Here is a 56,585-nt window from a genome sequence, read left to right on the forward strand (position 1 = left end):
ACGACGTTCGATAGCATCAAACATTGATCCAAGCACGCGAGCTGTGTCTTCTGTTGATTCTTTAATTCCCAATTGAATATCGTTTGCCCCAAGGTATTCTGGATGAGCACCAAGGTCGATGGCAGCAGTTGTAAAGGCAGCACGTGTACGAGTTGAAGTCTTTGCAAATAGCAAGGCAATATTTTTACCTTCAAGGTAGTGGTGAGGAATATTTTGTTGTTTCAATGCTTTCAAATGAAGCCCAAAATCAACAAGGTAGTTAATTTCAGCTGGTGTAAAATCTTTTTCAGCAAGTAAGCTGCGACCTTGGAATACTGAGTTTACTTCTGCTTTTGTAATAAGTGGTGATGTCATTATTTTTTCTTCCTTTTTCTATTTTTATTATGTCTAATGATTTTTTTAAATTACATCGACGAGCTACTAATCCGTTCTTCACTTGATAATTTAATTATCAAATCCTAATTTAAAAACGTTTATTCGTAAATTTATCAATTTGACTTACTAACATTTTGTATTCTTTAAATTACAAATCTTCACGCCAAAGTGGTTGTGACATACAACGTGCGCCACCGCGGCCACGCCCAAGTTCACTTGAAAGAATTTCATGAACTTTGATTCCATGTTCTTTCAATAATTCAATGGTTACATAGTTACGGTCGTAAGTAACAATTTCCCCTGGTGCGATAGCGAGTGTATTTGAACCATCATTCCATTGTTCGCGAGGAGCGGCAATTGGATCACCTCCACCACATTCGATTAAGTCAAGTTCTGACAGATTCAAGACTTTCTTGAGTGCTGCTTTAAGGTCAGTTAAATGTTCAATTTCAACTTCGCCATCTTTACCAGGACGAAGAATAAAGACGTTGATATTACCAGCACCATCCATAATTCCTGGGAAGACAGTAAATTGATCATGGTTAATCATTGTAAATACTGTATCCAAATGCATCATTGCATGGTTATGTGGAATTTCAACCGCAAGTACAGTGTCAAATGTTGAAAGTGGGTTTGCAAACAATTCCTTAGCAAGATTTTGAATTGTTTTAGATGAAGTACGTTCTGAAACACCGATAGCTACTGTTGTCTTGTTGAGAATTAATTCATCACCACCTTCGATACGAGTTGTATGGTTACGATCACGCCAGATCGGAGTATCTTTGAAACGTGGGTGATTAGCCATAACATACTCTGTAATCAAGCTTTCAGGTTGACGAGCTGGGAAGGTCATTTTATTAATAGTCATTCCGACACCCATTGAAGCTTGTGGGTCACGTGTGAAGTAGGCATTTGGTAATGGATTGAGGTAGAAATAATTCTCTGCATCAGATCCTGCCATATCGCTAAGTGCTGTACGTTTGATATCCAATTCATTTTTACGAACACCAGCATAGATTTTTTCGACCATATCTTTTGTTGACATTGAAGTCAAATATTCAGTCAAGCCATCATATGTGCGTCCTGGACGATAACCCGCTTCGTGTAATAAGTGACTTAAGAACTCTTCTTTTGTTTCAGATGATTTTTCAAAAACTTCCGTCGCAAGATTTTCGATATAAACAGTTTCTGCACCATTATCACGCAATGTTTGAGCAAAGAAATCATGCTCTTTTTGAGCAATTTTGAGATATGGAATATCATCAAATAAAAGTTGTTTCATTGTGTCTGGGGTAATATTTTCAACTTCCGCACCTGGGCGGTGGAGGAGGACTGATTTTAATTTCCCAATTTCTGAGTTAACATTAATTCCATTGTTCATTTTGGAGTATCCTTTCTGATTTCGATTCGGTATTATTGGAATCGTTTACAAGGAAATTATACATCTATGCACATTTTTTGTCAAGCACTTATGCTACACTTTACAAAGGTTTATTCATTTATACATGTTTTTTTATATTCTGATAATTTCACGTTTATTCATTTCTTTTGTTATCATGCGATTCTTAGGCTTTTATTAAAAAAGCTTATTTTACAAAAGTGTTTTAAAAAGGCAACAAAAAAATCTCTTATCATGAAGAATTAAATCCTTTTGATAAGAGATTAAGTGATAAATTTATTTTTTACATATTTTCAGGTGCAGCAACCCCAAGAAGACGCAATGCTTCTTTCAAAACGATTGAAGTAGCGCTAATCAAGGCCAAACGGCCATCCAATTGGGCATCATCTTCTAAAATGCGAACATGAGCATAATATTTGTTAAAAGCTTGCGCAAGCGAAATTGCATATTTAGCAATAACAGATGGTTCATAATTATCTGCAGCACGTTTAACAACATTTGGGAATTCTTTTAATGCTTTAACAATTTCCCAAGCTTCAGCGTCAGAAACTGCGAGAGAAATATTATTAATATCTACCTTACGGTTTGCTTTACGTAAAATTGATTGAATACGAGCATGTGCATATTGAACATAAGGGCCTGTTTCGCCTTCAAATGAAACCATTTCGTCCAAGTCAAAGTCGTAACCGTTATTTCTATCAGTTTTTAAGTCATAAAATTTAACAGCACCAACCCCAACTTGTTTGGCAACTTCTTCTTTATTTTCCAAATTAGGATTTTTTGCTTCAATTTGTTTTTCAGCACGATCAACTGCTTCGTCAAGTGCCATTTCCAATTTCACGACATGTCCTTTACGAGTTGAGAATTTTTTCCCACCTTGAGTCACCATACCAAATGGAACATGAACCATGTCATCAGACCAATCGTAACCAGCTTCTTTCAAAACTGCTTTCAATTGTTTAAAGTGATTGGTTTGTTCGCCCCCAACAACATAAAGAGATTTCACAAAATTGAAAGTTTTTTTACGGTAAACTGCTGTTGCAAGATCACGTGTAATATAGAGTGTTGCACCATCTGTTTTCTTAATCAAAGCTGGATTGAGGTTATATTTTTCAAGGTCCACAATCAAAGCACCTTTTGATTCGTGTAAAAGATTCTTGCTCTCTAAATCTTCAACAATGGCATCCATTTTATCGCTATAGAAACTTTCACCCATGAAATGGTCAAAACTTACACCAAGTTTTCCGTAAATACGGTTAAATTCAATCAAAGAAACATCTGAGAACCATTTCCAAATACGAAGTGCTTCTTCATCGCCTTGTTCCATTTTAAGGAACCATTGACGTCCTTCTTCATCGACTTCTGGATCTTCTTTTGCTTCAGCATTAATTTTGACATAAAGTTTCAAGAGTTCATCAATCGGATTAGCTGTAATTGTAGCTTCGTCACCATATTTCTTGTAAGCTGTAATCAAAAGGCCAAATTGTTTACCCCAGTCACCCAAGTGATTGATTTTAATTGGCTGATAACCCAATTTTTCATAAATTTTTGCGATTGAATCCCCGATAACAGTTGAACGTAAATGCCCAATTGAAAATGGTTTTGCAATATTTGGCGCAGACATGTCAATCGGAACATTACCTCCTTGACCAATATTTGCATCACCATAATGTTTGCCTTCTGTCAAAACTTCTCGAATTACTTCTGAGGCAGTTGCATTTTTATCAAGGAAAAAGTTAACATATGGTCCTACTGCGATAACTTTCTCAAAGCCTTTTGTATCTATCTTCTCAGCAATTTCTCCAGCAATGATTTGTGGAGATTTTCGGAGAGTTTTGGCCAATTGAAAAGCTGGAAATGCTAAATCTCCTAAATCTGACGATTTAGGTTTTTCGATAATAGCCGCGATTTGTTCTACTCCAAGAACACCATCGATTGCAGCAGACAGTGCTTGGCTTACTAATTGTTTTTCATCCATTCACTAATTATACAGAAAAAACACTAATTTTGTCAATATATAGTCCATTATATGGTATAATTATGCTATGAAAAGAGATAAAAGATTAGAAATTATTAAAGAAATTGTGACAAATAATAAAATATCGACTCAAGAAGAGCTTCAATCTCTATTATTAGAACGCGGTGTAGAGGTAACACAAGCTACTTTATCAAGAGATATCAGAAAATTAAATATTATAAAAAAACGGGATAAAGGAGAGAGTTTTTACTCATTTTTGACATCTGGCAATTCCAAAATTAATTCTGATTTACAGTTGTATTTTTATAATTTTGTTATTTCAGCAAAATCTGTCGGAGCTTTAGTGGTTATTCGGACAAAATTGGGTGAGGCCGATGTGTTGGCGAATGCTTTAGATGACGAACGTGATAGTCGGACAGATATTTTAGGTACAATTGCCGGAGCAGATACTCTGCTCGTTATTTGTGCGTCCGAAAAAGATGCAAATATTCTGACGGCAGAAATAAAGTATATTTTATTAGGATAATTTCTAGTAAGTTAAGGTTCGTTTAAGCGTTTACATTTATACTCATATTACTCCCTAAATAATTTCTTCATAAACCCCTTTGATTCAAGTCGCACTCTCGTGACTTGAATTTTTTACTAACAGATTTCTAATAAATTAAAAAGTACTGAGCCAAAAACTGTCAGTACTTTTTTCATTTTATTGTAAGTTAGTTGAGATTTGACTAAGCAATTTTTCAAAAGCAAGTTCATATTTTTGAATATTTCCTGCTCCCATAAAGACGTAAACCCCACGGTCATGGTCCAACAATGGCGAAACATTGTCAAGGTCAATTACTTTGGCTGGTTTACGAACTTTGTCAGCTAAATCTTGTGCTGTAATTTCATGATGGTCTACTTCACGTGCTGAACCGTAAATTTGAGCAAGGTAAACGGTATCCGCATGGTCAAGCACCTCTGCAAATTCGTCAGCAAAAGCAATTGTTCTAGTAAAAGTATGAGGTTGGAAAACAGCAACAATTTCACGGTCCGGATATTTTTGACGAGCAGCATCCAATGTCGCTTCAATCTCAGTTGGATGATGAGCAAAGTCATCGATAATAACTGTCTCACCCACTTTTTTCTCCGTAAATCGGCGTTTTACACCACGGAAAGTTAATAAGTGGTCAGCGACTTCTGTCATATCCAAGCCAAGATTATGACAAACAGCCACTACTGATAATGCATTCAATACATTGTGTTTACCATAAGCTGGAACGACAAAATGACCAATTTTCTCACCGCGGAAATAAGCATCAAAAGATGAACCTCGTGTACTTCTGACTAAATTTTCAGCACGATAGTCATCGTTGGCTTCAAATCCATAATAGTAAATAGGTGCTTTGGCAGTCAATTTACGTAAGTTTACATCCTCACCATAAGCAAAAATTCCTTTTTTGATATTGTTTGCATAATCTTGGAAAGCTGATGTGACATCTTCAATTCCTTCAAAATAATCAGGATGGTCAAAGTCAATATTTGTCATGATTGTGTATTCAGGATGATAAGGCATGAAATGGCGTTCGTATTCGTCAGATTCAAAGACAAAATATTCACTGCCAGCATTCCCGCGACCAGTTCCATCACCAATCAAGTAAGAAGTATCTACAATATTAGACATTACATGTGCCAACATTCCAGTTGTTGAAGTTTTACCGTGCGCACCGGCAACACCAATGCTAGTAAAGTCCTCCATAAAATGTCCCAAAAATTCATGGTAACGTTTGAACGGAAAACCATTTTTATGTGCAAAAGCAATTTCAACATTATTATCATCGCGAAAAGCATTCCCAGCAATCAATTCAAATTCGGGTTTAATATTTTTTTCGTCAAAAGGCAAAAGTGGTACTCCAGCTTGTTCAAGACCACGTTGCGTGAAAAAGTAATCTGTTGAATCCGAACCTTGAACCTTTTTCCCCATTTGATGTAACATTAACGCAAGTGCGCTCATACCTGAGCCTTTAATACCGGTAAAATGATATGTTTTTTCCATGATAAAATTTTCTGTCAGTAATTCTACTTCTTTGTCAATCACTGACAGAAATTTCCCTTCTTTTCTTACAATTATTTTTTTATTTACTTAAATTTTTATGAGCTCAAAGACACACAAAATAACTGACAAGTAATATCTCCAAAGTAAATTTTACCATAATAAAATTTAACTTCTCTGTCAGTCTTTTCATTTAAAATTGAAAATTAAACGATTCCACGGTCAAAGATATTTTTCCGCTTATTTTCAAAATAACTTCCTTTTTGTGTATCATTAGCAGCTCCTCCATGCGGAGTTGCTTTTTTCATCCCAGATCCACCCTTAGCAACTGCATCAGAAATATTCATCCCTTGCTTTTTCATATCCCGAATCGGGTTATCATTAACTGAAGGTCGCTTATTCAAAATTGCAGAAGTTGAACGACGTACTGTTATATCTTCCTTGTCACGCTCCAATGGTGAAACATACTGTTTAGGAGGCTTTGGAAGTGTTGCTGCTGCACGTTTTGCACGTTCTTTTGATTCGTCAACGCTAGTTTTCTTAGGCATTTTATCATAGGAACTTACGCCGTCATGATTAGAGTTTAACGGACGATGCTGTGTGCTAAAGCTTGTTTTAGCTTTATAAGGTTTGAAACTCTCAGGTCTCTTGGCATCAGTTTTTGGCTTATTATTTTCAATTGAAGCTTCATCCTGGAGGCTAGGATTTCTCGTCAGCAACTGCTGGTTAGTAAAAATCACCCGAGTATCTTTTTGAAGCGCTTCGTCATCACCAATAACCGGAAATACCACTCTTCTTTCTACCATGTTTTGCCCTACTTTTTATAGTTTATTTAATTTCTTAATTTATGTTTTCAACTCTTTACAAATAATTATGAAACTTAATCAAAGATTGACAAAAGCTGCCTTTCTTTACTATCAAAGAGTTTTTCACTTGATTTGTAGACTACCAAATTAGTCTTTACTCTTTAAGATAACCGTTTCAATATCCATTATAGCTTAATTTCTTTGTTTTTTAAAGTTAAACTCCAAGAATTTCACGAATTTCTGCTTCACTGAGGACTTTGTCGACTGTATCGCCTTCTAAAACATTAGCAATCAAATCCTTTTTACGTTCTTGGATTTCCATAATTTTTTCTTCAATTGTTCCTTTGGTAATCAAACGAATGACTTCTACCGTATTTTTTTGCCCCATTCGATGGGCACGCGCAATAGCCTGTTCTTCAACAGCCGGGTTCCACCACAAGTCAACCAAAATAACGACATCGGCACTGGTTAAATTAAGCCCAACACCACCGGCTTTTAGTGAAACTAAGAAAGCATCACGACTACCAGCGTTGAAGGCCTGAACCATTGAAAGTCGGTCTTTAATTGGAGTAGAACCAGTCAGTTTATAAGCTGTCATTTCTTGTTCTTCCATCAACTTTTCAATATGTGGAAAAACTTTTGTAAATTGAGAAAAAATCAAAGGGCGATGGCCTGAATCTTTAATTTGTGCCAGTAATTCTCGTAAACGTTCAAGTTTTCCAGAACTTCCTTTATAGTCATCCATGAATAAAGCTGGCGTATTACAAATTTGTCTTAGACGGGTAATACCTGCTAAAATTTCAATTCTTGAACGAGATAAAGCTGCGCTATCCATTTCCAAAACTTGTTTTTGCATCAATTCGAGTTGTGCTAAATAGATTACTTTTTGATCATCAGCTAATTGGTTATAGACCGTAATTTCCATTTTTTCTGGAAGTTCTTCAAGCACATCTTCTTTTTTACGACGCATAATGAAAGGCTGAATCAATCTTGAGATAACAGATGGTTCCATCTTATTGAATTTTTCACGTTTTGGTAAAAAGCCTGGCATCACCACTTGGAAAATGGCCCAAATTTCTTCAATTCGATTTTCTAGTGGTGTTCCTGAAAGGGCAAAGGTATGTTCAACATTCAGAGCAGATAGTGATTTATTGGTTTTACTACTATAATTTTTGACAACTTGAGCTTCATCCAAAAGTAAGTAATTCAATTTTTTATCCTGATAGTCTTCAAAATCTTTCAAGAAGCTACCATAACTTGTGATATATATTTGATGTTTTTCTTGAATTTCTTTACTTCGCTCGGCTTTTGTCCCGTCAATAACAGCAAAATCAATCTCATCAGTAAATTTTTCAAATTCACTTGCCCAGTTATAAGTAAGACTAGCTGGTGCGGTAATTAGAACACTCTCATCTTTTTTCAGATTAGAAAGAATAAAAGTAATCGCTTGAACCGTTTTACCTAATCCCATGTCATCAGCAAGAATTCCTCCCAAATTATAATGAGAGAGCATACTCATCCAGCGAACACCCGTTTCCTGATAAGAACGCAAGGAAGCCTTAATATGTTCTGGTTTCTCGTAAGGAAACTCTTCAGGATGCGTCAAGTGTTGATAGAGTGATTTAAATTTTTCAGAGAAGGAAGCTCCACCAATATTTTCAAATATTTTAGAAATTTGAAAACTTCGATTAATATTAACATGCAAACTGCTTCCTTGAATAACAAATTGGTCGTCAAGTTCATTTAATGCAGCTTTCAAGCGGTCAAATTTTTCATTAAAATGATAAAATTTCCCACTTTCACTGATATAAAATTCAGCATTTTCTTGTAATTTTGCAATAACATTTGCAAATTCACCATCTTCAACCTGAGGAATATCAAAGGAAATATCTAAGAGTCCTCCCTGACTATCAATATGAATTTCAGGAACTTCATCCATTCTCATATTTCTTAAAGTTGGCGACAGTTCAATCTGACCAAGTTTTTGAAAAGCAGGTAAGATTTTCAAAAAGAAATTCTCTGATAAATTTTCTGGAATATTTAATGACGAATTAAAAGCCTTAGCAAACTGCAAACGTTCCATCAGTGCAAAAATCTTTTGCTCTTTACGCAAATCTCTTGAAAATTCTAGGGTTTCTAAATCGTGGAAACTATCTATTGAGAAACTTCCATAATCAAAAGTCATTGCCAAACTAATGGTCTGATCTTCCAACAAATCAAAAGTAAATTTAGCATCAAAAGGTCTGACAACAAAATGGTCTGGCGCTTCAATCTCTCCCAAAGTTGATAATTGTTGAAGAGCCTGAGCTAATTTATCCTTATCAGCATATGAAAATTTAATTTGTGATTTTTTAGCAAATTGCTTATCTAAAACAAGGAGCAGACGCCGTTGTTCTTGATTGAGTTTATAAAATACATTATTGGCATAAAGAAGTGAATAATCATAAAAATTATGATAATCCTCACTGTAGAGTTTCAACTCGATATAATCTTGCTGACTTTCAACCTTAAATTTAAAAATCTCCGAATCATTATCAAGGGCTATAAATGTAAAATAATTGACCGTTCTACCTGTAATCTGAAGTTGATAATTCTCTAAAGCTGAAACTAAGTCCATTGCTTCTTCAAGGAATAAAAATGGAATATTAAGATAACGCCCATTTTTAATATATAAGGATTTGGTAAGTGCTTCATCGGATTTACTATCAATTTTTAAAAGAAAAGTTAAAAATTCTTGACTTGCTTCATCAAAATTATCAAAAAAGAGGTCAATATAGTGTAGAGAACCCAAAGAATACTGACTATAATTTTTTAAAGCACGTAGAAAATAAGGAATATCTTTAATAACGTATGAGCGGCCCAAATTTTTACTTCTTAATTTTAAATCAAAATACAAAAAATAATCCATTGAAAAATAATCATAAAGCTGACTATTATCCTCAATTTGAACTTCGATAGAGTATTGATCCGTATTGAAATTTAATTGTGTCTCACCATTTACAGCATCTAAAAAAGCAACATTTTCACCAAAAAGCGCTCGTTCGGCTCCTTTGATTTCTTTGTCTTTTGTTTCCTGACTTCCTTTATCTTGATTTTTTAGATACTCTTCTATCGCTGCAATGTGTTTGCAATAGCGGTGGTTTTGTTGAAAGACTGCACAAGTACAACTATCTTGCGCGCCATCTAGGTCATAACTTACCTCTTCACCATCAATTTCTGCCGTTAGTTTAAAATCAGTTTCAATTGGGTCATTTAAGAAGCCTTTCGCATAGAGGGCGATTCCCTCACTTCGCACTCGTGCCGGCATCATTCTACTCATATTTTTATATTTTTCCTCGAATCAATTATTTCAAAATTTTGCGTATATTATACCATAATTACCATTTTTTTGCTAGAATCTTCCTCGTTCTTATCAATTTTTTAAATAAGAGATTTTTAAGTAAAGAATGTCCTCCTGTTTTTACTAATTATTCGGTGTCATGGCTTTGACTGATAATCTTATTATAACAAATATTAAAAAGTCCAGCCACACAGCGCTCATCTCCATCTATATTCCTATTTTTTTGATTCCTATTTATTTTTAAAAAATATCAGTAAAAAACGTTAGAGATATTTTCTAACGTTTTTAATATATCAACTATTTTTTATTCTTTAATCAACTTACTAAATGGAATCAATCCTTGAGTTTGATATTCTTTTTCAAATTCAGCAGAATCCAGTTGCAATTGTTCAACAGGTAATGGACGATGGTCAAAGATGTTGACATTAATGACCGTTGGGCGATTAGCTTCTTTAGCTTTTGCAAAAGCCTCTTTTAATTCTGATAAATTATTAACATCAAAACCTAAGGCTCCCAAAGCCGCTGCAGAAGCGCCAAAATTAGCACCTATCAAATCAATTCCTGAGTGTGGTTGTTTGGCATCATCTTGTTCTGCTTCGATAAATCCAAGGCTCTTATTGGTCAAAACAACATTGATAATTGGTAAGTTATATTTGACCTGAGTAAGAATATCAGGCATCACCATTGCCCAAGCTCCGTCACCAGAAATTGACCAAACTTGACGGTCTGGATATTGCGCTTTCGCACCAATTGCTGCAGGTAGAGCATAACCCATTGTCGCATACCAGCCACTTGTTGTGAATTTTTGCTCCTTACTTGTATCAAGAAGTCTCATTCCATCAATTGTTACATTTCCCACATCAACTTGGAAGATGGCGTCATCAGTTGCCATATCATTAATGGCTTTAAAGACAGGTTCTACTTCCAAAGGTGAGCTGTCAATGACTGAACGTTTTTCAAGCCACTCTACCCAATTTTCTTTATCTGCTAATGCTGCACGATACCAATTTGTTTCTGGAAGTTGTTCTCCTACTTCCATTAATTTCTTAATCGTTAGCTTGGCATCTGCCAAAATGGCTAAATCTACTTGATGACGACGTCCAAATTTAGTTCCATCAATATCAACTTGAATATATTTAGCTTCCTTAGGAATAAAGAAACTTTGGAAAGGCATATCTGAACCTAAGAACAAAACAGCATCTGTGTTAGAAGCGATTTCCACCCCAGGTTTTGAGGACACCCGACCAGCTGACCCCATGTAAGCAGGGAAATTGTCAGGAACAATTCCTTTTCCTAAGGCAGAACTCAAAATTGGCGCATGAAGCATTTTTGAAAGTTCCAAGATTTCCTTACGGGCTCCTCTTGTTCCTTGACCAATATAAATCAAAGGGCGTTTTGCTTCTTTTAGTATTTTCCAAGCTTCTTGGATTTTTTCAGTTGCAGGTTCCAGTGGCAAAGGTTTTTGATATAAATTAGCGCTAGAAACATAATTATCCTCAATTTCTTGCCAACCTAAGTCTTTGGGATTGTAATGACAGAAACACCGCGTTTGGCATAGGCTTGACGAATAGCTTCATCAACTACAGCCGGCATTTGTTCTGCTGTCATTACTGTTCTATTATAGACACTGACATCAGCAAACATTGGATTTTCATTTAATTCTTGGAAATAATTAGTATTCATTGCACTCGTTGGAACTTGACCAACCAAGGCAAGTACTGGAACATGGTCATATTGAGCATCATATAATCCATTTAACAAGTGAACAGCTCCTGGTCCTGCTGAACCAAAGGTTACCCCGATTTTCCCGGTTACTTTTGCTTCCCCTACGGCCGCTAAAGCACCCACTTCTTCGTGACGAACTTGAATGTAATTTAATGTGTCTCTTCGGTTATATAATGCGTTCATTGTCGAATCAATTGACCCACCAGGTAAACCGTAAATATTTTTGACACCCCAATCTTCAATAACTTTTAACATTGCATCTGATGCATTTATTTTTGTCATGATATTCTCCTTGATCTTAAATCTATTAACTACTAACTACTTTGAAACTACTTTATATACTAATTTCTCCTTTCGCCGTAAGTAAATAAATTACTTTTCAAGTAAATTATAGGTCAAAAAAATCTAAATGTAAACTATTTGAGTCCATTCATTTATTTTTTTAGTCTGTCAGCAATAACTAAAAAAAAACTGTAAACTATATAATGCAGTTCTTTTTATTTAATTCTTAGTCTAAAGTCAAATGGCTGATTAAAAATTTTATCAAGAAGTCACGTTCTTCAATCCATTTTTCTCGATTATCTTTTAAATGGACACGGTTCGATAAGAAAACAACTGCTTTTTTGATGCGAGGGTTGATTAATAGAAAGGTTCCGGTATAACCAGTATGAAGCAACCAATCATCATTTGGCCCAAGTAAATCCCAAGCCAAACTTCTTTTTTTATCTCCGTCAGCATAATTTTTTGTCAGCTTTAAATATTTTTCTTCTTGAAAGTAAGCTTGACTAAATAAAATTAAATCAGACATCGTTGAAAATAAGCCGGCAGAACCACAATGATTTTTTAAAACTTGAGCTTTAGGGTCATGAACTGTTCCTACTGTGATATTTTGACTTGTTGGAACTGCATTTTCTACTGGGCCAAAACTTGTGTCATTCATTTTCCAGTCTTCAAATACTTGTTTGTAAAAGATTTTATCCAGACTTTCTCCATAATATTCTTCTAATAAAAAGCCTAGTAAAATAAAATTAATATCTGTATATTTGAAGCTCTTATTGTCAGTAACATTAATCTGATTAATTGCTTCTGTCAGTTCTTTTGCGTTTAGCTTATCTCTGTTTTTTATGAAAGGATCAATACCAGAAGTGTGTGTCAGTAATTGTCGCAGGCTGACACTTCTGTCAGTAAATTTAGAGTAATATTTTTGAAGAGGGGCATCAATTTCTAACTTCCCTGCTAGGACAAGATTAATGACAGCTGTTCCAGTGCCCACTACTTTTGTCAAAGAAGCTAAATCCCATTTTTTTCCCTGAGTGAGCTTGATTGTTTCAGGATAAATTGCTGAATTTCCTAAAAGATATTCATCAACTTTATCTCCTTCAATAATTGCGAAATTGACACCTGGAAAAACGTCACGCTCAATATAATCTTCGATTATTTTTAAAAATTCTTGTTGATTTTTCATTTTTCAACCTTCGTTTCTGATTTACTTTGAGTAAAAAAACTTGTCAAAAATTAACAAGTTTTTTTAAAATTATTATTTTACAAACCAAAGCTCTGCATGGTCAGGAACTTCTAATGAGAAAGTTTTAGCTGAGCCATCCAAATATGTTCCGTCTACATCAGAAAATTGATGAGCAAAATTCTTCAAATCAAAATCTTTATCAATCATGAACACTAAAAATTCAAGGTCAAGCACTTCATCAGTTCCTGCAGCTAAATCTTCGCTTTCTTCAACACTAAAAGTCAAAGTCACAAAAGGAAATTCAATTTGGTTATTGATTGCTTTAAGACCAAAAACTGATTCATAAAAGTCAATAATTGATTGGTCAGCAACATTCAAATCCATTGCTATAATTTCAAAATCTGACAAACCTTTAAAAGTTTTATCTTCTTCAAGCTCAATTTCTGATTTATCAATTTCTGTCAGTGATGACAAATCTGTCAGTAAATCTGATGTTATCAAAAAAAGTCCTGCTTCAGGCGAAAGCGCTGAAAAAGCAAAGCCATTTTTTCCTTTATAGATCTTAGAAATCTTGTCCAAATTACGAACAACTAATTGCTCAATCTCAGATGAATTTGCTTTGATCACCGTTTGTCCGTGTTTTTTCAATCCTTCAACAGGACGAAAACCTGGTGATTCTTCTAATTGAAACCGATCTTTTTTCGCTTCATGCCCACCAAGCCATACCATTGCACCTTCTTCTACCAAAACCTTAAAGCCAAGCACCTCACGGTAGAAATCTAAATTTTCTTCACGGTTAAGCACACGATAGACTGGTTGAAAAGCGGTAATATGATTTATAATTTCGCTCATTTTAGCCTCCATTGATTACATTTACAAATAACTATCTATTATTTTCGCAAATTTCAAGGAAATTATCAACGATTTATATTTTTTACTTTTTTCTTTCTACATTAAATGTGTAATTTTAAAATCTCAATAAAAAAGCTCATAGTCGTTAACCATGGGCATTTTTAAGGATAGTTTTAAGTACATATCTAGGTACGAACAAAGTTAGACTGACCTTTTAGTGTGGTTGCCAGATATGCACATTTTTGAGGCATCTCTATTCTACTACAATTTATTCAAGTTCAGATTAACAAAAGTTATCAACAAAGATAAAATATTTTCTTCAGCTGACAGCTATTACTATGCTATAATATTGACATGTTTAATATAGAAAAACTTCAATCATTAGCCAAATATCGTTGGTTAATTGTAATTATTTTGGCTCTACTTTTTTCAGCCCTATCTGTCAGTATTTTTCACTTGCCATTTTTAATGACAGTTCTCGTATTATCGATTGTTGGATTAATTTTTGCTTATCACAAATCAGTTTGGTTGGTGCTCTTTATTTTATCTAACTTACCAATGCTTACGACATCGATTTTTGCTTATCAGCACCATTTCACAACCTTAGATACCGTCATCTTTTTCATTATCTTTTTACTTACGATTATTTCTTCTTATGTGATTGCTCGTAAAGCTGAACTCATCCCTAAAATAAGTTGGAAATATTTCCCTCCTTTAAAAATAATAATTGGTTATGCTTTGCTTTTTCTGGTCTCTATTCTGACAGGAATTTTTGCTCAAATTATCAATCAAAGTCCAACTACCAGTAATCAAGATTCACTAAACGAGTTACAAAAAGTGATTCCAATTGCTGTCTTTGCGACACAAACGCTTGCTGCTGGTTTTTTAGAAGAACTTGTTTATCGGGTAGGGATTTTTGAAGTCATTTTCAAAAATCAAAAATATTTTGCTTTTTTAACAGCTTTGCTCCTTTTTGCTTATATGCATGGCCCTACTGACCTCTACAGCTGGTTAACTTATGGTTTAATGAGTCTTGTGCTCACCAGTCTTTATGCTAAATATCGCAATTTTTATCTTAACATGAGTGTCCATCTCCTTTGGAATCTCTTTGGGTTAGTAATTGCGCTCGTGATTAAATAAAAAAATACTGACAGAAATTCTGTCAGTAATTTTTTTATTTTTTAAAGATAAATCATTTTAAATAGAGCTACGGCTGCAAGTGATGCAAGAATTGGTGCCAAAACTGGAACCCATGCATACCACCATTTAGAAGAACCTTTTGCTTCACCCAAAACTGATTTTGGTAAGAGGCTGTGAACCAAACGTGGACCAAAGTCACGCGCTGGATTCAAACCAGGTCCCGTAGGACCACCAAGAGCGACTACAAGTCCCATAACAAGGAATCCTAAGAATAAGTGAGCAACCATTTTAGAAGCTGAAGCTCCTGAGGCTTGAACCCAAATCTGATTCATAATGTCTGATGAAGAAACATCTGCTCCTTGACCTTTCAAGTAATTTGTCATCCAAGTAATTGATTGACTACCAAAGAAGATATTTGTTGCAGCAACTGCTCCAAAGAATAAGACGAATGATCCAACAAATTCATTCAAGAAACCATTAATTGTGGCTCCCAAACGAGTTTTTTCATCATTGTCATCAACATTATCGATTGTTGAGAAAGTTCCGAGAATAGCATTTGGATTTTGTGTTTTAAGATAGTATGGGCGATAAACCATAACAATCAATAATTGTCCAAACATTGCACCTAAAACTTGCGCAATAATATATTGAGCAACATGTGCCCAAGGAAAAAGTCCTGAGGCTGCAAGTCCAAGTGTGAAAGCTGGATTAATTTGTGAAGTAATATTACCGAAAGCAACTGCTGGTAGCATTACACCAAGTCCGTAACCCCAACCAATAATCATCCAAGATTGTGCGTGAGCTTTTGTACCTTTAAGTTCAACGTTGGCAACCGCACCATTACCCATGATGATGAGTAGCGCAGTTCCGACAAATTCAGTGATATATTTCACTGTCCATGTAACATCCATTTTTTATGGAACCCTCCAAAATTTGATTTTAATATAATAACCTCAGCTATTATATCAGAAAAGCGCGCTTGCTTCAAATATTCATTGGAAATAAGACCCTTTTAGTCTGATTATTTACTGAAAATTTGCTATAATTAAAAGAATTATCATGCTTTTTATGGAGGACTTAAGATGCGCTTTAATCATTTTTCAATTGTTGATAAAAATTTTGATGAACAACTAGCAGAACTTGATCAGCTCGGGTTTCGTTGGTCTGTTTTTTGGGATGAAAAGAAAATTTTAAAAGATTTTCTCATTCAAAGTCCTACTGATATGACTGTTTTGCAAGCAAATACTGAGCTAGACGTCATTGAATTCTTAAAATCCTCTATTGAATTAGATTGGGATATTTTCTGGAATATTGCTTTGCAACTTCTTGACTTTGTTCCAAATTTTGATTTTGAAATGGGAAAAGCAACTGAATTTGCTAAAAAACTTAATCTTCCACGAAGTGATGTTGAAATGACAACTGAAACTATCATCTCTGCTTTTTACTATTTACTTTGTAGCCGTCGTAAAAGCGGGATGATTCTTGTTGAACATTGGGTTTCAGAAGGCCTTCTTCCTTTGGATAATCATTATCACTTTTTCAATGACAAATCATTGGCAACTTTTGATTCTTCGCTCCTTGAACGTGAGGTAGTTTGGGTTGAAAGCCCAGTTGATACCGAGCAAAAAGGAAAAAATGACTTAATTAAAATTCAAATTATTCGTCCAAAAAGCACAGAAAAACTTCCGGTTGTGATGACCGCAAGTCCTTATCATTTGGGAATCAATGAGAAAGCTAATGATTTAGCGCTTCATAAAATGAATGTTGATTTGGAAAGAAAAGACAGTCACAAAATCCAAGTCCAAGGAAATCTTCCACAAAAACATGCGTCTGAAACCAAAGAACTTCCTATTGTGGATAAAGCACCTTATCACTTTACTCATGGTTGGACTTACTCTTTAAATGACTACTTTTTAGCGCGTGGTTTTGCTTCTATTTATGTAGCTGGTGTTGGAACGCGTGGCTCAAATGGTTTCCAAACTTCAGGCGATTATCAGCAAATTTATAGTATGACTGCTGTCATTGATTGGTTAAATGGTCGAACTCGTGCTTATACTTCTCGTAAAAAGACGCATGAAATTAAGGCAACTTGGGCAAACGGTAAAGTAGCCATGACTGGAAAGTCATATTTAGGAACGATGGCTTATGGTGCTGCTACTACTGGAGTCGATGGACTTGAAGTCATCTTAGCTGAAGCTGGAATTTCTTCTTGGTATAATTACTATCGTGAAAATGGTCTTGTCCGTTCTCCTGGTGGCTTTCCTGGTGAAGATTTAGATGTGCTTGCTGCACTGACTTACTCACGAAATCTTGATGGTGCTGATTATTTAAAAGGAAATGCTGAATATGAAAAACGTTTAGCAGAAATGACCACTGCTTTAGACCGTAAGTCTGGTGATTACAATCAATTTTGGCATGACCGAAATTATTTAATCAATTCTGACCAAGTTAAAGCTGACGTCCTAATTGTTCATGGCTTACAAGACTGGAATGTCACTCCCGAACAAGCTTATAATTTTTGGCAGGCTCTGCCAGAAGGTCATGCTAAACATGCTTTCTTACATCGTGGGGCTCATATTTATATGAATTCTTGGCAATCCATTGATTTTTCTGAGACAATCAATGCTTATTTCTCTGCCAAATTATTAGATAGAGATTTAAATTTAAATCTTCCACCCGTTATTTTACAGGAAAATGGCAAAGATCAAGTCTGGTCAGCTGTCAGTAAATTTGGGGGCGATGACCAACTCAAACTCCCTCTTGGGAAAACGGCGGTTTCTTTTGCTCAATTTGATAACCACTATGACGATGAAAGCTTCAAAAAGTATTCTAAAGATTTCAACGTCTTTAAAAAAGATTTATTTGAAAATAAAGCTAACGAAGCTGTCATTGATTTAGAACTTCCTTCTGAGTTAACAATTAATGGTCCAATTGAACTAGAAATCAGACTAAAATTAAATGATAGCAAAGGACTTTTATCTGCTCAAATTCTTGATTTTGGTCCCCAAAAACGACTGGAAGATAAAGCAAGAGTAAAAGATTTTAAGGTTCTTGACCGTGGCCGAAACTTCATGTTAGATGATTTGGTTGAACTTCCTCTTGTCGAGAGTCCTTATCAATTGGTCACTAAAGGATTTACCAATCTCCAAAATCAAGATTTACTGACGGTCAGTGATTTAAAAGCTGACGAATGGTTTACGCTCAAATTTGAACTACAACCAACGATTTATCATTTAGAAAAATCCGATAAACTTCGGGTCATACTCTATAGTACTGACTTTGAGCATACGGTTCGTGATAATCGTAAAGTGACTTACGAGATTGATTTATCTCAATCTAAACTCATTATTCCTATTGAAAGTGTGAAAAAATAAGATGGCAATTATTGGAATTCTTGGAACTCCTTACAATACAGTTGAACAATCCCCTTTTTGGTGGAACAAAGTAAGCTATACTCGTCAATCATTTATTGATGTTTTTCAGGATTTAGGACATACTGTGATTATTCTTCCTGTTGACAAAACCGAAAATATAAAAAATTACCTGACACTGGTAGATAAAATTGTACTGACTGGTGGGGCAGATGTGAGTCCTTATCTCTATGGTGAGGAGCCTAATGCTAAATTAGGAACAACTGATCCAATTCGTGACCGTTTTGAGCTTGCCACAATCAAAGCTGCTCTAGAAGCAAATAAACCTATTCTGGGCGTTTGTCGTGGCCTACAATTACTCAATGTTTATTTTGGTGGAAGCCTTTATCAAGACTTGAGTCAAACTTCAAGTCAGATAAAACATCTCCAAAGTCCAACACCACAAGAGATTCCAACTCATCATATTAGTGTTGAAAAAGAAAGTGCTTTGGGCTTCTTGCCTGAAAATTATATGGTTAATTCTTTTCATCATCAAGTCATTAAAGATTTGGGGCAAGGCTTGACGGCCATTGCTCATGGAAATGATGGTTTAGTTGAAGCGATTGAAAATAAAGAAAAACATGTACTAGCTGTCCAATGGCATCCAGAATGTACTTGGGAAACTGAGCATTTTGATAAGAAAATTTTTGAAATTTTCGCTAACGGAACCATATAAAAGTTAAAAAACCGTCATAAATCTTTTTTATGGTGGTTTTTTTAAGATTATGTTAATATTATGTCTATATTAAAGATCAGTTCACTCGTAACCAACTTCCAAATTTAAAATAAAAACTGAGCTGACAAAATTTCTGAGGAGAAATTGATATGAAAAAAATAAAATTGTTGACTCTTGCAACAGTTGGAATTGCCTCAATTGGCTTACTTGCTGCTTGCTCGTCAAAAGATAATTCATCTTCTAAATCAACAGATAAAGTAACAACCGTAACTGTTGCTACTTCTGCCGCTTCTGTCCCTTATGAATACAGCGAAAACGGAAAAATGACTGGTTTTGAATATGATATTTTAAAAGCCGCTGACAAAGACATGAAGGATTATAAATTCGACTTTAAAGTCTACGAAGATAGTGCGATTTTAGCTGCTTTAGATGGTGGCCGTGCACAAATTGCGGCAAATAATTTTGGTAAGACTAAAGCACGTACTGAAAAATATCTCTTTAGCTATCCGGTTCGCCAAGGAATTGATGCTATTTTCTCAACATCTAAAGAAAACATTACAAAGATCTCTCAACTTGCTGGTAAAACAACAGAAATTCCTGCTGGAACCAACTACGGTGATATGTTTGAAAGCTGGAACAAAAATCATCCAGACAAAAAAATCAATGTTAAATACAGTCAACGTCCCTTAGCTGACCGTCTATCTGCCATTTCTAGTGGACAAATTGATTTCTTATTTGCCTCTAAAGCACCCGCAGAAAATTTGATTAAAGAACATGCAATCACAGGTTTAGTGGATACTGTTCCAACAGACTTGGATAAACAATCAGAATTTAAAACTTATGATTACTTTATCCTTGACAACAGCCAAAGCAAGTTGCAAAAAGATTTGAATGTTGAACTCAAAAAACTTTATGACAATGGCACTCTTAAAAAATTGTCAGAAAAATATTTCCACGACAGTCATATTCCAGCTGCTGACCAATTCAAATAATAAAAAAACTCGTCATTGACGAGTTTTTTTATTTTACTGATAGAAATTTTTTGTGCGATACTCACTCATAAAAGAAAGCTGTCAGTAACTTTATTTCACTTCATTTTGAAATAAATCGTTCAGACCTTCGCCCATCGTTGGATGGGTAAAAATTTGGTCGCGTAAAATTTGATAAGGCGTATGCATTTTCATGGCCAGACTTACAAGATTAATGACTTCATGAGAATCTTCATGATATAAAGTCGCTCCAAGGATTTCATCTGTTTTTGGGTCAACAAGAGCTTTAAGAATTCCGCGAGTATCTTGAACAACTTTGGATTTAACGATTGGAGCTGCTTTCATCTTGAATAAGCGATATTTAATTCCAGCTTTTTTCGCTTGTTTTTCATCTAAGCCAATACGAGATAGGGTTGGACTAATAAAAACAGAATAAGGGACGAGTGTTCTGTCACTTAATTTGCGTGAATGGTCACCAAACAATTGATTATTGATAATCCGAAAATCATCTGTTGAAAGATAATAGAATTGTCCACCTCCACGCACATCTCCAAGTGCCCAGATATTTGGACGACTTGTTTTCAAATCATCATCAACTTTAATATAGCCATTTTCTGAAAGTTCAACACCAGCTTTTTCCAAATTTAAGTCAGAAATATTGGGACGACGACCAGTCGCTATCAATATCTTATCAGCTGAATATTCTTGACCTCCAGCCAAAACCATATTGTCAGTAACTTTATCAACTTTAACCCCTAGATGAATATCAATTCCGGCAGCAACTAAATCCTTATAAATTTCTCTTGAGATGTCTTCATCTTCTTTAGGTAAAAAAGTAGAATGTGGTTCTAAAATCGTCACATTGCTCCCAAATTTATTAAACATTCCAGCAAATTCTAAGCCAATATAACCAGCTCCAATAATAACTAATTTCTTAGGAAGTTCAGAAAGTTCCATTGCTCCTTCAGATGTAATTATATTTTTGGATTCTTGAATTCCTGAAATTTCAGGGATAACTGGAGTTGCTCCCGTATTGATGAAAATGCGTTCTCCAATGACTTTGTTTATCCTTTCCCCATTGACGACCTCAAGGGTTTCTTGATTAATGAAACGTGCAATTCCATCCATGACATAAACCAATGGTTCATCGGCTGCCCCATGATAGGCCCCATTGTGTAAAATTTCACGAACCTTGTATTTAGTGGCCATTGCTTCTGAAAAGTTCATGTTTTTTTGTCCAGCAACAATCAGAGTTTTAGAAGGTGCACAGCCAACATTAGGACAAGTCCCGCCGTACATCGCCTGGTCACGTTCAATTATTAGCGCTTCTTCTCCATGCTGAGACAATGATTTTGCCAAAGCTCGTCCAGCTTTACCAAATCCAATAATAATATTCTTGAAATGTCTTGTTTCCATAAGCCTCTCTTTTCATTTATTATGCTTTTATTTTATACCATTTGAATGTCTGAGTGTTACATTTTGGTTTAATAAAAAGATGCCGAACGGCATCTTTTTATTATTTTATTTATTTAAAGCAGCATCTAAGTGAGCCAATACTTTTTCTTTTCCAAGAAGTGCAATTGTTTCTGGTAATTCTGGACCATGCATTGAACCTGAAGCTGCAATACGAATTGGCATCCAAAGCATTTTACCTTTCACGCCAGTTTCTTTTTGAGTGGCTTTAAAGAGTGGGAAAATGTTTTCCACTGTAAAATCATTTTCAGGAAGTTCAGCTAATTTTGCACGGAAAGTACTTAAAGCTAATGGCGTTGTTTCAGCAGCTAACATTTCGCGGGCTTCATCAGTCAATTCTGGAAAATCTCCATAGAAAAGGTCTGTTAATTCAACAATTTCATCTGCTGATTTCATTTGTGGTTGATAAAGTTTAACCAATTCTTCAGCACGTTCATCAAAGCGATTAGCAGCAACAAGGAATGGTTTTGTCAATTCAAATACTTTAGCAAAGTCAGCATTTTTGATGTATTCGTTATCCAACCAGTCCAATTTCTTTTGGTCAAAGGCTGCTGGTGATTTAGACAAACGATGTTCATCAAAAAGTTCAATTAATTCTTCACGAGAGAAAATTTCTTTTTCTCCACCAGGATTCCATCCCAAAAGTGCAATAAAGTTGAAAATTGCATCGGACATGTAACCTTTTTTACGGTAGTCTTCAATAAATTGAAGTGTATTTGTGTCACGTTTTGATAATTTTTTCCCAGTTTCAGAATTAATAATCAAAGTCATGTGACCAAATTGTGGTGCTTGCCAACCCAAAGCATCGTAAACAACTAATTGTTTTGGCGTATTGGCAATATGGTCATCTCCACGGATAACATGTGAGATTTGCATATCATGGTCATCAACAACAACAGCAAAATTGTAAGTTGGGTAACCATCACGTTTTTGGATTACCCAATCTCCACCGATGTTTTTACCTTCAAATTCAATGTCGCCTTTAACAATATCATTCCATTTATAAATTGCTTTTTCATCAACAGAAATGCGGACAACAGGTTCGATATTTTGTGCTTTACGCTCCGCGATATAAGCTGCTTTTTCGTCATCGCTCATACCAGCATACTCGTTAATATAGTGTGGAGCAATTCCTGCTGCTTCTTGTTTCGCATGGTCAGCTTCAAGTTCTTCTGGCGTTTTATAAGAATAATAAGCTTTTCCCTCAGCTAACAATTGGTCAATATATTTTTGATATAAAGGCAAACGTTCTGATTGACGATAATTTTCGTGTGTTTCAGGACTTTCATCCCAATCCATTCCCAACCAACGAAGGTTTTCAAGTTGTGAACGTTCACCATCTTCTACGTGACGTTCACGGTCTGTATCTTCAATACGGATGATAAAATCTCCTCCGTGATGACGGGCAAAAAGATAGTTAAAAAGGGCTGTACGGGCATTTCCGATATGCAAAAGTCCTGTTGGTGATGGTGCGTAACGGACGCGGATTTTTTTATTCATTTTAATCCAATTCTCCTCATTAATTCGTTCACTTCTTTTCTGTAAGAAATGAATCGTTCTTGGTTTTAAGTAGCCTAAACTACTCTAACAATCACATCTATTTTACCACAAATTAAGAAAGCATGCCGACCTAAAATTTATTTGTAATCTATCATTGACAAATTTAATCTAAGAATTGAAGAAATCGTTCATCCCAAAGATGGTTTTCATAAAAATCAACGATTTCTTTTGCTGACAGCCCTTTACTATCAAAAGTTGAACTTGCCCCTCTTTGCATCCAATTTTGATAACCCAGACCATAAGCAAAAACAAGCGTCGTGTTGACACAAAATTCAGTTTGAGCACCGCAAAATTCAATTGATTTCACTGACAAGTCTGTCAGTAATTTTTGAAGTTTTGTTTGATAGAAACCATTGGCATGCGTTTTTTCAACATACTTGTCAGTAGATTCTGTTAGCAATTCTGGAATCATTTGCCAACCAAAGCTTTCTTTTATCAGTTCATCATCATTATGCTGGATAAAAATAATCGTTTTTTTAGCCTTTCGATAAGTAAGAATTCGTTGATTAATTTGCTCAATTAATTCTTCTCGTCGATAAATCCCGGCACACACCTCATTTTGCATATCAATTACAATTAAAGCATCACTTATTTTCATCTTTTTATTCCTTTCAAAAATTGATTTTATCTTAGCATTAGTATAAGACAATCTCTCCAGAAAACAAAGGATTTACAACCAAAATCAAAATAACATCCCAAGGAATGTTATTTTTGTAGTAATCTTTTATATTATCTAGTTGAGAGACTCTTCTTCAATAAATGAGTAACCAATTGCTTTTGTGGCAACAAAAGTAACTAAAGACGCGATAATTAATGACATCGTGGTATCCGATAAGAAATGTGCACCAATTCGGACCCGAGCAGCCATCATTAAAAGTGTGAAAATAAATCCGCTGTAAGCCAAAATCTTTTGGCCTTTAAGATTTTTTCTGTCAGCAAAAAATGGTAAAAAGAGTGCTGCAGCCGCTGCGATTGTATGACCTGACGGGAATGATTGATGACCTGTTTGACCATTCAAATGCCACCAATTAGTGAAAGTTCCTTTGGTAGAGGAAACAATTTCCTTAACCTCATAAGGACGAAAACGACCCCAGTTAACTTTCATCGTATTGACAATTGAGTTGCTGACATAAACGACAGCAATCCCAGCAATCGCCACAATAATTAATTGACTTAATTCTTCGTAAGTTTTCTTGCTCAACCATCTATAAATCAAAAATGTCCCGATGACCAGGATAATAAATGTAAAAAGTGCTTCAAGTCCGAAAGAATAAGTCGCCGTGGCGCCAATGCTGTTGTTGGCTGCACCCAGTGGCTGATGATTTTTGATGTTATTGAGCGTAGTTACACCGTAAAACATCCAACCATCAACCCAGCCCCATGCTGACCAATAAGCAAAGCCAAGTCCAGAAATCGTTAAAATCCATTTTGTCAGTTGATTATCTTGTCTTAGACCATAAATGAAGATAATTTCCGCTGAAATAAAAGGGATAAGCGCTGACGGAAACATTCCAAAAATCTGAAAAAGATTACCAAAAATTGAATTTTGATCCATAACCGTTTTAGAAATTTGCAAATCCCCCAAAGACGCAATAATTAATAAAAGAGCTGAAATTCCAATTAAAATTCCTAGGAATTTTTTTCCGTTTGTGTTCATAAAACCTCCATTGGTTTGATTACTACCCTTTCATTTTATCCCATTCTAAAAACTCTAATGTAAACCCTTGGTAAATTTTTAGTAAACCCTTTGTTAACCTCATCTTTTTATATAAAACCACACATTATATAATCTTTTAATGACAAATAATGGTTTTGGATTTCCTTTCCGTTGAGTCTATGTTAGAATTAATTGTATGAATGAAATTACTTATACTCAAATTATGCCAAATGATATAGATGATGTCATGCGTATTGAAAGAGCTACTTTCTCAGAAAATGAAGCCCTCTCCGTAGAGTCAATGATCGAAAGAATTAACTTAATTCCTGATAGCTTTATCGCAGCAAGAAATAGTGAAGGAACTGTCGTAGGTTACGTTTCTGGTCCTGTTACAGAAGGTCGTTACTTGGATGATGAATCTTTTGAACGTACCGAAGCCAATCCCAAAACGGGTGGTTTCCAAAAAATCATCAGTTTAACTGTTGACCCTGAATATCAAGGCTTAGGAATTGCGACAAACTTACTCCTTTTACTTGAAAAAGAAGCCAAATCGAAAAAACGTTTGGGAATCAGTCTCACTTGCCATGATTATTTAGTTCCCTATTATGAAAAACACGGCTTTACTAATGAAGGACTTTCCGAGTCAAAATTCGGTGGAGAAACTTGGTACAATATGGTCATGGAATTTTAAAAAATAAAAGTTACTAACAAACCTGTCAGTAACTTTTTTTATTGATAAATTTTCAATTTTACTGACAGACTTATCAATAAAATCTATTTATTACTTTTGAGCAAAATAATCATTCAAATCTTGACGATATTTATTTCGCCAATTCGCTTTATTATCACTTAATAATTCATCAGCAAAAGTTGCAACATCATTGCCCAGGACCTCTGCTGGACTTCGCCCATCAACTGCTGCCAGCTCAAATAATTCAATAATATCATTAAAAATATGCCAATCTGTTGCCCCCATTTTGAACATATATTTTTGAATTGAACGATAAGCCTGATAAAAATCTTTAGGTAATTTTTTAGCTCGATTTTCCATTTCTTTCCAGTCTTTTTTTTCAGAAAGAAGGTTACTAATTTTATCAAAAACCATTTTTCAGTTCCTTATTAAGTTTATTTTTTTGCTTTTTTTCCCAACTATTATCATCCACCATCTCATCAATAAATGTCGCAACATCTGAACCAATTAAATCAGTCAATTCTTTGTCTTGGATTTGAGCTTCTTCAAGTAAATCAATAACTTGTCCAAAAATAAATTTGAAATCTGCCCATTTCGTTACCCCAGAGTGCCATATATATTTTTTTAATTCCTTATAATCTTCATAATAATTCTCTTCAAGTTTCTGAGCACGATTTTCAAATTCGCGAAATTCTCTTTTTTCTTCAAGACCGATCATTCTATCAACAATATTTCTATGCTCCGCCATGATTTTCTCCCTTCTGCTCACTCAATAAATTTTGATGACGTAAAAACTCCAATTTTTCTGAAATAAAAGTCCATTTTTTCCAAAAATTTTCTCGCTCGATTTGCCCTGCCTCATTTAAACGATACCATTTTCGAGCTGGTCCAAGTTTTGAAGGCATTTTTCTAATCTCAACATACCCTTTCTTTTCAAGACGCATCGTAATCGTATATACCGTTCCTTCTACAACATCTTCAAAACCAAGTTCTCGCAGTTTCTGAGTAATTTCATAACCATAAGTTTCCCCTTGACCAATGATTTCTAAAACACAGCCCTCAAGAACTCCTTTCAACATTTCTGTAATTTGATTCATTTTTTCCTCCACTATTTAGTAATACTAACTACATCTATATATTAATACAATATAGCTAAAATGTCAACATTTCCCACTTTTATTAAAATAAAAAAACTGCTAAAAAGCAGTTTTAATAAATTATTTTTCAAAATTAATAACTTTAGTTTGACCTTTAAAATTTTCATAAAGGACCGATTCAATCCTTAAAGCAATAATTGACATATTCTCCGCATTTTCATGAAGAGATAGGATTAATCCTTCTTTTTTCACAATTTCTTGAGCTTTAGTATCTTCTAAGATTTCTGCATGAACCCGATTTGAAGACAAGCGCCCTCCTTTTTCCAACTTATCAAACCAAGTCGTAAAACTCACTTGTGAATTTCTTTTTATATCACTAATCTTTGAAGATTTTTTATCCGCAACCATATAGAAAACATTTTCCGTTTTTTGAGCTTGAATAAAACTCATAATTGTTGTTGAACTCTTTGAATTTTCACCAGTAACACTTAAAGCAAGGTAGCCTGGAAAGTCATTTAAAAGATAAGTAAGTTCATTTTCTACAGCATTTGTACCAACAACATTAGCCTTTTTATTACTTTTAAAAATTGTTAAGAGAACAAGTGGTAAAGTAAGAAAAACATAAGCGACGATCAGCCCCAAAACAAATCTTAACCAATAATTTCCAAAATCCATTTCTAATATCAAAGCAAAAACAGCTAAAGAAATTAAAAAAACTACAAATAATTGAATAAATCGTTTTAAATACATATTAAACTCCTAAATGCTCAAAATTCATTTAAGATAAAAACCGATAAATTATCGGTTTTCTTCTTTATTTTTTACTAAATCAGCAAAAATCATTCGACCAGCACTTGTTTGTAGCACCTTAGCAACCTCAACTGTAACTGTTTTATCAATCAATTTTGCAGTATCTTCGATGACAATCATTGTTCCATCTGGCAAATAAGCCACGCCTTGTTGACGTTCAGAACCAGCACGAATAATTTGTACGTTAATATGTTCTCCCACAACAAGTTGTGTTTTCACAGCATTAGCAAGATCATTGATATTAAGAACTTGAACACCTTGAATTTCAGCAACTTTATTAAGATTAAAATCATTCGTCACTAATTTTGATCCAGTAGAACTTGCATATTTAAGAAGTTTAGTATCAACTTCTCGAACATCCGGAAAATCAACTTGAGAAATTTCAACTTGATCAAATTTAGTTAATTCATTCACCAAATCCAAGCCCCGACGTCCTTTAGCCCTTTTCAGTGGGTCTGAACTATCAGAAATTAATTGTAATTCTAAAATCACGAAATTAGGAACGATAATTTTATCTGAAATGAAACCTGTTTTAATTACATCTAAAATTCGACCATCAATGATTGAACTCGTATCCAATAAAATACTATTATTACTCTTAGATTCGCTGACAACTTCCTCAGCAACTTCTGCTGATTCAGTTGCCATTGCTTCACGGCGCTTACGAAAAAGCACTTTTGTAATTTCATCTCCTCGTCGATCAAACAAAACATATCCCAAATAAATCATCAGCAAAACAAGTATGAATGAAATGATATTACTTAAGATAGGAACATTTAAAAATCTTAATGGAATACTTCCAATAACCCCAACTAGAAGACCAAGAACGATCCCAATAATATTAAAGACCATTTTTGACATATTCATTTTGGAAATTCTAGAATCTATTTTTTTCAACCCATTAAGCATTGAACCGGCAAATATAAATGAAAGAATAATAAAAATAATTGCACCAATCACACCGTCAACAGCTTCGTTCTGCAAAATTCCTGTGTTCCAACCAAATACTTTTAAAATTGATGGTACAACAGCAACACCTAGCGATGCTCCGATGACAGTCATAACAAGATGAATAATCCAACGACGCATATTTTTTCCTCCTTTTAGAAAATGGATAGGCTTACAAGAAAGCCCTGTGTCAATTATAACACATGCTCCTTTAATATTGCTTATCCAAACACAAGAAATCTATTGAATTTCTCATAGTATATTTATTATATTATAACTTATTTGCCTTTTTAGCGATCATTTTATTTTTTATTTTAAATAGAGCGTATTAGATTATCATTGTGCTATAATGACTTTATCTTTTACAAATTATGAAGGAAAAAAATTATGCTTAAATCCGCAGTCCATTCTAAAGAAAGTTTACTTGTTGCCCTATTACTTGCCATGAATACAGGCTTTGTTGATGCATTCACCTTTTTTCATTTTGATGGTCGTTTCGCTAGCCTCCAAACTGGGAATTTAATTCAGACTGGAATTAATTTAGCTCATGGAAATTTGGAGAAAGCTTTTCAATTTATAATTCCAATTTTATTTTTTGCACTAGGTGCACTTTTCAAAACTCTATTTACAAAATATAAAAACCAAAATAATCAAAGTGAAATCGAATCCCTTCTCTTTATACAAATGATTGGTATATTACTTATTTCTATCGCTTTTGCTACTTTTTTACATTTATCAGCCTCACTTTTTGTTGGAATTCTCTCCTTTTTTATGGTTATTCAAGGTGATACCTTTACCCGAGTCAGAGGACTTCCTTATGCTAATATTATGTCCACAGGAAATATCAAAGCTTTTGGAACAAATCTAGGACAATACTTAGTCTCTAAAAATACTAAGGACTTGAAAAATTCACTTATCTTCCTGTCTCTTGCTTTGTCATTTGTTGTGGGAGCCTTTATTTCTTCTCTTTTAAGTTTATGGTTAGGTGATTTTACATTAATCGGCTCTAGTCTATTAATTCTATTAGCTTATTATTCTTATAAACTAAGTCATTCATTAAAAAAGGCTATTCCATTAAAGAAATAGTCTTTTTTATATTAACCGAAGACTAGTTTTAGACATTCAGTCAAAGTAGTCACTCCAATCACTTGAATTTGTTCAGGAATATCAATCCCTACAATTGAATTTTTGGGAGCATATACCTTTTTAAATCCTAGTTTTGCAGCTTCATTCAGTCTTTGTTCAATTCGAGTCACTCGACGAATTTCACCTGTTAACCCAATTTCACCAATAAAACATTCACTTGCATCTGTCGAAAGTTCTTTATAACTTGAAGCCACAGCAACCGCAACTGCAAGGTCAATAGCTGGCTCATCTAACTTTACTCCCCCTGCAGATTTGAGATAGGCATCTTGATTTTGCATCAATAGCCCCGTTCTCTTCTCAAGTACCGCCATTATTAAACTCACACGATTAAAATCTAGGCCTGAGGTCGTCCTTTTAGCATTCCCAAACATTGTCGGTGTCGTCAGTGCTTGTATTTCAACTAATATAGGACGTGTTCCTTCAAGTGCACAAACAATCGCAGATCCAGTTGAACCCTCTAAGCGTTCTTCTAAAAAGACCTCTGAAGGATTAGTTACTTCGACCAATCCATGACCCTGCATCTCAAAAATTCCAATTTCATTCGTTGAACCAAAACGATTTTTTACAGCCCGAAGAATTCGAAATGTATTATTTCGTTCTCCTTCAAAATAGAGCACCGTATCAACCATGTGCTCCAACATTCTTGGACCAGCCAATTGCCCTTCTTTGGTCACATGTCCAACAATAAAGGTTGCAATATCATTCGTTTTAGCAATTTGCATCAATTCACCAGTTACTTCACGAACTTGACTTACAGATCCTTGTGTTGATTGAATTTCTGGTGTCATGATTGTTTGTATTGAGTCAATAATTAGGAAGTTAGGTTTTAAACGTTCAACTTCTGCACGAATCGACTGCATATTTGTTTCAGCATAGAGATAAAAGTCACGGTCAATATCTCCTAAACGCTCAGCTCTTAATTTAATTTGTTGGGCTGATTCTTCACCACTCACATAAAGCACGCGACCTCTAGAAGCCAGTTGAGTAGAAACCTGTAAAAGTAAGGTTGATTTACCTATCCCAGGGTCTCCTCCAATCAGAACCAATGAACCAGGAACAACACCCCCTCCTAATACTCGATTAAATTCATCTAAGTCCGTTTCAATCCGAGGAGTATCAAATAATTCAACTTCATCTAACTTCATCGGTTTTGAACGTTCGCCAGTCATTGAAACACGTTGATTTTTAACTTCTTGAACTTCAACTTCTTCAACAAAAGAAGACCATTCTCCACAGTTTGGACAACGTCCTAAGTATTTTGCAGACTTATAACCACAATTTTGACAAACAAATGATGATTTTTTCTTCGCCATTTTCCCTCCAATTATTCATACGTAAAATTTATTCAAATGTAACAAAACAGCGGATAATCCGCTGTTTTATTTTATAAAGGATTTTATTCTTTTACTATTTTATCATATTTCAGAACGTCTGACATGAATCTTAGATAAAAATAATCGTATCATTTAGACTTGATTCTCAAGGACCATACATTATGGACAAGCAATTTCATCTACTTTTATTATTACTATTTTAGATATTTATACTTTTACATTAGTCTATATGATAAATAAATTTCCATATCTTCAATATTAATCTTTAATTTCTTATACTATTATTCTAGTAACTAAAAGATCTTATTTTATAAATAAGATCTCTTATATTTAAATAAATATATTGTAAAAAAATATGCCATTGAACAGAATCGAACTGTCGACCTTCACCTTACCATGGTGCTGCTCTACCGACTGAGCTACAACGGCTAAAATAAATAAATTGAGTGGTCTGACTAGATTAGAAATTTAATCTAATCAGACAGAGCTAGACTATAAGCAAGGCTGATGCGAAAGAGAGTCAATCACAACTCAACACATGCACCCACAGAAACCCCCGCCAACATCATAACACTCAATTTAGTATTTTATTATTACTTCAAGATTTAATACAATTAAACCAATTCAATGATTGCCATAGGCGCAGCATCACCACGACGTGGTTCTACTTTAAGGATACGAGTGTAACCACCGTTACGTCCTTCGTAGCGTTTAGCAAGGTCGTTGAATAATTTTTGAAGGGCAGTTGGGAAAGTTTCAGTTTCTTCGTTGAAATCTTTAATTGCGATTTCATTACGTACGTAAGCAGCTGCTGCACGACGAGCTGAAAGGTCACCTTTTTTACCAAGCGTAATCATTTTTTCTACTGTACGACGAACTTCTTTAGCGCGAGCTTCAGTTGTAACGATAGTTTCGTTGATGATCAAATCTGTAGTCAAATCACGAAGCATAGCTTTACGTTGTGAAGATGTACGTCCGAGTTTACGATTGCTCATTTGTTTCCTCCTATATTATTATTTTCTTTTTTTAAGGGAAAGTCCCAATTCAGTCAATTTAACTTTGACTTCTTCTACTGATTTGTGACCGAGGTTTTTGACTTTAATCATGTCAGCTTCGCTCATTTCAACAATATCAGCAACAGTGTTGATACCTGCGCGTTTCAAACCATTGTAAGCACGAACTGAGAAGTCCATTTCTTCAATAATTTTATCGAGCACACGTTCTGTTTTAACTTCATCTTTAACAACAAGTGTTTCGGCTTCAGCTGCAACTTCTGAAAGATCAACGAACAAGTTCAAGTGGTCTGTCAAGATTTTAGCTGAGAGTGATAAAGCTTCGTCAGAAACGATAGTACCGTTTGTAGTAATTTCAAGTGTCAATTTATCGTAGCTAGAATCTCCACCAACACGGGCAGGTTCTACTTGATAATTTACTTTACTTACTGGTGTGTAAATTGAGTCTACAGCAATTGTGCCAATTGGCGCTCCATCGACTTTATTTTCGTCAGCCGGAACATAGCCGTATCCTTTTTTAACAGTCATTACAGCACGCATTGAGTGACCTTCAGCAATAGAGAACAAGTAATGGTCTTTGTTGACAATTTCAATGTCGCTATCAGTTAAGATATCACCAGCAGTAACATCCATAGGACCAGTTACGTCAAGTTCGATTTGTTTTTCAGACTCTACGTATGATTTGATGGCAATTCCTTTAACCGCAAGAACGATTTGGATGACATCTTCACGTACGCCAGGGATTGTTGCGAATTCGTGTTGAACACCTTCAATTTGAATTGAAGTCACAGCAGCACCAGGAAGTGATGACAAAAGGACGCGACGCAGAGAGTTACCTAAAGTTGTACCATAACCACGTTCAAGTGGTTCAACAACGAATTTACCGTAATTTTCTGATTCGTCAAATTTAGTAATTTTTGGTTTTTCAAACTCAATCATGTATGTTCTCCTCTAAGCGAAAAGTGATTAGTGACAAGAGCAACTAATTATACACGACGACGTTTTGGAGGACGTGCACCATTGTGAGGTACAGGAGTCACATCACTGATAGATGTTACATTAAGACCAGCTGCAGCGAGTGCGCGGATAGCTGATTCGCGACCTGAACCAGGACCTTTAACTGTAACAGATACAGTTTTCAAACCTTGCTCTTGAGCAGCTTTAGCAGCAGCTTCTGAAGCCATTTGAGCGGCGAAAGGTGTAGATTTTTTAGAACCTTTAAATCCAAGTGCACCAGCTGATGACCAAGCAAGGGCGTTACCATGAACGTCTGTGATCATAACGATTGTGTTGTTGAATGTTGATTGGATATGAACAATCCCAGATTCAATATTCTTTTTAACACGACGTTTACGTGTAATTTTTGCCATTTTAACTCCTTTCTATTTAATTATTTTTTCTTACCTGCGATTGATTTAGCAGGACCTTTACGTGTACGAGCGTTGTTCTTAGTGTTTTGTCCACGTGTAGGAAGTCCACGACGGTGACGCATACCACGGTAAGAACCGATTTCCATCAAACGTTTGATGTTAAGTGACACTTCACGACGAAGGTCTCCTTCCAGTTTCAATCCATCAAGTTCACGACGAATTGCATCTTCTTGATCTGATGTCAAATCTTTTGTACGGATATCTTCTGAGACACCTGCAGCTGCAAGTACTTTTTTAGATGTTTGAAGTCCAACACCGAATACGTATGTTAATGAAATAACAATGCGTTTTTCGTTTGGAATATCAACTCCAGCAAAACGAGCCATATTTTTCTATTTCCTTTCTATCCCTGACGTTGTTTGTGTTTTGGATTGGCAGGGCAAATTACCATTACACGACCGTTACGACGAATAACTTTACAGTATTCGCAGATTGGTTTAACTGATGGTCTTACTTTCATTGTGTCTTCCTTTCTATGGTTACTGTGCATCATGCACTCAATGAATGTCCGGATTACTTAAATCGGTAAGTAATTCGTCCGCGTGTCAAATCGTATGGTGAGAGTTCAACTTGAACCTTGTCTCCAGGCAAGATACGGATATAATTCTTTCGAATTTTTCCTGAAATCGTCGCCAAGACTTGGTGACCATTTTCGAGTTCAACCGTGAACATCGCATTCGGCATGGTGTCAACGACTTTGCCGTCTACTTCAATTACATCATCTTTTGCCAAGCAAAAGTACCTCCTTAGAAATTTCCCGAAAGATATATACTATATATATCTAAAAAGTCGGACTTATGTATTTTAGCATTTTTCATCAACAAATGCAAGTCTTTCTTTCAGAAAAGCCTTTATTTTTCTAGCTTGAGTACATGTTTAATTTATTACTCGCTTTCAAAGCTATTCATGGCAATGTTTTCGGGTGTTTCATTTTTATAATTTTACTGACAGAGAGCTGTCAGTAAAATTTTGTATTCTAATCTTGCTATTTTATTAAAAAAACCTCTGACAGAGGTTTTTATTTTGATTATCCTAAAACTTTTTTAATATCTTCTGTCACTTGACTAATTTCTTGTTCACCTTCAATGTTTTTAACAAGTCCAAGTTCAGTATAGTGTTCAATAATTGGAGCTGATTCTTTAATATTGACATCCAAACGGTTTTTAACAGTTTCTGGAACATCATCCGCACGTTGATAAAGGTCATGACTACCACAAACATCACAAACGCCTTCAACTTTAGTTGGATTGAAGATTTTATGATAAGTTGCACCACAGTTACGGCAGATGTAACGGCCACTTAAACGATCAACCAAAATATCTGGGTTAACGACGATATTTACAACGGCATCAAGTTTGATTCCAAGTTCTTCAAGCATTGTATCAAGTGCATGAGCTTGATCAATTGTACGTGGGTATCCATCGAGCAAGAAGCCTGAAGCTTTGATATCATCTTGTGCTAAACGTTCTTTAACAATTCCGTTTGTTACTTCATCAGGAACAAGCTCACCTTTATCGATGAAAGATTTAGCAAGTTTACCCATTTCGGTTTCGTTTTTCATTGCGGCACGGAACATGTCACCTGTTGAAATGTGATTCACTCCATAATTTTTAACGATGAACTCAGCTTGAGTCCCTTTACCAGCTCCTGGAAGTCCCATGATTAATAAATTCATTCTATTTTCTCCTGATTTTAATTTATAAATTACTGACAGAACTGTCAGTAAATTGCAGATGTTCTCTGTGATTTTACCTACACTATTTTAGCGTATTTTTGTTAAAAAATAAAGAAAAACCTTGTCTAATGACAAGATTTTATTTTGTTTCAAGTGGATTATCCATAAATCCTGCATATTTACGTTTGAGTAAATATCCTTCAAGTTGTTTCACTGCTTGAATAGCAACTTGAATCAAGATTAATAAGGATGTTCCTCCAAGAGCAACTATTTTTGGTAGTCCCCAAACGTTTTGGGCAGCAATTGGAATGATTGAAATCAAACCGAGGAAGAGTGAACCAACTGTCGCAAGACGCATTAGAAGACGTGAAACATATTTCTCTGTTCCTTTACCTGGACGAACTGATGGAATGTAAGAACCTTGTTTTTGAAGGTTTTCAGCCATCTTTTCAGGATTAACCTGAACGAATGAGTAAAAGAATGTGAAGAGAACAATTAATAATGCGTAGAAAAGCATTCCTGTCCATGTCGTATATGATAGAGCCTCTTGTAAAGTTGACAACCAACCTACGTTACTTCCTTGTGAACGTTGCAAGAACTGCAAAATAGTAGCTGGAGCAGTTGTAATTGAACCAGCAAAGATAACCGGGATAACCCCAGCTGGATTGACACGAAGTGGCAAATAAGAACTTGTTGGAGCTCCTTGGGTCAACTTTGTGTATTGAATAGGTACTTTACGCTCTGCTTGTTGAACAAAAGTTGTAACATAAATAATAATAATTGCTGCTAAGACAAGACCAACAACAAATAACCAAGACATTGGAATTTCAGATGGTCGAACGTTTAAGAATTTTTCATCATAAACAGATTTGACAGCTGATGGAATACCAGAGACAATACCAGCAAAGATAATTACTGAGACACCTGAACCAAACCCTTTTTCATTAATTTGTTCACCCATCCAAGTAACAACCATTGAACCAGTGGTCAAAATCGCACCAATCATCAAATAGCTTTGCCAATTTGGATTTTGCACAATATTTAACGAGCTCATGGCTTGGAAACCAGCAGTAATCCCGATAGATTGTGCCATAGCAAGCACTAAGGTAATGTAACGTGTTGCTTGATTCAGCTTACGACGTCCAATTTCTCCTTGTTTTGACCACTCAACAAATTTTGGCAAAATATCCATTTGTAACAATTGAACAATGATTGAAGCGGTAATATAAGGCGAAACTCCCATTGCAAAGAGTGAGTAGTTTTGCATTGCATTACCAGAAACCAAGTTCATCATGTTCAAGAAAGGAAGATTACTTACTTCTGTCAAGTTTTGAACGTTGACGCCAGGTACCGTAATATGGGCACCTAAGCGGAAAACAAAAAGAATAAAAATCGTAAAGAGAATTCTTGCTCGGACGTCCTTGACCTTAAAGGCTTCCTTAAGAGTCTTAAAAAACATAAAATCTCCTTAAAGCGTTTTAATTGTAAATAGACAATAAGCGGTTGAAAATTCAACCGCCAATTGTAGTGTAAAAATTAAGCTTCTTCTACAGAACCACCAGCAGCTTCAATTGCAGCTTTAGCAGCAGCAGATACTTTAGCAACTTTAACTGTAAGTTTTTTAGCTGTCAATTCACCGTTAGCAAGAACTTTAACACCTGATTTAACGTCCTTGATGATTTTAGCAGCTACAAGAGTTTCAGCTGAAACAGTTGCTCCATCTTCAAGACGGTTCAAAGTTTCAAGGTTAACAATAGCGTATTCTTTACGGTTAACATTCAAGAAACCACGTTTTGGCATGCGACGGAACAATTCTGTTTGTCCACCTTCAAAACCAGGACGTACTCCACCACCTGAACGAGATTTTTGACCTTTTTGTCCACGTCCAGAAGTTTTACCATTACCTGATGATGTACCACGACCTACGCGATTACGTACTTTACGGCTGCCTTCAGCAGCTTTCAATGAATGAAGTTCCATTTTTTTCTCCTTATTTTGTACCTTGCTGTCGCCTATTTTCCATGTAAGGAACGTGAAAAACAAACTCGCCGATACGTTAATATATTTATTTGCCTGATATCAGACTTCTATTATTTTACTATTTTTCGATTGGAATTACAAGCCATTTCGTCGTTTGCAAATATATTTTACTATTCTAAAAAATAGTAAAGTATCCTTTTTTTAAAGTACTCTAGATTTCTAACAGTAAAAAAACAATCCTGTCAGTAAAAACAGAATTGTTATTTTTTTAATATTAATTATGCTTCTTCAACTTTTACCAAGTGAGAAATAGAGTTTACCATACCAAGAATAGCAGGTGAACCTTCTTTTACTACTGAGCTGTTGAGTTTACCAAGACCGAGTGCTTTAACAGTTTTGCGTTGAGCAGGGATACGGCCGATTGGTGAGTTTACCAATGTAATTTTAATTTGAGCCATTTTTTCCTCCTTAGGCGAAATCTGATACAGATTTACCGCGTAATGCAGCAACTTCTTCAGCACGTTTCAATTGATTCAATCCATCAACGGTTGCACGAACAACGTTGATTGGTGTGTTTGAACCAAGTGATTTTGATGTTACGTCAGCAACACCAGCGAGTTCGAGGACGGCACGAACGGCACCACCTGCGGCAACTCCAGCACCTTCTACAGCTGGTTTAAGGAGGATTTTACCACCACCGAAGACACCAAGTGCTTCGTGAGGAAGTGTAGTACCTACCATAGGAACTGTAATAAGGTTTTTCTTAGCTGCTTCGATTGCTTTACGGATAGCTTCAGGAACTTCTTGAGCTTTACCAGTACCGAAACCTACGCGACCGTTACGGTCACCAACAACAACAAGTGCTGCAAAGCGAAGACGACGTCCACCTTTAACAACTTTAGTAACGCGGTTAATTGAAACTACGCGTTCTTCAAATTCGCTTTGTTCGCGATCATTTCTTCTGTTTTCTGCCATGTTTAATTACCCCTTTCCTTAGAATTTCAATCCAGCTTCACGAGCTGCTGTAGCGAGTGCTGCAACACGTCCGTGATAGAGGTAACCACCGCGGTCGAAGACAACTTCTTCAACGCCTTTAGCTTTTGCAGCTTCAGCAACGAGTTTACCAACTTCTGCGGCTTGTTCAGTTTTAGTACCAGTCAATTTAAGTGATGAAGCTGATGCAAGTGTTGTACCAGTTACGTCATCAATGACTTGTGCATAAATGTTTGTGTTTGAACGGAAAACGTTCAAACGTGGAGTTTCAGATGTTCCTGAAATTTTACCGCGTACACGTGTGTGACGTTTTTGGCGGAGTTTGTTTTTATCTGGTTTAGAAATCACAATTCTACCTCTATATTATTTTAAATTTCGATAGTTTTTGCCATCGATTTTCTTACTGACAGAATTACTAGAATGCTGTCAGCAAGCGGGGAGTTTTTGTCTGTCTAACAAAGTTAGCATTGACAAAATACTGGCAATTTGACAAAGTCAAACCACCAATTACGGATAACATTTTTTGCTAAATGAATGTTCAAGTGAACATTATTTTGACAAAAATTATTTACCAGTTTTACCTTCTTTACGACGAACGTATTCACCAACGTAGCGAATCCCTTTACCTTTATAAGGTTCTGGAGAACGACGGCTACGGATGTAAGCTGCTGTTTGACCAACGGCTTCTTTGCTGATACCTTCAACAACGATAGAAGTTGGAGTTGCAACAACAAATTTGATGTTTTCTGGTGCTTCAATTTCGTCTTGGTGAGATTTACCAACTGACAATACAAGTTTAGTTCCTTGTAATTGTGCACGGTACCCAACCCCGATCATTTCAAGTGCTTTAGAGAAACCAGTTGAAACACCTTCTACCATGTTAGCAAGAAGGGCACGAGTAGTTCCGTGGAGCATTTTCATTTCTTTAGTGTCGTTAGGACGTTTTACAGTGATTTCGTTTTCAGCGATATCAAGTGTGATGTTTTCGTTGAATGAACGAACGAGTTCACCTTTAGGTCCTTTGACAGTGACAGTTGCACCGTTTACTTCTACAGATACGCCTGCAGGGATAACGATGACTTTGTTACCAATACGTGACATTTTTTTCTCCTGTTAAATTATCAGATTTGATTCAATCTGTTTTCACGGGTTTTAAATCAAAATTTGATTTAAAAGAACTTTTATTTTACTGACAGTCATAAAATTATTTCTGTCAGTAATTTTGACTTACGAAAAATTCGCTTGTCAGTTTAATGTCATCAAAAAGTCGACATTAAACATTTAGATCAACTCCACAAATGAAGTCTCTCCGAACTAATTACCAGATGTAGGCAATTACTTCACCACCAACATTTGTTTGACGAGCAACTTTATCAGTTACGACACCAGTAGATGTTGAGATGATTGCTGTACCAAGTCCGTTAAGAACTTTAGGAACATCATCAGATTTCACGTAAACACGAAGACCTGGTTTTGAAATACGTTTCAAGTTAGTGATAACTTTTTCACCGTTTTTACCGTATTTAAGGAAAACGCGGATTACGCCTTGTTTGTTATCTTCAACGTATTCAACGTCTTTCACGTAACCTTCAGCTTTGAGGATTTCAGCGATTTGACGTTTGATTTTTGATGCAGGTGCTTCAACAACATCGAATTTACGCATGTTACCATTACGAATACGAGTTAAGAAATCTGCGATTGGGTCAGTCATTACCATAGTGTAATTTCTCCTTATTTGTAGTTTGGGCTTGTTCAAATCCCACTTTCAAATTAATGAGGTCTTTTTCATAAAAAGACCGAACTTAATTAGTATAGCAGAAGTTCCGCACCATGTCAACACTTTTCTTTACAATGTTTTCGGGTGTGTCATGGTTTTTCTATAAAAAAATACTGACAGAATTTCTGTCAGCAACTTTCATCCTGGCTTACGAATTCGGACTTGTTGTATCATTACTTATCTTGTAAAAAAATGACGTTGGGTTAGTATCAAATATTTCCATACCCTCATCATTTGAAGTTATTGCAAATCTATCTTTTGTCCTATCTGTTTTATCCGTTTGTGAAGAGTTTGCAAAAGTTGGCGAGCTGTTAGCCGCAGCAAACATGAACCCCATGTATTTCCCAAGATTCACAGCACCGGCCATAATAATCCCATTCTTTGATTGTGGTCCAGATATAACTCTTTGATATTCTGAACTAAAAATGATGGTACCATTTTTCAGAACAGCTTTACCACCTCCGTCAGTAGTTTGCCATGTTCCGTTTAAAGAAGAATAGTCACCTGCAAGAATTTGTGAGCTATTAGCAGCCTCATACTGACTAGTTGAACTTGGACTTATGTCCGAACTTGAACTTGAACTCGTACTTATACTTGAAGATTGTGAACTACTGCTTGGGAGACTTTCCTTATTTTTTATACTTTGTGACGAACTAGTATGCTCAGCTTTTTCACTTTCTTTACTTCCGCTACCACAAGCTGTTAAAGTCGCTAAAGCTCCTAAAAAAATTACAGAAACTGTTGCATACCTTTTAATTTTAACAAATATCTTTTCCATAAATTTCTCCTATTCTTTAGCTATTATAGCAAATTATTACATTTATTTCACTATTTTCGAAAACGCTCCCATCTCATAGAATTCTAAGATACAAAAAAAATTACTGACAGAAATTCTGTCAGTAATTTTTATTCGTTACACGATAATTAACAAATTACCATGAAGCTTTTTTAACGCCTGGCAATTGACCTTTGTAAGCCAATTCGCGAAGACAGATACGGCAAAGTTTAAATTTGCGGTAAACTGAATGTGGACGTCCGCAACGTTCGCAACGAGTATAAGCTTGTGTTGAGAATTTTGCAGGGCGTTGGTTTTTAACAACCATAGATTTCTTAGCCATTTATGTATTCTCCCTATCTTATTTAGCGAACGGCATGCCGAGTTTAGCAAGCAATTCACGTGATTCTTCGTCAGTGTTAGCAGTTGTTACGATAACAATATCCATACCACGAACTTTATCAACATCATCATAGTTGATTTCTGGGAAAATCAATTGTTCTTTCACACCAAGTGTGTAGTTACCGCGACCGTCAAACGCTTTGTTTGAAACACCGTGGAAGTCACGTACACGTGGGAGTGAAACAGTAACCAATTTATCCAAGAATTCGTACATACGTTCGCCACGAAGTGTAACTTTCGCACCGATTGGCATACCTTCACGAAGACGGAAAGCAGCAACTGATTTTTTAGCTTTAGTAATCAATGGTTTTTGACCAGAGATCAAAGCCAACTCAGCAACAGCTTTATCAAGGTTTTTAGAGTTGTTTACAGCATCTCCAACACCCATGTTGATAACAATTTTATCAACTTTTGGTACAGCCATGATTGAAGTGTAGTTGAATTGTTCAGTCAACGCTGGTACTACTTCGTTAGTATATTTTTCTTTCAAACGATTAGTCATATTAGTTCTCCTTTCCGCCTTAGTCTAAAATTTCGCCAGATTTTTTGTTGAAACGAACTTTTTTATCGTCAACAACTTTGTAACCTACACGACCAGCAACACCATTTTTGTCGAGCACTTGTACGTTAGAAACGTGGATAGGAGCTTCAATTTCAAGAATAGCACCACTTGGGTTTTCTGAGTTTGGTTTTTGGTGTTTCTTCATGATAGCAACACCTTCAACGACAACTTTATTTACTTTTGGAAAAGCTTTGATTACTTTACCAGTAGTACCGCGGTCTTTACCTGCGATAACTTTAACTGTATCACCAGTTTTTACAAACATGTTTAATTCCTTTCTTACGCCCGATGGGCACCCTAATATTTTGCTACTAGGGGACTATTCTGTTAATAATAACAGTAAAATATGATTCTGTCAAAAAAATTCCCCGACAAAACCATATCTCTATAATGCTTGATTAGAGTACTTCTGGAGCAAGTGAAACGATCTTCATGTAGCCACCTTCGCGGAGTTCGCGGGCAACTGGGCCAAAGATACGTGTTCCGCGAGGAGTTTTATCGTCACGGATGAGCACTGCTGCATTTTCATCAAATTTGATGTATGAACCGTCAGGACGTTTCGCACCAGATTTAGTACGAACGATGACTGCTTTCACAACTTCACCTTTTTTAACTGCTCCACCAGGGGCAGCTGATTTAACTGTAGCTACAACGATATCACCGATACCAGCGAACTTACGTGATGAACCACCGAGAACACGGATAGTCAAAAGTTCTTTAGCACCTGAGTTATCTGCAACTTTCAAACGAGATTCTGTTTGAATCATGCTATATTCCTCCTAGTTTTGCTTAGATAATAACTGCTTCTTCAACGATTTCTACAAGACGGAAATGTTTGTCTTTAGACAAAGGACGAGTTTCCATGATACGAACGATGTCGCCAGTTTTTGCAGAGTTGTTTTCGTCGTGAGCTTTATATTTTTTAGAATAGTTAATGCGTTTACCATAGACAGGGTGGTTACGCTTAGTTTCTACGACAACTGTGATAGTTTTATCCATTTTGTCTGAAACCACGCGGCCTTGATAAACTTTACGTTGTTTGCGTTCCATTTATAGTTTCTCCTGACCTATTATTTGTTCAATTCAGCTTGCACAGTTTTTACACGTGCAATAGTTTTCTTGACTTCATCAAGCTTAGCTGTGTTTTCGAGACGACCAGCAGCAGCTTGGAAACGAAGATCAAACAATTCTTTCTTCAATTCAGCTTCACGAGTTGTCAATTCTTCAACTGACAAAGCGCGCAAATCTTTAAGAAGTGATTTAGTTTCGCTCAATTTCATTACGCTTCACCTCGTTTCACAAATTTAGTTTTAACAGGAAGTTTGTGTGAAGCAAGACGCAACGCTTCGCGTGCAGTTGCTTCATCAACGCCGCCCAATTCAAACATGACAACGCCACGTTTAACTGGAGCAACCCATCCTTCAGGAGCACCTTTCCCTGAACCCATACGCACACCAATAGCTTTGGCTGTGTATGATTTGTGAGGGAAAATTTTAATCCAAACTTGACCGTTACGTTTCATGTAACGAGTCATAGCAATACGAGCTGCTTCGATTTGGCGGTTAGTAATCCAGTGAGATGTAGTCGCTTGAAGACCGTATTCACCGAAAGAAATAGTATCGCCACCTTTAGCATAACCACGCATTTTACCGCGGAATTCACGACGGTGTTTTACACGTTTTGGTACTAACATGGATTATTTTTCTCCTTTCACAGATTTTTTAGTAGGGAGAACTTCACCACGGTAGATCCAAACTTTAACGCCGAGTTTACCATAAGTTGTGTCTGCTTCTTCCCAAGCGTAGTCGATGTCCGCACGAAGTGTGTGGAGTGGAACTGTACCTTCTGAATATCCTTCAGCACGGGCAATATCAGCACCATTCAAACGACCAGAAACTTGAGTTTTGATCCCTTTTGCACCAGCGCGCATAGCACGTTGGATTGCTTGTTTTTGAGCACGACGGAAAGCAATACGTGCTTCAAGTTGTTTAGCAATTCCTTCACCAACAAGATGAGCGTCCAAATCAGGTTTTTTGATTTCAACGATGTTGATGTGAACTTGTTTACCAGTAAGTTTGTTAAGTTCTGCACGGAGTGCATCAACGTTAGCTCCTGATTTACCGATAACCATACCTGGTTTAGCAGTGTGCAAAGTTACGATAACTTTGTTAATTGCACGTTCAGTTTCAATCAATGATACTGAAGCATCAGCAAGTTTAGTTTGGATAAGTTGACGAATTGCCAAGTCTTCGTGAAGGTAATCCGCATATTCTTTTTCAGCATACCATTTGGCATCCCAATCGCGAATAACGCCAACACGCATTCCTATTGGATGTACTTTTTGACCCACGTTTTTACCTCCTTATTCTTTCTCAGCTACAACTACAGTGATGTGAGCTGTGCGTTTGTTAATTGGTGAAGCTGAACCTTTGGCACGTGGACGGAAACGTTTCATTGTTGGACCTTCATTAATAAATGTTTCGCTTACTACCAAGTTAGCTTTTTCAAGACCAAAGTTATTTTCTGCATTAGCGATAGCACTATTAAGTACGTTTTCAACTTCTACAGCAGCTTTAGTCGGTGTAAATTTCAAGATTGCAATTGCATCTGCAACACGTTTCCCGCGGATAAGATCGATAACAAGACGAGTCTTACGAGGTGAAACGCGAACTGTTTTTGCAGTTGCTTTAGCTGAAGTAATTTCTGCCATTTTTTTCTCCTCCTATTAGCGACGTGTTTTCTTGTCGTCAGCAGCGTGACCACGATAAGTACGAGTTGGTGCGAATTCACCAAGTTTGTGTCCAACCATATCTTCTTGAACGTAAACTGGTACGTGTTTGCGACCATCGTAAACAGCAATTGTAAGTCCTACAAAGTTCGGGAAGATTGTAGAACGGCGTGACCAAGTTTTGATCACAGATTTTCTTTCGGCGTTGACTTGAGCTTCAACTTTTTTCATCAAATGCTCATCGACGAAAGGTCCTTTTTTAAGACTACGACCCATTTTGCGAGTTTCTCCTTTAAATATTTGTACCACTACCGCTACTAAGGCGGAGTTGGCGGAATTTATAGATGCACTTTCGACATCTTATTAAATTTGACAACAAGTTTTATCAAATTTAACAAGACGCCGAGAAGGCTCTTGTGAAAATAAAGCGACTTATTAGTCGTTGATACGACGAACGATAAGTTTGCTTGATTTTGCTTTCTTGTTGCGAGTCTTGAGACCAAGAGCTGGTTTACCCCATGGAGTCATTGGAGACTTGCGACCAACTGGTTGACGACCTTCACCACCACCGTGTGGGTGATCATTAGGGTTCATTACAGAACCACGTACTGTTGGGCGGATACCCATGTGACGTGTACGTCCTGCTTTACCAAGGTTGATTAAGCTTTGTTGTTCATTACCTACAACACCGATTGTAGCACGGCAAGTTGAAAGAATCATACGAACTTCTCCTGATTGAAGACGAACGAGTGTATATTTACCTTCTGAACCGAGTACTTGAGCTGAAGCACCAGCTGAACGAACCAATTGTCCGCCTTTACCAGGTTTCAATTCAATGTTGTGGATCAATGTACCAACTGGAATGTTAGCAAGTGGCAATGCGTTACCAACTTTGATGTCGGCTTCAGGGCCAGATACAACTGTCATTCCAACTTCAAGGCCTTTAGGAGCCAAGATGTATGATTTAACACCGTTAGAGTAAACAATCAATGCGATGTTTGCAGTACGGTTTGGATCGTATTCAATTGTAGCAACTTTAGCAACAACGTTGTCAGTTGTACGTTTGAAGTCGATTACACGATATTTACGTTTGTGACCACCACCGTGGTGACGAACTGTGATACGACCAGTGTTATTACGACCAGCTGTTTTGCTCATGCTTACAAGCAAGCTCTTTTCAGGAGTACTTGTAGTGATTTCAGCGAAGTCGCTACCAGTCATGTTACGGCGACCGTTTGTGGTAGGTTTGTAAACTTTAATTCCCACGATTTTCCTCCTCTATTATTCTGCGTCTTCGCCGAAGATTTCGATTGTTTTAGAATCTTCAGTCAAAGTAACGATAGCTTTTTTGTAGCCTGATTTAGTACCAGTGTATTTACCAACTCGTTTAGATTTTGGTTTAACGCTGATAGTATTTACTGAGGCAACTTTTACACCAAAGACAGCTTCAACAGCTTGTTTGATGAGAAGTTTATGCGCACGTGAATCTACTTCGAAAGTATATTTCTTTTGATCCATTGCAGCCATAGAAGCTTCAGTAATGATAGGTTTACGGATGATATCATAAAGTGACATTATGCAAGAACCTCCTCAATTTGTGTCAATGCTGATTGAACCACAAGGAGTTTGTCAGCAGAAACGATGTCAAGTACAGATGCTGAATTAGCAGTTGTAACTTTCACGTTTGCAAGATTACGTGCAGAGAGTTCTGCAAATTCGTTACCTTCGTTTGGAAGAACCACAAGAACTTTACGTTCGATTGAAAGTGCTGAGATTACTTTTGCAAATTCAGCAGTTTTTGGAGCTGTAAAGTTAAGTGCATCAACTGCGATTAATTTACCATCAGCAACTTTTGTTGAGTAAACTGATTTAAGCGCCAATTGACGAACTTTTTGTGGAAGTTTGTAAGCGTAGCTACGTGGGTTTGGACCGAAGACAGTACCACCACCACGCCATTGTGGAGAGCGGGTAGAACCTTGACGGGCACGACCTGTACCTTTTTGACGCCATGGTTTTTTACCACCACCAGACACAGCAGAACGATTTTTGTGTGCGTGTGTCCCTTGGCGAAGGCTAGCGCGTTGTGAGATTACAACGTCGAATACGACTGATTCGTTTGGTTCGATACCAAATACTGAGTCGTTAAGTGTAACTTCACCAGCTTGTGAACCATCTTGTTTAAATAATGATACTTTTGCCATTATAGATTTCTATCTCCTTTCCTTCTTATTTAGCTTTGATTGCTGATTTAACAACAATCAATGATTTCTTAGCACCTGGGACATTACCTTTTACAAGGATAACGTTCTTTTCAGGAAGCACTTGTGCGATAACAAGGTTTTGTACAGTAACGCGCTTGTTACCCATACGTCCAGCAAGTTTTTTACCTTTTGGAACTTTGTTAGCTGCAACAGGACCCATTGAACCAGGACGACGGTGGTAACGTGAACCGTGGGCCATAGGACCACGTGATTGACCATGACGTTTGATTGGGCCTTGGAAACCTTTACCTTTAGAAGTTCCGGTAACATCAACAACATCTCCGGCTGCAAATGTATCAACAGTGATTTCTGCTCCTACTTCAGCGCCTTCGAGTCCTTTGAATTCACGAACGAAGCGCTTAGGAGTCGTATTAGCTTTAGCAGCATGACCTTTGGCAGGTTTGTTGGTCAAAACTTCACGAAGTGTATCGAAACCAACTTGAGTTGCTTCGTAACCGTCTGTTTCAACGGTTTTAACTTGAAGAACTGTGTTTGGAGTCGCTTCGATCACAGTAACAGGAATTAATTCACCATTTTCTGTGAAGATTTGAGTCATTCCCACTTTTTTCCCTAAGATTCCTTTTGACATGAGAATTACCTTTCTTAATTAGAGTTTAATTTCAATGTTTACACCACTTGGCAAATCGAGTTTCATAAGTGAATCAACAGTTTTTTGTGTTGGTTCGATGATGTCGATCAAGCGTTTGTGTGTACGCATTTCGAATTGTTCGCGTGAGTCTTTGTATTTGTGAGTCGCGCGGATAACAGTGTAGACGCTACGGTCAGTTGGAAGTGGAATTGGACCACTTACTTCTGCGTTTGTACGTTTAGCAGTTTCTACGATTTTTTCTGCAGCTGCATCAAGGATACGATGTTCGTATGCTTTTAAGCGAATGCGAATTTTTTTAGTTGCCATTTTTTCTCCTCTCGTCTATTGTATTCAATAGGCTAGCTCCACGGGAAAACCGACACGTTAGGTATGGCAATACCTTCGGGTGTGTCGCAACCTCTCGTTTCGTCGCTACATACTGTTTTTAACAGCACTTGTCTATTCTATCAAAGGAGATGTGGCTTGTCAAGGACTTTTTAGACTTTTTTCTAAATCTTTTTTGAGAATGAAGAAATTTACTTAAAATGACAAGAAAGCTTACTTTGTCATCTTTAAACTTTTTGGTATAATTTGTTTGAAGGATTTATAAACTATTATAATAGGAGGATTTATGTTAAAGGAATTTAAAAACTTTATTTTACGTGGGAACGTATTGGACTTAGCCGTTGGGGTTATCATTGGGGCTGCTTTTACTGCTTTAGTTAAATCTTTAGTTGATAACTTGATTAATCCGTTAATCGGAATGTTTGTTCAAAGTACTGCTCTTGCTCATTTGTCAGTAACTGTCGGAAAAACAAAATTCACTTATGGTGCTTTCTTAAATGATGTCATTAATTTCATCATTACAGCGTTTGTTATTTTCATCCTTATCAAATTCATCAATAAACTCTTCCCTAAAAAAGAAGAAGTTGTCGAAGAACAAAAAAACGAAGAATTGGAAACTCTTCAAGAAATTCGAGATTTATTGAAAAAACAATAAAAAAATTACTGACAGAAAAGCTGTCAGTATTTTTTTATTTTAAATTTTACTTGTGAGACCTCGATTAAACTTGATTTTGAGAAAAATAAATCTAAAAAGATTATCAAGTAAAACTGCTAGCCAAACTCCCTCTAGCCCTAATTTTAATCCTAAGGCTAAAAATGCGCCTAAAAGCAATCGAATGCCAAACATTCCTAGTGTTGTGGCATAAAAAGGAAGTTTTGTATTTCCGATTCCCTGAAAGGCTGCTGTATAAGTTGTTGCTCCTGTGACGAAAAAAGTCGCTAAAAACGAAAACAAAATAACAGTAGTACTTGCATTCATGGCAATTCTGTCAGTAGTGAAAAATTGATTTAGAATATTGGCTGTCAGTAAAAGGACCAAGCCAATCACAAACATCATAATCGTCGCTAACCAGTAGGTCTTTTTGATATAAGCTTTAACATTTTCAATACTATTTTCAGCCGCTGCTTGTGCGACCAAAATTACTGTTACGGTTGCCATTCCGAAAACGGGCATATAATTAAATTGTGTAATGCTTTCACCAATTGCATTCCCTGCAAATACACGTTCGCCTAATCTGACAATAATCATCATGATGAGCAAATCGCCCAAACGCATTGACAAACGCTCCCCAGTTGCTGGTAAACTTAACTTAATCAATTGATGGTCCAATTTTTCTTTATAAAATTGAAAATCAGGTCGCTTATCTTTTAACTTATAATAGAGGAAAAGCGTGCCAATAAATCTAGCAATAACCGCTCCAAGTGCTGTTCCCAATACCCCTAAATGAAGAACAAAAATAAAGACAGCTGACAGTATCAAATTTAAAAGACTGGAAAAAAAACTAGCCCACATCGGTGTCTTTGTATTTCCATCAGACCGCAGAAAGGCTCCAAAAGTCGTCATTAAAGCCAAAAGGACAATCAAGCCACCTACTAAACTAAGATAAATAATGGAAAGCTCTAAAACCTGTTGACGAGCACCAAGTAAATAGAGAATAGGTCGTGCTCCCACAACTGAAACTAAGCCTAAAGCAATTCCAACTAAAAAAGTCAGTTTGGTAGCAGAATTAATTAATCTTTTTGGATTTTCCGCTGCCTTCTTTGCAATAAGCACTTTGGCAAATAAACTTGAAACAATTGTTCCCAAAGCAATAAAAATCGCTTGGTAGACCGTGATGAGATTATTAGCCAAAGAAACAGCTGCTACGGCAGAAAGACTAAGGTGAGCAACAATCATTGTGTCACTCACCCCTACAAGCATTTGTAAGAAATTTTCAACAATCGCCGGAAATGCGAATTTTAATATTTCTCTATTTGTTTTCATTTTAAGCCAAGATATTTTTCTACTTCTTTTTGCATTTCAGTGGCTGGAATAACGGTATGATGTAGAACTTCTGCTTCTTCAAGTCCGACGACTGCTTTTGGTAATGGAATCCCACTCAATTTTTCAAGTGATTTAACGGCAGCAAAATCATCTCTATTTACTGACAGCTTTGTTTTAACATTTTCAAGCCCTTCTAAAACAACTTTTGGAAACTTATAAGGACTTGCCGTGCTGACAACAACTGTTTTTTCTTTGGGTTGAATTTGATGATAGACATAATTTGCTACTGCAGTATGAGGGTCCAGAACGTATTTTTCATTTTCAAAAGTTTCTTGAATTTCTTTTGAAATTTCATCTTCTGATGCCCAGTCGGCCACAAACCCTTGAAGTTTAGCAATCATTTCTTTAGAAATTTGATAACGCCCTTCTACTGATAAGGCTGTCAGTAAATCTGAGGTCACTTTATCATTTTCGTCAGTTAATTCAAAAATTAAACGTTCAAGATTTGAAGAAACCAAAATATCCATCGAAGGTGAACTTGTCACATAGAATTCACGATTTTTATCATAAAGTCCTGTTTTGAAAAAGTCTGTCAACACATTATTTTTATTCGAAGCACAGATGAGCTGATGAACAGGCAAGCCTAATTTTTTAGCATAATAAGCCGCTAAGATATTTCCAAAATTTCCTGTTGGAACTGAAAAATTAATTTCTTCTCCGTCAGCAATTTGACCAGTTTTGACAAGTTGGGCGTAAGCATAAATATAATAAGCAACTTGTGGAATCAAACGTCCAATATTCATTGAATTCGCTGACGAAAATTGTTTATTATTTTTCAAAAGTTGATCATGTAAAACTTTGTTATTAAACATTTCTTTTACTGCTGTTTGAGCTTGGTCAAAGTTTCCATCAATTCCAACAACATGAACATTTTCCCCTTTTTGAGTCAGCATTTGTTGCTCTTGAATATGGCTGACACCACCTTTGGGATAAAAAACAATAATTTTTGTTTGGGGCACATCAGCAAAACCGGCCATTGCGGCTTTCCCTGTATCTCCAGAAGTTGCAGTCAAGATAACAATTTCATTAGTCACACCATTTTTCTTAGCCGCTTGGGTCATTAAATGAGGTAAGATAGAGAGTGCCATGTCTTTAAAAGCAATCGTTTCACCATGAAAAAGTTCAAGAATATAGTGATTCCCAAGTCTTTTAAGCGGTGCAATTTCCGGACTATCGAATTTTTCTCCGTATGCTTTTGTCACCATTGATTTAATTTCGTCAGCAGAAAAATCATCAAAAAATGCTTTCAAAACAAGTTCAGCAATTTCTTGATAAGAAGCATTTTTTAATTTTTCAAAGTCTAAATCAACTCTTGGAAAGTCAACGGGAACAAAAAGTCCACCATCTTCTGCCAAACCTTGCAAAATAGCTTGCGATGCCGTTTTTTTATTTGATTTATCACGTGTTGACTGATAAAAAGTTACCATGATATTTATTCCCCAATCACATTTTTTATAATTATAACAAATATTCTGTAAACTCGCAAAAAGCCACGAATTCTCGTGGCTTTTTTTTATTATCATACTTAATTAAGCTTGAATATCTTCAATTTGGTGCATGTCCAATTCAACTGGAGTTGCACGCCCAAACATATCAACAGTCAGAGTCAATTTGTCGCCATTGATTTCTGTGATTGGAGCTTCAAATCCTGAAAAGGCACCGTCAACAATACGAACACGTTTTCCAACAAATACATCAAAATCAATTTCACGAACAACTTTACCCATGCCAACTAAAATATCTTGAATTTCTTGTTCAAAAAGTGGTGTAGGTTTTGATCTATTCCCGTGTGAACCAACGAATCCAGTAACGTTTGGTGTATTACGGACAATAAACCACGCTTCATCAGTCATATTCATTTCAACCAAAACATAACCTGGGAATAAGTTTTCTTCGACTTCTTTCATTTTGCCGTTAACTTCTGTACGAATTGTCTCAGTTGGAATTTCGACACGCAAAATTTTGTCAGCCATGTTATAAAGTTCGGCACGTTCAAGCAAATCTTCTTTAACTTTACGTTCGTAACCTGCATAGGTTTGAATCACGAACCAACCTTGGTCAAAACTTACTAAATTATTATCTTCCATTTGAAATACCTCTGTATTTATTTTTTTACTTAATCAGTTAAAATCCCAGCTGACAGAAATTCTGCCAGTAATTTGGGTATAAGAAAAAGGGCCAAGCCCTTATCAGATAATATTATTATATCATATTTATCTTGAATTAAAAGGACTTTTAATAAAATTAGAAAAGAAAAATCCGTCATAAATGACAGATTTATAGATTATTTAAGAAATGGTACCAAATGGTCAACACTAAATGTAATTCCGTGTTGAGTTACCCAATCGAAAATTATGATGAACACCAGGAAGAAAGCAGTATATTCAATGACCATAAAAAAATCACGAACAGATTGTTTTCTGCTTGGCCAAGTGGTTAATTTCATTTCTTCAACAATGCTACCAATAAATTTAAACATAATCTCTTCCTATCCCCGCCACAAATTTACTGACAGAGTCCATTTCTTATAAAAGTTTACTGACAGAATGTCAGTTCGCCGCGTTTAAAACCTATTAAAAGTAAATACGATTTAACGCGTTTCTTTGTGTAATGTATGCTTGCCACAAGTACGACAAAACTTTTTAACTTCAACTCGTTTTTCTTTCGCAACTGACGAAAGATTGAGGGTATAATTTCGTGAACCACATATGGTGCACGCTAATCCAGCTTTTCTTAACATATTATCTCTTATTCTATCAAAAATTATTTAGAAGCGCAAACTATTTTTCCACATTGGTCAGACTATTAGCTACTAAAGCGGCGTATTTTTCGGCCCCTGTTCCTTTAGGATGAATATTATCACTGTAGAACCATGAACTTTGACCAGATGCTTTTTTATTCCAATCAATAATTTTCAAATTTTTATATTTCTTTGCCATTTTCGTCAGCAAATCATTATTAGGTTTTGCCCAAACACGGTCTGCGTGGACATTCATCCAATAAACAGGTTTATTTCCAGCCACTTTCATCGCTGCATCAATTTCGGCTTCTTTAATTGTTCCGTTTGTTCCTAGACCAATTAAGTAAGCATCAGGATTAGGCATTTTTGATTTAGCATTCGTTAAGTCTGTAGCTAGTGACTCCGCTTGTCTTCCAACTGCTGCATCAATATACATGTGTGGAAAAACTTCTTGAAGATTTGTAGATGCGGCAACCATAACCGAATCTCCAAGGGCTAGAACATTCATTTGAGAGGCTTTCTCAGCAACTACAGGTTGAACCTTATACTTTTCTGCTACCGCCTTTAAGGACATTGGTACTTTGTTATTAGCTTCAGCCAATTGTTTCTTTTGTAGAGCAACCTGTTGAGCCATTATTTTTTCTTCAATCACTCGTTGGTCATGAGGTGAAGGCGGTGAAAAAATAATGAAACCTAAGCTTATCAGAGCAAGCCCTGAAAGGAGCATCGGTAAAATATTCTTTTTAAGTTTCCAACCCTTTTCTCGAACAAAATTTTGAAGGATTTCTAAAATATTACTATAATCAAAGCGCTGCGCTGGCAACTCAATCAAACGATATGAAAGTTCCGTCAGAATAAGAATGAGCGCCAATTGCCAAATTAAATTATACCAAGCGGTAGGAGCAAGTACCTTAGCTTCAGCGAAAGCAAAAACAGGAAGTTGCCACAAGTAAATTCCGTAAGAACGTGAGCCAATATATTCAAAAACAGGGTTTGAAAATAGTTTGTTAGTCGGAAGGCTTGGATGTGCCACTAAAGCAACCATTATCACACTGAACAAACTTGCTAGCCACATTCCACCATAATAAGTAAATGTCCCTTGAGCAGGCATAAAGATGTAAGCAAGCAGCAAGAACAAAGATAATCCAATAGTCAATTGCCACGCAATTTTAGTCGCTCTTTTATTAACTTTATGAGAGAGTTTATTCAAAGGCCAAATAAAAGCAAGACTAGCCCCCATTATCAAGCTAAAGAAACGTGTATCCGTTCCATAATACACCCTCGTTGGGTCTGCCCCGGGAACGAAAAGGATTGCCATCAAGATAGCCGAAATCAAAGCTAAAACATTGGCAATAATAAATATTCGCCCTCTTTTTTTAACAAATTTTAACAAAACAATCAAAAGCAAAGGCCAAAGGATGAAGAATTGTCCCTCGATTGATAAATAATAAATATGTTTAAAAGGTGAAGCACCGGCAATATCAGCAAAATAAGAACTTCCTTGCGAAATCTGCCACCAGTTCTGAACCGAAAATATAGCAGAAAGGAAATTAGAACGTAATCCCGCCCACAAATTAGGTTGAAAAATGATGATATAAGGTGTCACAAGAAGAAAAATTGCAACTAGTAAAGGATAGAGACGCTTTAATCTTCTTCCCCAAAACTTCCAAATATTAATCTTCTTATTTTTTTCATACTCGCGAAGGAGCGAATCCGTCACCAAATAGCCCGAGAGAACAAAGAATAAAACAACACCAAGAAAACCACCCTGAACATGGTTTGGCCAGAGGTGATATAGAATAACTGTTAAAACACCAATCGTCCGTAATCCATTAAAACCTGTGACGTAACGCTTCATTTTTCTTCTCGATTTCTATCTTTATTCTTTAAAATTTTCTTGTCTTAAAACTACTACGCTTTCCCTCTAATTCTACCACATTTCTACCCCTTTTTTAAGTTTCAGTTGCCAAAAATTCCTTTAACTTTATCCCAAGCATTTTTAGCTGCATCTCCAATATCTTTACCAACTTTTCCAAGGTCTAAACCGTTAGAGTCGGATGATGAAGAGGAACTAGAACTAGAGCTTTCTGGTGTATTTCCAGTCGTGTGAGCTTCTGCTTGCTCTTGATCTACAATATCATCTTGATATTGTCTTTGTTGAGTCCAATAAGGTTCTTGTGCGGCAACACCTGCTTCGGCATAAGGATTTTCCACTGTAAATGCCGTTCCTTTAGTATAAGGCAACATATAACTAGCTTCCTGACGGAAAATAACTGAGGTTTGTCCTTCTGATGAACCTGTCAGTTTATATTTTCCATCCGCATAACCAATCCAGAGTGCCATAACCACATCTGGTGTATAACCTACTACCCACTGGTCTTGGTCTTCATTGGTTCCCGTCTTACCAGCAAGCGTATAAGACTTAGGTGAAGCTTTCCAAGCAGAACCATTAGTATAAGTCCCCAGCATCATTTGAGTCATTTTGTCAGCTGTATCTTTACTAATAACCCGTTTTTTGGTTACTTTTGCTGTTTTTACAACTTGTCCTGCAGCATTTTCAATTTTAGTAATCAAATGCGCATCATTCATCACTCCACCATTTGCAAAAACTTGATAAGCCTGAGCAATTTGCCATGGATTCGTTTCAACTCCAGCTCCAAGTGCTGTTGGCAAAACATCATTTTTACTACTTAAATCTAAACCAAACTCCCGTCCTAAAGCATTCCCAACTTTTGGTCCAATCGCCTGATAAGTATTAATCGCAGGGATATTATATGAATTTGCTAAAGCAGTATACATCGGGATTTGTCCACGCCATTGATTATCAAAATCGGTTGGTTTCCAGCCATTATAGTCCGCTGGTGAATCATCGACAGTTTTGTCAATTGACCAACCTGCTTCAATTGCCGGAGCGTAAACAATGAGGGGTTTGATAACTGAACCAGGAGAACGTTTAGACATTGTGGCATAGTTATAATCAGTAAAGCTATTTGACCCTTCCGTATTAACATTTCCAACAAGAGCATTGACAGCTCCCGTTTTAGGATCAATAGCAACCGAAGCAGATTGTGCATAAGTTCCATCCGAAGCTTGGGGGAAGAAGCTTGGGTCAGAATAAGTTTTTTGCAAGCCAGATTGCATATTTTGATCCATACCCGTATATATCTTGTAACCATTATTCATGATTTCTTGTAATGTCAGACCATACTTGCGTTCCGCTTCAGAAATAACAGCATTATAGTAGCTTGGATATTTATATTGACTACTTTTAGATTGATAATTGTCTTGCAATTGAGCTTGTAAGTCAACTTTCATAAAAGTATCTGCCTGTGACTGTTCCAAATAACCAGCATTAACCATATTTTGCAAAACTGTATTACGTCGATCAGTCGCATATTTTCCTTTTTCGTAAAGAGGATTATAAATTTCGGGTCCCTTTAACATTCCCGCAAGACTGGCTGCTTCATCAACAGTTACTTCGCTTGCTGGAACACCAAAATATTTCAAAGCTGCATCTTGAATGCCCCATACACCATTACCAAAGTAAGAATTATTCAGATACATGTCAAGAATCTCATCTTTACTATAATGTTTATTGATTTCAAGTGCCAAGAAAAACTCACGCGCTTTACGGTCAATCGTTTGTTCTTGAGTCAAATAAGCATTTTTGGCTAATTGTTGAGTGATTGTTGAACCACCACCAAAACGGCCAAGGGTAACGGCTGCTAGAGCAAAACGTTTCAAATTGACACCATGATTTTTATAGAAAGTTCTATCTTCTGTTGCCACAACAGCATTTGTAATATTTTTGGAAATTTGGTCGATCTTTACCGGTGTTCCTTTTTGACCATAAAGATTTCCAGCCTCATTATTATCTTTGTCATAAATAATTGTCTGGGCTGAAATAGAGCTTTGCAGTACTTTAACATTAGCCGTTTTAGCTAAGTAAAAAAGATATGATCCCGTCGAAACAATGGCTACTAAAACAAAAATAATTGTAATTTTTGTCAGATTATAACGTCTCCAAAAGCGTTTAATTGGTTTCATGAATTTACCAAATCTCGTTTTAGCCGGTTTTTCTGTTTCTTCTTCAAGCTTTTTTTGTTTTTTAGGGCGCAAATTAGGGATTTTTAAACTATTTTTTTTAGTTTCCTTTTTATTGCGCCGACTGAAATTATTATTTTCAGACATATATCGTTCCTCAGATGTTTTTATTTCTTTACCTACTCAAATGAATACAGTAATACCTTATTTTAATACTTTTCTGCTTTTTTTGCCTTACATCTTTGTAAGGTCCTTAGACATCGTTTTTTCAGTTTTGATTATTTTACTAAAAATCCCTTTTGCTTACAATGTAAGTTTGTAAAA

General features: G+C 36.1%; 64 protein-coding genes, 1 tRNA gene and 1 pseudogene (1 of these 66 running past the window's edge). 8 read left to right on the plus strand and 58 right to left on the minus strand.

Features of this window, described 5'->3' with window-relative positions:
- The 3 genes from argF to argS all read right to left on the minus strand — a co-directional run.
- Window positions 1-354: the 5' portion of an ornithine carbamoyltransferase gene (gene argF / locus QJV49_RS06035; RefSeq protein ID WP_021723095.1), read on the minus strand. It extends 711 nt beyond the left edge of the window; 354 of the gene's 1,065 nt are visible here — the first part of the coding sequence; the start codon lies at window positions 352-354; the stop codon falls past the left edge of the window.
- A gap of 169 nt (window positions 355-523) precedes the next feature.
- Window positions 524-1,756 (minus strand): arginine deiminase, encoded by a 1,233-nt coding sequence (gene arcA / locus QJV49_RS06040; RefSeq protein WP_225512541.1) that lies wholly within the window; start codon window positions 1,754-1,756, stop codon window positions 524-526.
- Between the two features lie 301 nt (window positions 1,757-2,057).
- Window positions 2,058-3,752, minus strand: coding sequence for an arginine--tRNA ligase (gene argS / locus QJV49_RS06045; protein WP_225512540.1), 1,695 nt, complete (start codon window positions 3,750-3,752; stop codon window positions 2,058-2,060).
- Window positions 3,753-3,819: 67 nt separating this feature from the next.
- Between argS and argR the strand changes: the two genes are divergently transcribed.
- Window positions 3,820-4,278, plus strand: a complete 459-nt coding sequence (gene argR / locus QJV49_RS06050) for an arginine repressor (protein ID WP_021723092.1) — start codon at window positions 3,820-3,822, stop codon at window positions 4,276-4,278.
- 177 nt (window positions 4,279-4,455) lie between these two features.
- Here the strand turns inward: argR and murC are convergent, their stop codons facing one another.
- The 6 genes and pseudogenes from murC to QJV49_RS06080 all read right to left on the minus strand — a co-directional run bounded on the left by murC (window position 4,456) and on the right by QJV49_RS06080 (window position 13,972).
- The gene (gene murC / locus QJV49_RS06055; RefSeq protein ID WP_225512581.1) at window positions 4,456-5,787 is read right to left on the minus strand and encodes a UDP-N-acetylmuramate--L-alanine ligase; all 1,332 of its coding nucleotides are present in this window, start codon (window positions 5,785-5,787) and stop codon (window positions 4,456-4,458) included.
- A 203-nt stretch (window positions 5,788-5,990) separates the two neighbouring features.
- The gene (locus QJV49_RS06060; RefSeq protein ID WP_225512539.1) at window positions 5,991-6,590 is read right to left on the minus strand and encodes a hypothetical protein; all 600 of its coding nucleotides are present in this window, start codon (window positions 6,588-6,590) and stop codon (window positions 5,991-5,993) included.
- Window positions 6,591-6,804: 214 nt separating this feature from the next.
- The gene (locus QJV49_RS06065) at window positions 6,805-9,909 is read right to left on the minus strand and encodes a DEAD/DEAH box helicase (RefSeq protein ID WP_017865107.1); all 3,105 of its coding nucleotides are present in this window, start codon (window positions 9,907-9,909) and stop codon (window positions 6,805-6,807) included.
- Window positions 9,910-10,234: 325 nt separating this feature from the next.
- Window positions 10,235-11,937: pseudogene (spxB, locus tag QJV49_RS06070) on the minus strand (pyruvate oxidase).
- Between the two features lie 226 nt (window positions 11,938-12,163).
- Window positions 12,164-13,120: a serine hydrolase domain-containing protein gene (locus QJV49_RS06075; protein WP_225512538.1), complete on the minus strand. Its 957-nt coding sequence runs from the start codon at window positions 13,118-13,120 to the stop codon at window positions 12,164-12,166.
- Between the two features lie 72 nt (window positions 13,121-13,192).
- Window positions 13,193-13,972, minus strand: a complete 780-nt coding sequence (locus QJV49_RS06080; protein ID WP_225512537.1) for a CppA N-terminal domain-containing protein — start codon at window positions 13,970-13,972, stop codon at window positions 13,193-13,195.
- 354 nt (window positions 13,973-14,326) lie between these two features.
- Here QJV49_RS06080 and QJV49_RS06085 point away from each other — a divergent pair, with 354 nt between their 5' ends.
- The gene (locus QJV49_RS06085) at window positions 14,327-15,112 is read left to right on the plus strand and encodes a CPBP family intramembrane glutamic endopeptidase (protein ID WP_225512536.1); all 786 of its coding nucleotides are present in this window, start codon (window positions 14,327-14,329) and stop codon (window positions 15,110-15,112) included.
- A 41-nt stretch (window positions 15,113-15,153) separates the two neighbouring features.
- On the opposite strand, the gene gla is transcribed toward QJV49_RS06085, so the two are convergent.
- Window positions 15,154-16,023, minus strand: coding sequence for an aquaglyceroporin Gla (gene gla, locus QJV49_RS06090; RefSeq protein WP_012898588.1), 870 nt, complete (start codon window positions 16,021-16,023; stop codon window positions 15,154-15,156).
- A 171-nt stretch (window positions 16,024-16,194) separates the two neighbouring features.
- Here gla and QJV49_RS06095 point away from each other — a divergent pair, with 171 nt between their 5' ends.
- From QJV49_RS06095 to QJV49_RS06105, 3 genes are all read left to right on the plus strand, one after another.
- Window positions 16,195-18,486, plus strand: a complete 2,292-nt coding sequence (locus tag QJV49_RS06095) for a Xaa-Pro dipeptidyl-peptidase (protein ID WP_225512535.1) — start codon at window positions 16,195-16,197, stop codon at window positions 18,484-18,486.
- 1 nt (window position 18,487) lies between these two features.
- A complete protein-coding gene (locus QJV49_RS06100) occupies window positions 18,488-19,198 on the plus strand; it encodes a gamma-glutamyl-gamma-aminobutyrate hydrolase family protein (protein WP_058219029.1) in 711 nt (236 codons plus the stop codon).
- A gap of 149 nt (window positions 19,199-19,347) precedes the next feature.
- Window positions 19,348-20,190: an amino acid ABC transporter substrate-binding protein gene (locus tag QJV49_RS06105; protein ID WP_225512534.1), complete on the plus strand. Its 843-nt coding sequence runs from the start codon at window positions 19,348-19,350 to the stop codon at window positions 20,188-20,190.
- A gap of 90 nt (window positions 20,191-20,280) precedes the next feature.
- Here QJV49_RS06105 and QJV49_RS06110 read toward each other — a convergent pair whose 3' ends face one another.
- The 4 genes from QJV49_RS06110 to QJV49_RS06125 all read right to left on the minus strand — a co-directional run bounded on the left by QJV49_RS06110 (window position 20,281) and on the right by QJV49_RS06125 (window position 24,877).
- The gene (locus QJV49_RS06110) at window positions 20,281-21,603 is read right to left on the minus strand and encodes an FAD-dependent oxidoreductase (protein ID WP_225512533.1); all 1,323 of its coding nucleotides are present in this window, start codon (window positions 21,601-21,603) and stop codon (window positions 20,281-20,283) included.
- A gap of 105 nt (window positions 21,604-21,708) precedes the next feature.
- Complete coding sequence (gltX, locus tag QJV49_RS06115) at window positions 21,709-23,160, minus strand: glutamate--tRNA ligase (RefSeq protein ID WP_225512532.1); 1,452 nt, start codon at window positions 23,158-23,160, stop codon at window positions 21,709-21,711.
- A 163-nt stretch (window positions 23,161-23,323) separates the two neighbouring features.
- Window positions 23,324-23,818, minus strand: coding sequence for a cysteine hydrolase family protein (locus QJV49_RS06120; RefSeq protein ID WP_225512531.1), 495 nt, complete (start codon window positions 23,816-23,818; stop codon window positions 23,324-23,326).
- A 135-nt stretch (window positions 23,819-23,953) separates the two neighbouring features.
- The gene (locus tag QJV49_RS06125) at window positions 23,954-24,877 is read right to left on the minus strand and encodes a phosphatase PAP2 family protein (protein ID WP_225512530.1); all 924 of its coding nucleotides are present in this window, start codon (window positions 24,875-24,877) and stop codon (window positions 23,954-23,956) included.
- A 196-nt stretch (window positions 24,878-25,073) separates the two neighbouring features.
- Between QJV49_RS06125 and QJV49_RS06130 the strand changes: the two genes are divergently transcribed.
- On the plus strand, window positions 25,074-25,568 hold the full coding sequence (locus tag QJV49_RS06130) for a GNAT family N-acetyltransferase (RefSeq protein ID WP_225512529.1): 495 nt from the start codon (window positions 25,074-25,076) through the stop codon (window positions 25,566-25,568).
- 90 nt (window positions 25,569-25,658) lie between these two features.
- On the opposite strand, the gene QJV49_RS06135 is transcribed toward QJV49_RS06130, so the two are convergent.
- The 5 genes from QJV49_RS06135 to QJV49_RS06155 all read right to left on the minus strand — a co-directional run bounded on the left by QJV49_RS06135 (window position 25,659) and on the right by QJV49_RS06155 (window position 28,564).
- Window positions 25,659-25,982: a DUF1048 domain-containing protein gene (locus QJV49_RS06135; protein WP_225512528.1), complete on the minus strand. Its 324-nt coding sequence runs from the start codon at window positions 25,980-25,982 to the stop codon at window positions 25,659-25,661.
- Entirely contained in the window at window positions 25,972-26,316 is a 345-nt protein-coding gene (locus QJV49_RS06140) for a DUF1048 domain-containing protein (protein WP_225512527.1), read from the minus strand. Before QJV49_RS06140 ends, QJV49_RS06135 begins: the two co-directional genes overlap by 11 nt.
- Window positions 26,303-26,665, minus strand: coding sequence for a PadR family transcriptional regulator (locus QJV49_RS06145; RefSeq protein WP_225512526.1), 363 nt, complete (start codon window positions 26,663-26,665; stop codon window positions 26,303-26,305). Before QJV49_RS06145 ends, QJV49_RS06140 begins: the two co-directional genes overlap by 14 nt.
- A 120-nt stretch (window positions 26,666-26,785) precedes the next feature.
- Entirely contained in the window at window positions 26,786-27,415 is a 630-nt protein-coding gene (locus tag QJV49_RS06150; RefSeq protein ID WP_225512525.1) for a pyridoxamine 5'-phosphate oxidase family protein, read from the minus strand.
- A gap of 48 nt (window positions 27,416-27,463) precedes the next feature.
- On the minus strand, window positions 27,464-28,564 hold the full coding sequence (locus QJV49_RS06155) for a PIN/TRAM domain-containing protein (RefSeq protein WP_225512524.1): 1,101 nt from the start codon (window positions 28,562-28,564) through the stop codon (window positions 27,464-27,466).
- Window positions 28,565-28,810: 246 nt separating this feature from the next.
- Between QJV49_RS06155 and QJV49_RS06160 the strand changes: the two genes are divergently transcribed.
- Window positions 28,811-29,509, plus strand: a complete 699-nt coding sequence (locus tag QJV49_RS06160) for a YoaK family protein (protein ID WP_225512523.1) — start codon at window positions 28,811-28,813, stop codon at window positions 29,507-29,509.
- A gap of 11 nt (window positions 29,510-29,520) precedes the next feature.
- On the opposite strand, the gene radA is transcribed toward QJV49_RS06160, so the two are convergent.
- The 32 genes from radA to rpsJ all read right to left on the minus strand — a co-directional run bounded on the left by radA (window position 29,521) and on the right by rpsJ (window position 47,415).
- Complete coding sequence (gene radA / locus QJV49_RS06165) at window positions 29,521-30,882, minus strand: DNA repair protein RadA (protein ID WP_225512522.1); 1,362 nt, start codon at window positions 30,880-30,882, stop codon at window positions 29,521-29,523.
- 377 nt (window positions 30,883-31,259) lie between these two features.
- A tRNA-Thr gene (locus QJV49_RS06170) sits at window positions 31,260-31,332 on the minus strand.
- A gap of 185 nt (window positions 31,333-31,517) precedes the next feature.
- Window positions 31,518-31,898: a 50S ribosomal protein L17 gene (rplQ, locus tag QJV49_RS06175; protein ID WP_003130558.1), complete on the minus strand. Its 381-nt coding sequence runs from the start codon at window positions 31,896-31,898 to the stop codon at window positions 31,518-31,520.
- Between the two features lie 18 nt (window positions 31,899-31,916).
- Entirely contained in the window at window positions 31,917-32,855 is a 939-nt protein-coding gene (locus QJV49_RS06180; protein WP_003130557.1) for a DNA-directed RNA polymerase subunit alpha, read from the minus strand.
- A gap of 47 nt (window positions 32,856-32,902) precedes the next feature.
- Window positions 32,903-33,286 (minus strand): 30S ribosomal protein S11, encoded by a 384-nt coding sequence (gene rpsK, locus QJV49_RS06185; RefSeq protein WP_010906297.1) that lies wholly within the window; start codon window positions 33,284-33,286, stop codon window positions 32,903-32,905.
- 20 nt (window positions 33,287-33,306) lie between these two features.
- Window positions 33,307-33,672 (minus strand): 30S ribosomal protein S13, encoded by a 366-nt coding sequence (gene rpsM / locus QJV49_RS06190; protein WP_003130555.1) that lies wholly within the window; start codon window positions 33,670-33,672, stop codon window positions 33,307-33,309.
- Window positions 33,673-33,689: 17 nt separating this feature from the next.
- Window positions 33,690-33,806, minus strand: coding sequence for a 50S ribosomal protein L36 (gene rpmJ, locus QJV49_RS06195; protein ID WP_001808836.1), 117 nt, complete (start codon window positions 33,804-33,806; stop codon window positions 33,690-33,692).
- Window positions 33,807-33,859: 53 nt separating this feature from the next.
- Complete coding sequence (infA, locus tag QJV49_RS06200) at window positions 33,860-34,078, minus strand: translation initiation factor IF-1 (RefSeq protein ID WP_003130554.1); 219 nt, start codon at window positions 34,076-34,078, stop codon at window positions 33,860-33,862.
- A gap of 295 nt (window positions 34,079-34,373) precedes the next feature.
- Window positions 34,374-35,021 carry an adenylate kinase gene (locus QJV49_RS06205; RefSeq protein ID WP_010906298.1) on the minus strand — a complete coding sequence of 216 codons (648 nt, stop codon included), beginning with the start codon at window positions 35,019-35,021 and terminating at the stop codon, window positions 34,374-34,376.
- A gap of 139 nt (window positions 35,022-35,160) precedes the next feature.
- Complete coding sequence (gene secY, locus QJV49_RS06210; RefSeq protein WP_225512521.1) at window positions 35,161-36,480, minus strand: preprotein translocase subunit SecY; 1,320 nt, start codon at window positions 36,478-36,480, stop codon at window positions 35,161-35,163.
- Window positions 36,481-36,557: 77 nt separating this feature from the next.
- Window positions 36,558-37,001 (minus strand): 50S ribosomal protein L15, encoded by a 444-nt coding sequence (gene rplO, locus QJV49_RS06215; RefSeq protein ID WP_003129920.1) that lies wholly within the window; start codon window positions 36,999-37,001, stop codon window positions 36,558-36,560.
- A gap of 278 nt (window positions 37,002-37,279) precedes the next feature.
- Window positions 37,280-37,459, minus strand: coding sequence for a 50S ribosomal protein L30 (gene rpmD / locus QJV49_RS06220; protein WP_003129921.1), 180 nt, complete (start codon window positions 37,457-37,459; stop codon window positions 37,280-37,282).
- Window positions 37,460-37,469: 10 nt separating this feature from the next.
- A complete protein-coding gene (gene rpsE / locus QJV49_RS06225; RefSeq protein ID WP_003129922.1) occupies window positions 37,470-37,976 on the minus strand; it encodes a 30S ribosomal protein S5 in 507 nt (168 codons plus the stop codon).
- 18 nt (window positions 37,977-37,994) lie between these two features.
- The gene (gene rplR, locus QJV49_RS06230; protein ID WP_003129924.1) at window positions 37,995-38,342 is read right to left on the minus strand and encodes a 50S ribosomal protein L18; all 348 of its coding nucleotides are present in this window, start codon (window positions 38,340-38,342) and stop codon (window positions 37,995-37,997) included.
- 216 nt (window positions 38,343-38,558) lie between these two features.
- Window positions 38,559-39,095, minus strand: coding sequence for a 50S ribosomal protein L6 (rplF, locus tag QJV49_RS06235; protein ID WP_225512520.1), 537 nt, complete (start codon window positions 39,093-39,095; stop codon window positions 38,559-38,561).
- A 217-nt stretch (window positions 39,096-39,312) separates the two neighbouring features.
- Window positions 39,313-39,711: a 30S ribosomal protein S8 gene (gene rpsH / locus QJV49_RS06240; protein ID WP_011677155.1), complete on the minus strand. Its 399-nt coding sequence runs from the start codon at window positions 39,709-39,711 to the stop codon at window positions 39,313-39,315.
- A gap of 208 nt (window positions 39,712-39,919) precedes the next feature.
- A complete protein-coding gene (locus tag QJV49_RS06245; protein WP_058203716.1) occupies window positions 39,920-40,549 on the minus strand; it encodes a DUF6287 domain-containing protein in 630 nt (209 codons plus the stop codon).
- A gap of 154 nt (window positions 40,550-40,703) precedes the next feature.
- Window positions 40,704-40,889 (minus strand): type Z 30S ribosomal protein S14, encoded by a 186-nt coding sequence (locus tag QJV49_RS06250; RefSeq protein WP_003129946.1) that lies wholly within the window; start codon window positions 40,887-40,889, stop codon window positions 40,704-40,706.
- Window positions 40,890-40,907: 18 nt separating this feature from the next.
- A complete protein-coding gene (gene rplE, locus QJV49_RS06255) occupies window positions 40,908-41,450 on the minus strand; it encodes a 50S ribosomal protein L5 (protein ID WP_225512519.1) in 543 nt (180 codons plus the stop codon).
- Window positions 41,451-41,469: 19 nt separating this feature from the next.
- Window positions 41,470-41,775, minus strand: coding sequence for a 50S ribosomal protein L24 (gene rplX, locus QJV49_RS06260; RefSeq protein ID WP_225512518.1), 306 nt, complete (start codon window positions 41,773-41,775; stop codon window positions 41,470-41,472).
- Between the two features lie 133 nt (window positions 41,776-41,908).
- Window positions 41,909-42,277 carry a 50S ribosomal protein L14 gene (gene rplN / locus QJV49_RS06265; protein WP_003129953.1) on the minus strand — a complete coding sequence of 123 codons (369 nt, stop codon included), beginning with the start codon at window positions 42,275-42,277 and terminating at the stop codon, window positions 41,909-41,911.
- 22 nt (window positions 42,278-42,299) lie between these two features.
- The gene (gene rpsQ, locus QJV49_RS06270) at window positions 42,300-42,560 is read right to left on the minus strand and encodes a 30S ribosomal protein S17 (RefSeq protein WP_003129955.1); all 261 of its coding nucleotides are present in this window, start codon (window positions 42,558-42,560) and stop codon (window positions 42,300-42,302) included.
- Window positions 42,561-42,580: 20 nt separating this feature from the next.
- Window positions 42,581-42,790, minus strand: coding sequence for a 50S ribosomal protein L29 (gene rpmC / locus QJV49_RS06275; RefSeq protein ID WP_003129957.1), 210 nt, complete (start codon window positions 42,788-42,790; stop codon window positions 42,581-42,583).
- Window positions 42,790-43,203 (minus strand): 50S ribosomal protein L16, encoded by a 414-nt coding sequence (gene rplP / locus QJV49_RS06280; RefSeq protein ID WP_003129958.1) that lies wholly within the window; start codon window positions 43,201-43,203, stop codon window positions 42,790-42,792. Before rplP ends, rpmC begins: the two co-directional genes overlap by 1 nt.
- Before the next feature lie 3 nt (window positions 43,204-43,206).
- Window positions 43,207-43,860: a 30S ribosomal protein S3 gene (gene rpsC, locus QJV49_RS06285; RefSeq protein ID WP_003129960.1), complete on the minus strand. Its 654-nt coding sequence runs from the start codon at window positions 43,858-43,860 to the stop codon at window positions 43,207-43,209.
- 12 nt (window positions 43,861-43,872) lie between these two features.
- Window positions 43,873-44,220: a 50S ribosomal protein L22 gene (gene rplV / locus QJV49_RS06290; RefSeq protein ID WP_010906302.1), complete on the minus strand. Its 348-nt coding sequence runs from the start codon at window positions 44,218-44,220 to the stop codon at window positions 43,873-43,875.
- 15 nt (window positions 44,221-44,235) lie between these two features.
- The gene (gene rpsS, locus QJV49_RS06295) at window positions 44,236-44,514 is read right to left on the minus strand and encodes a 30S ribosomal protein S19 (protein WP_003129963.1); all 279 of its coding nucleotides are present in this window, start codon (window positions 44,512-44,514) and stop codon (window positions 44,236-44,238) included.
- A gap of 159 nt (window positions 44,515-44,673) precedes the next feature.
- Window positions 44,674-45,504 (minus strand): 50S ribosomal protein L2, encoded by an 831-nt coding sequence (gene rplB, locus QJV49_RS06300; protein WP_003129965.1) that lies wholly within the window; start codon window positions 45,502-45,504, stop codon window positions 44,674-44,676.
- 15 nt (window positions 45,505-45,519) lie between these two features.
- A complete protein-coding gene (locus tag QJV49_RS06305; RefSeq protein ID WP_003129966.1) occupies window positions 45,520-45,813 on the minus strand; it encodes a 50S ribosomal protein L23 in 294 nt (97 codons plus the stop codon).
- Window positions 45,813-46,439 carry a 50S ribosomal protein L4 gene (rplD, locus tag QJV49_RS06310; RefSeq protein ID WP_225512517.1) on the minus strand — a complete coding sequence of 209 codons (627 nt, stop codon included), beginning with the start codon at window positions 46,437-46,439 and terminating at the stop codon, window positions 45,813-45,815. Before rplD ends, QJV49_RS06305 begins: the two co-directional genes overlap by 1 nt.
- A gap of 25 nt (window positions 46,440-46,464) precedes the next feature.
- Window positions 46,465-47,088, minus strand: coding sequence for a 50S ribosomal protein L3 (gene rplC, locus QJV49_RS06315; protein ID WP_225512516.1), 624 nt, complete (start codon window positions 47,086-47,088; stop codon window positions 46,465-46,467).
- Between the two features lie 18 nt (window positions 47,089-47,106).
- Entirely contained in the window at window positions 47,107-47,415 is a 309-nt protein-coding gene (gene rpsJ / locus QJV49_RS06320; RefSeq protein WP_003129973.1) for a 30S ribosomal protein S10, read from the minus strand.
- 304 nt (window positions 47,416-47,719) lie between these two features.
- On the opposite strand from rpsJ, the gene mscL reads away from it, so the two are divergent.
- On the plus strand, window positions 47,720-48,088 hold the full coding sequence (gene mscL / locus QJV49_RS06325) for a large-conductance mechanosensitive channel protein MscL (RefSeq protein WP_225512515.1): 369 nt from the start codon (window positions 47,720-47,722) through the stop codon (window positions 48,086-48,088).
- Window positions 48,089-48,127: 39 nt separating this feature from the next.
- Here the strand turns inward: mscL and QJV49_RS06330 are convergent, their stop codons facing one another.
- From QJV49_RS06330 to QJV49_RS06360, 7 genes are all read right to left on the minus strand, one after another.
- Window positions 48,128-49,417 carry an MATE family efflux transporter gene (locus QJV49_RS06330; RefSeq protein WP_225512514.1) on the minus strand — a complete coding sequence of 430 codons (1,290 nt, stop codon included), beginning with the start codon at window positions 49,415-49,417 and terminating at the stop codon, window positions 48,128-48,130.
- Entirely contained in the window at window positions 49,414-50,904 is a 1,491-nt protein-coding gene (gene thrC / locus QJV49_RS06335) for a threonine synthase (protein WP_225512513.1), read from the minus strand. Before thrC ends, QJV49_RS06330 begins: the two co-directional genes overlap by 4 nt.
- 102 nt (window positions 50,905-51,006) lie before the next feature.
- Entirely contained in the window at window positions 51,007-51,564 is a 558-nt protein-coding gene (gene nusG / locus QJV49_RS06340) for a transcription termination/antitermination protein NusG (RefSeq protein ID WP_003129977.1), read from the minus strand.
- A 197-nt stretch (window positions 51,565-51,761) separates the two neighbouring features.
- On the minus strand, window positions 51,762-51,956 hold the full coding sequence (gene secE / locus QJV49_RS06345; RefSeq protein ID WP_225512512.1) for a preprotein translocase subunit SecE: 195 nt from the start codon (window positions 51,954-51,956) through the stop codon (window positions 51,762-51,764).
- A gap of 111 nt (window positions 51,957-52,067) precedes the next feature.
- A complete protein-coding gene (gene rpmG, locus QJV49_RS06350) occupies window positions 52,068-52,217 on the minus strand; it encodes a 50S ribosomal protein L33 (protein ID WP_010906305.1) in 150 nt (49 codons plus the stop codon).
- A 40-nt stretch (window positions 52,218-52,257) separates the two neighbouring features.
- The gene (locus QJV49_RS06355; RefSeq protein WP_225512511.1) at window positions 52,258-54,075 is read right to left on the minus strand and encodes an acyltransferase family protein; all 1,818 of its coding nucleotides are present in this window, start codon (window positions 54,073-54,075) and stop codon (window positions 52,258-52,260) included.
- Between the two features lie 101 nt (window positions 54,076-54,176).
- A complete protein-coding gene (locus QJV49_RS06360) occupies window positions 54,177-56,408 on the minus strand; it encodes a PBP1A family penicillin-binding protein (RefSeq protein WP_225512510.1) in 2,232 nt (743 codons plus the stop codon).
- Window positions 56,409-56,585: the final 177 nt, after the last annotated feature.

The sequence above is a fragment of the Lactococcus sp. NH2-7C genome (genome assembly GCF_029953655.1).
In the GTDB taxonomy this organism is placed as follows: domain Bacteria; phylum Bacillota; class Bacilli; order Lactobacillales; family Streptococcaceae; genus Lactococcus; species Lactococcus lactis.

What these genes read in the sequence shown, in the direction of transcription:
- rpmD (WP_003129921.1), bottom strand. Translation starts at nt 37,459, where the DNA reads ATGGCTCAAATTAAAATTACATTGGTAAACTCACCAATCGGCCGTATC.
- QJV49_RS06085 (WP_225512536.1), top strand. Translation starts at nt 14,327, where the DNA reads ATGTTTAATATAGAAAAACTTCAATCATTAGCCAAATATCGTTGGTTA.
- QJV49_RS06150 (WP_225512525.1), bottom strand. Translation starts at nt 27,415, where the DNA reads ATGTATTTAAAACGATTTATTCAATTATTTGTAGTTTTTTTAATTTCT.
- QJV49_RS06140 (WP_225512527.1), bottom strand. Translation starts at nt 26,316, where the DNA reads ATGGCGGAGCATAGAAATATTGTTGATAGAATGATCGGTCTTGAAGAA.
- rpsJ (WP_003129973.1), bottom strand. Translation starts at nt 47,415, where the DNA reads ATGGCAACTAAAAAAATTCGCATTCGCTTAAAAGCATACGAACATCGT.
- QJV49_RS06080 (WP_225512537.1), bottom strand. Translation starts at nt 13,972, where the DNA reads ATGAGCGAAATTATAAATCATATTACCGCTTTTCAACCAGTCTATCGT.
- QJV49_RS06155 (WP_225512524.1), bottom strand. Translation starts at nt 28,564, where the DNA reads ATGCGTCGTTGGATTATTCATCTTGTTATGACTGTCATCGGAGCATCG.
- QJV49_RS06100 (WP_058219029.1), top strand. Translation starts at nt 18,488, where the DNA reads ATGGCAATTATTGGAATTCTTGGAACTCCTTACAATACAGTTGAACAA.
- QJV49_RS06330 (WP_225512514.1), bottom strand. Translation starts at nt 49,417, where the DNA reads ATGAAAACAAATAGAGAAATATTAAAATTCGCATTTCCGGCGATTGTT.
- rplO (WP_003129920.1), bottom strand. Translation starts at nt 37,001, where the DNA reads ATGGAACTTCATTCATTGAAAGCTGCTGAAGGCAGCCGTAAAGTACGT.
- QJV49_RS06180 (WP_003130557.1), bottom strand. Translation starts at nt 32,855, where the DNA reads ATGATTGAGTTTGAAAAACCAAAAATTACTAAATTTGACGAATCAGAA.
- QJV49_RS06125 (WP_225512530.1), bottom strand. Translation starts at nt 24,877, where the DNA reads ATGAACACAAACGGAAAAAAATTCCTAGGAATTTTAATTGGAATTTCA.
- secY (WP_225512521.1), bottom strand. Translation starts at nt 36,480, where the DNA reads ATGTTTTTTAAGACTCTTAAGGAAGCCTTTAAGGTCAAGGACGTCCGA.
- rplN (WP_003129953.1), bottom strand. Translation starts at nt 42,277, where the DNA reads ATGATTCAAACAGAATCTCGTTTGAAAGTTGCAGATAACTCAGGTGCT.
- QJV49_RS06205 (WP_010906298.1), bottom strand. Translation starts at nt 35,021, where the DNA reads ATGAATTTATTAATCATGGGACTTCCAGGAGCTGGTAAAGGGACTCAA.
- QJV49_RS06245 (WP_058203716.1), bottom strand. Translation starts at nt 40,549, where the DNA reads ATGGAAAAGATATTTGTTAAAATTAAAAGGTATGCAACAGTTTCTGTA.
- QJV49_RS06105 (WP_225512534.1), top strand. Translation starts at nt 19,348, where the DNA reads ATGAAAAAAATAAAATTGTTGACTCTTGCAACAGTTGGAATTGCCTCA.
- rplE (WP_225512519.1), bottom strand. Translation starts at nt 41,450, where the DNA reads ATGACTAATCGTTTGAAAGAAAAATATACTAACGAAGTAGTACCAGCG.
- rpsH (WP_011677155.1), bottom strand. Translation starts at nt 39,711, where the DNA reads ATGGTAATGACTGACCCAATCGCAGATTTCTTAACTCGTATTCGTAAT.
- QJV49_RS06095 (WP_225512535.1), top strand. Translation starts at nt 16,195, where the DNA reads ATGCGCTTTAATCATTTTTCAATTGTTGATAAAAATTTTGATGAACAA.
- QJV49_RS06120 (WP_225512531.1), bottom strand. Translation starts at nt 23,818, where the DNA reads ATGAAAATAAGTGATGCTTTAATTGTAATTGATATGCAAAATGAGGTG.
- rpmC (WP_003129957.1), bottom strand. Translation starts at nt 42,790, where the DNA reads ATGAAATTGAGCGAAACTAAATCACTTCTTAAAGATTTGCGCGCTTTG.
- thrC (WP_225512513.1), bottom strand. Translation starts at nt 50,904, where the DNA reads ATGGTAACTTTTTATCAGTCAACACGTGATAAATCAAATAAAAAAACG.
- QJV49_RS06145 (WP_225512526.1), bottom strand. Translation starts at nt 26,665, where the DNA reads ATGAATCAAATTACAGAAATGTTGAAAGGAGTTCTTGAGGGCTGTGTT.
- QJV49_RS06065 (WP_017865107.1), bottom strand. Translation starts at nt 9,909, where the DNA reads ATGAGTAGAATGATGCCGGCACGAGTGCGAAGTGAGGGAATCGCCCTC.
- QJV49_RS06075 (WP_225512538.1), bottom strand. Translation starts at nt 13,120, where the DNA reads ATGAAAAATCAACAAGAATTTTTAAAAATAATCGAAGATTATATTGAG.
- rplP (WP_003129958.1), bottom strand. Translation starts at nt 43,203, where the DNA reads ATGTTAGTACCAAAACGTGTAAAACACCGTCGTGAATTCCGCGGTAAA.
- QJV49_RS06160 (WP_225512523.1), top strand. Translation starts at nt 28,811, where the DNA reads ATGCTTAAATCCGCAGTCCATTCTAAAGAAAGTTTACTTGTTGCCCTA.
- gla (WP_012898588.1), bottom strand. Translation starts at nt 16,023, where the DNA reads ATGGATGTTACATGGACAGTGAAATATATCACTGAATTTGTCGGAACT.
- rpsS (WP_003129963.1), bottom strand. Translation starts at nt 44,514, where the DNA reads ATGGGTCGTAGTCTTAAAAAAGGACCTTTCGTCGATGAGCATTTGATG.
- mscL (WP_225512515.1), top strand. Translation starts at nt 47,720, where the DNA reads ATGTTAAAGGAATTTAAAAACTTTATTTTACGTGGGAACGTATTGGAC.
- nusG (WP_003129977.1), bottom strand. Translation starts at nt 51,564, where the DNA reads ATGGAAGATAATAATTTAGTAAGTTTTGACCAAGGTTGGTTCGTGATT.
- murC (WP_225512581.1), bottom strand. Translation starts at nt 5,787, where the DNA reads ATGGAAAAAACATATCATTTTACCGGTATTAAAGGCTCAGGTATGAGC.
- argR (WP_021723092.1), top strand. Translation starts at nt 3,820, where the DNA reads ATGAAAAGAGATAAAAGATTAGAAATTATTAAAGAAATTGTGACAAAT.
- rpsM (WP_003130555.1), bottom strand. Translation starts at nt 33,672, where the DNA reads ATGGCTCGTTTTGCTGGAGTTGATATTCCAAACGAAAAACGCATTGTT.
- QJV49_RS06250 (WP_003129946.1), bottom strand. Translation starts at nt 40,889, where the DNA reads ATGGCTAAGAAATCTATGGTTGTTAAAAACCAACGCCCTGCAAAATTC.
- rpsE (WP_003129922.1), bottom strand. Translation starts at nt 37,976, where the DNA reads ATGGCAGAAAACAGAAGAAATGATCGCGAACAAAGCGAATTTGAAGAA.
- secE (WP_225512512.1), bottom strand. Translation starts at nt 51,956, where the DNA reads ATGTTTAAATTTATTGGTAGCATTGTTGAAGAAATGAAATTAACCACT.
- QJV49_RS06060 (WP_225512539.1), bottom strand. Translation starts at nt 6,590, where the DNA reads ATGGTAGAAAGAAGAGTGGTATTTCCGGTTATTGGTGATGACGAAGCG.
- rpsK (WP_010906297.1), bottom strand. Translation starts at nt 33,286, where the DNA reads ATGGCAAAAATTACACGTAAACGTCGTGTTAAAAAGAATATTGAATCT.
- rpmJ (WP_001808836.1), bottom strand. Translation starts at nt 33,806, where the DNA reads ATGAAAGTAAGACCATCAGTTAAACCAATCTGCGAATACTGTAAAGTT.
- QJV49_RS06360 (WP_225512510.1), bottom strand. Translation starts at nt 56,408, where the DNA reads ATGTCTGAAAATAATAATTTCAGTCGGCGCAATAAAAAGGAAACTAAA.
- QJV49_RS06135 (WP_225512528.1), bottom strand. Translation starts at nt 25,982, where the DNA reads ATGGTTTTTGATAAAATTAGTAACCTTCTTTCTGAAAAAAAAGACTGG.
- QJV49_RS06110 (WP_225512533.1), bottom strand. Translation starts at nt 21,603, where the DNA reads ATGGAAACAAGACATTTCAAGAATATTATTATTGGATTTGGTAAAGCT.
- gltX (WP_225512532.1), bottom strand. Translation starts at nt 23,160, where the DNA reads ATGAATAAAAAAATCCGCGTCCGTTACGCACCATCACCAACAGGACTT.
- argS (WP_225512540.1), bottom strand. Translation starts at nt 3,752, where the DNA reads ATGGATGAAAAACAATTAGTAAGCCAAGCACTGTCTGCTGCAATCGAT.
- QJV49_RS06355 (WP_225512511.1), bottom strand. Translation starts at nt 54,075, where the DNA reads ATGAAGCGTTACGTCACAGGTTTTAATGGATTACGGACGATTGGTGTT.
- rplQ (WP_003130558.1), bottom strand. Translation starts at nt 31,898, where the DNA reads ATGAGCAATCGTAAACTCGGACGTACATCTTCACAACGTAAAGCTATG.
- rpmG (WP_010906305.1), bottom strand. Translation starts at nt 52,217, where the DNA reads ATGTTAAGAAAAGCTGGATTAGCGTGCACCATATGTGGTTCACGAAAT.
- rplF (WP_225512520.1), bottom strand. Translation starts at nt 39,095, where the DNA reads ATGTCACGTATTGGTAACAAAGTCATCGTTATCCCTGCAGGCGTATCT.
- QJV49_RS06305 (WP_003129966.1), bottom strand. Translation starts at nt 45,813, where the DNA reads ATGTCACTTTATGATATCATCCGTAAACCTATCATTACTGAAGCTTCT.
- radA (WP_225512522.1), bottom strand. Translation starts at nt 30,882, where the DNA reads ATGGCGAAGAAAAAATCATCATTTGTTTGTCAAAATTGTGGTTATAAG.
- arcA (WP_225512541.1), bottom strand. Translation starts at nt 1,756, where the DNA reads ATGAACAATGGAATTAATGTTAACTCAGAAATTGGGAAATTAAAATCA.
- QJV49_RS06130 (WP_225512529.1), top strand. Translation starts at nt 25,074, where the DNA reads ATGAATGAAATTACTTATACTCAAATTATGCCAAATGATATAGATGAT.
- rpsQ (WP_003129955.1), bottom strand. Translation starts at nt 42,560, where the DNA reads ATGGAACGCAAACAACGTAAAGTTTATCAAGGCCGCGTGGTTTCAGAC.
- rplX (WP_225512518.1), bottom strand. Translation starts at nt 41,775, where the DNA reads ATGTTTGTAAAAACTGGTGATACAGTTAAAGTTATCGCAGGTAAAGAC.
- rplV (WP_010906302.1), bottom strand. Translation starts at nt 44,220, where the DNA reads ATGGCAGAAATTACTTCAGCTAAAGCAACTGCAAAAACAGTTCGCGTT.
- rplD (WP_225512517.1), bottom strand. Translation starts at nt 46,439, where the DNA reads ATGGCAAAAGTATCATTATTTAAACAAGATGGTTCACAAGCTGGTGAA.
- rplC (WP_225512516.1), bottom strand. Translation starts at nt 47,088, where the DNA reads ATGTCAAAAGGAATCTTAGGGAAAAAAGTGGGAATGACTCAAATCTTC.